Origin of the sequence: Georgenia thermotolerans (assembly GCF_009193185.1) — a bacterium.
GTDB lineage: Bacteria > Actinomycetota > Actinomycetes > Actinomycetales > Actinomycetaceae > Georgenia > Georgenia thermotolerans.
On record NZ_VUKF01000006.1, the window covers coordinates 1 to 56,784 of the forward strand.

Sequence of the window (56,784 nt, forward strand, 5' to 3'; positions counted from 1 at the left end):
GGCCGGCGCCAGGGCCGGTGGGCCGGCGCGGGCCCGCGGCGCGGGCGCGGCGGCGGGGGCCAGGGCGGCGAGCCGGCGATGGTGCCGCCGGCGGAGTTCACCTCCTACTACGGCCGGCCGGTGGTCAAGCCGTCGCCGTGGGAGGTCGACATCCCCGCCTACATGTTCGCCGGCGGGCTCGCCGCCGGCTCCTCGCTGCTCGCGGCCGGGGCCGACCTCACCGGGCGGCCCGCGCTGCGCCGGCCGGCCCGCCTCGGCGCCCTCGGCGCCCTCGGGTTCAGCTTCGCGGCCCTCGTCCACGACCTGGGCCGCCCGGCCCGGTTCCTCAACATGCTGCGCACGGCGAAGCTGACCTCGCCGATGTCGGTGGGCACGTGGATCCTCGTGGCCTACGGGCCCTTCGCCGGCGCGGCCGCCGCCGCCGAGGCAGCCGCGATGCTGCCGGACCGCTGGCGCGGGGGGCCGGTGCGGCTGCTCGAGGCGGTCGGACGTCCGGCGGGGCTGGTCGCGGCCGTGACGGCGCCGCCGGTGGCCGCGTACACGGCGGTGCTGCTGGCCGACACGGCCACGCCGTCGTGGCACGAGGCCTACCGGGAGCTGCCGTTCGTCTTCACCGCCTCGGCCGCCGCCGCGGCCGGCGGGCTCGGCATGGTCTCCGCGCCGGTCGGGCAGGCCGGGCCGGCCCGGCGGCTCGCGCTGGGCGGTGCGCTGGTCGAGCAGCTCGCCGAGGCCCAGATGGAGCGGTCCATGGGGATCACCGCCGAGCCGCTGCACCAGGGCAAGGCGGGCCGGCTCATGCGCGCGGCCCGGGTGCTCACCCTCGGCGGGGCGGCCGGGTCGCTGCTCGCCGGGCGCAGCCGGGTGGCCGCGGTGGCCTCCGGCGTCGCCCTGCTCGCCGGGTCGCTGTGCACCCGGCTGGGGGTGTTCGAGGCCGGCCAGGCCTCGGCCCGCGACCCCCGCTACACCGTCGTCCCGCAGCGCGAGCGGCTGGACCGCGGGGAGCCGGTGCGCGCCCAGCCCTGATGCCGGGCGCGCGGAAGGGCCCCGGCCGGCGGGTCACCGCCGTGCCGGGGCCCTGGGCGCGCGCCGGCCTGGTCAGCCGACCTTGATCATGTCGTTCGGGTTGAGGACGAACTTCTTGGCCACGCCGGAGTCGAAGTCCTTGTACCCCTGCGGGGCCTGGTCGATCGGGATCGCCGTGGCGTTGACGTTCTTCGCGATCTGCACCTTGTCGTGCAGGATCGCGTTCATCAGCTGCCGGTGGTAGCGCATGACGGGGCACTGGCCGGTGGTGAAGGAGTGCGACTTCGCCCAGCCGAGGCCGATGCGGATCGAGAGGGACCCGACCTTGGCGGCCTCGTCCTTGGCCCCCGGGTCGCCCGTGACGTACAGGCCCGGGATGCCCAGCTGCCCGCCCGCCTTGGTGACGTCCATGACGGTGTTGAGCACGGTCGCCGGCTTCTCCTCGCCGGATTCCTTGCCCTGGCCGTGCGCCTCGAAGCCGACGGCGTCGACGCCGCAGTCGACCTCGGGCACCCCGAGGATCTGCTCGATCTGGTCCTTCGGGTCGCCCTCGGAGACGTCGACCGTCTCGCAGCCGAAGCTGCGGGCCTGGGCGAGCCGCTCCTTGTTGAGGTCGCCGACGATGACCACCGAGGCGCCGAGCAGCTGCGCGGCGGTCGCGGCGGCGAGGCCCACCGGGCCGGCACCGGCGATGTAGACCGTCGACCCGGTGCGCACCCCGGCGGTGAACACGCCGTGGTACCCGGTGGGGAAGATGTCCGAGAGCATGGTCAGGTCCATGATCTTCTCCATGGCCTGGTCCTTGTCCGGGAACTTCAGCAGGTTCCAGTCGGCGTAGGGCACGAGCACGTACTGCGCCTGGCCGCCCACCCAGCCGCCCATGTCGACATAGCCGTACGCCGAACCCGGCCGGTCCGGGTTGACGTTGAGGCAGATGCCGGTCTTGCCCTCCTTGCAGTTCTGACACCGCCCGCAGGCGATGTTGAACGGGACCGAGCAGAGGTCGCCCTCCTTGATGAACTCCACGTCCGGGCCGGTCTCGACGACCTCGCCGGTGATCTCGTGGCCGAGCACGAGCCCCTCGGGGGCGGTGGTGCGCCCGCGGACCATGTGCTGGTCGGACCCACAGATGTTCGTGGCGACCACCTTGAGGATGGCGCCGTGGTTGACCTTGCGGCCGACATTCGCCGGGTTGACACCGGGCCCGTCCCTGAGCTCGAACGTCGGGTAGTCGATGTCGATGACCTCGACCTTGCCCGGACCTGCGTAGCTGACTGCCTTGTTGCCGCCCACAGCGGCCTCCTTCGCGTCGGACGTCGTTGTACGAACCATGGAGCCCGGCCGCGGCCTACTGCATCGTGGCCGGAATTCCACCCTGCCACGCCCCCCTGGAAGGCGGAAGGGGGAAGCATCGGACGGTTCTTCCCCGTTCGCGGGACGGCCCCGGGCGGCGCGTTAGCCTGCCCCTCGTGACCACCACCGACCCTGCCGAGGCGCCCGCCGTGCGGGTGCGCCTGGACCTGGCCTACGACGGCTCGGAGTTCGCCGGGTGGGCCGCCCAGCCCGGGCTGCGCACCGTGCAGGGGGTGCTCGAGGACGCGCTGACCACCGTGCTGCGCCTGCCCGCGCCGGCCCGCCTGACCGTGGCGGGCCGCACCGACGCCGGCGTGCACGCCCGCGGCCAGGTGGCCCACGTCGACGTCCCGGCCGCGGCCTGGGCGGCCGTGCCCGGGCGCAGCGACCGCGGCCCGGGAGAGGCGCTGGTGGCGCGCCTCGCCGGGGTGCTCGGCCGGGGCGGGTCCCCGCGCGGGGCGAGCGACGTCGTCGTGCGCCGCGCGGTCGAGGCACCGGTCGGGTTCGACGCCCGCTTCGCCGCGGTCTGGCGCCGCTACGCCTACCGCATCGCCGACGACGTCGCCCGCCGCGACCCGTTGCGCCGCCACGACGTGCTGTGGCACAACCGCCCGCTCGACGTCGCCGCGATGGACGCCGCGGCGCAGCAGCTGCTCGGGGAGCACGACTTCGCCGCCTACTGCAAGCCCCGCGAGGGGGCCACGACCATCCGCACCCTGCTCGACCTGCGCTGGCGGCGCCTGCCCGGCGGCGCCCCGGACGCCGGGCTGGTGGTCGCCGAGGTGCGGGCCGACGCGTTCTGCCATTCCATGGTCCGCGCCCTGGTGGGGGCCTCGCTGGCGGTGGGGGAGGGGCGCCGGCCGGTCGGCTGGCCCGCCCGGGTGCTCGCCGCGGGCGTGCGCGACGCGGCCGTGACGGTGGCCCCGGCCCACGGCCTGACCCTCGAGGAGGTCGCCTACCCGGCCGACCACGAGCTGGCCGCCCGGGCGCGGCAGGCGCGGGCGCGCCGGGTGCTGCCGGAGAACGGCGCGAGGCCCCGGGTGCTGCCCTGACAACGGCCCGAGACGCCGGCTGCTGCTGAGAGGACCCTGACCTCAGACGAGGATGCGCTGCTCGCCGGCGTAGACGTTGACGCTCTCGCCCCGGCTGAACCCGACCAGCGTGATGCCGCACTCCTCGGCGAGCTCGACGGCCAGCGCGGAGGGCGCGCTGACCGCGGCCAGCGCGGGCACGCCGGCCATGTGCGCCTTCTGCACCAGCTCGAAGGACGCCCGGCCGGAGACCTGCAGGACGGCCCGGCGCAGCGGCAACCGCCCCTCGCGCAGCGCCCACCCGACGGCCTTGTCGACGGCGTTGTGCCGGCCGACGTCCTCGCGCAGGCACTCCAGGCGGGCGGTCCCGTCGTCGTCGACGGCGAACAGGCCGGCCGCGTGCACCCCGCCGGTGGTGTCGAAGACCTGCTGGCCCCGGCGCAGCCGCTCGCCCAGGGCGAGGAGCTCGTCGAGCCGGATGCGCAGCCCGTCGCCTCCGACCGGGAACCGCGAGGCGCGGGTGACCGCCTCGATGGAGGCGGTGCCGCAGATGCCGCACGAGCTGGAGGTGTACACGTGCCGGGCCAGGTCGGGCGATGGCGGGGCCACCCCGGGGGCCAGCCGCACCTCGACGAGGTTGTAGCTGCGGCTGCCGTCGGGGTTCACCCCCGCCCCGTAGCCGATGGACGCGATGTGCCCGGCGTCCCACACCACGCCCTCGGAGACGAGGAACCCGGCGACGAGGTCGAAGTCGGCGCCCGGGGTGCGCATGGTGACGCTGTACGGGGCGCCGGCCACCCGGATCTCCAGCGGCTCCTCGCCGGCGAGGGTGTCGGCGCGGGCGCGGCGGGCGCCGTCGGCGCCCAGCCGCACCACCGGGCGTCGCTTCGTCGCTCGCACCGCCGCACCTCCCTCGTGGCGGGCAGTCTAGGCGCGCGGCCGGTGGTGCGGCGCCGCGGGGTCGCCGGTCAGGCCCGCTCCTCCTCGCCGGCGGTGACGTCGGCCTCGCCGGTGAAGTCCGCCTGGGCGGCGTCGAGGTCCGCGTCGTCGGGCTCGACGCTGCTGCCCTCGTCGACGGCGAGGTCGTCGCCGTCGGTGATGTGCATGGCGGCCTCCTCGGGCAGGAACCGCGCCGCGTCGACGCCGACGTCCTCGGCCATCACGTCCTGCTCCTCGCCCACCTGGTCGGTGGGGTCGTCGTCGTCGGGCTCGGCGACGAGGCGCCCGACGCCCGCGTCGGCGACGTTGTCGGGGGCCGGCTCGCCCATCGGCCCCGGCCCGGCGTGCGGGGAGGCCTCCGCGTCCGGTCCCTGCTGCTCCCACACCTCGGGCTCCTCGCGGGCGACGCGCTCGTCGATGGTGTCGCCCTCCTCCATCTCCGCCGGGGTGAGGTGCTCGCCCGCCAGCGGGTCCTCGTCCGGCGCGGTCAGCCCCTCGTCCAGGACGTCGTCGGTGGGGGTGTCGAGGAGCATGTCCTCCTCGCCGGGCTGCCACGACTCGTCGGCGAGGAACTGGTCGCCGCCGGGGGAGCCTTCGGTGCTGGGGATCTCGGTGTTGCCGTCGGTGCTCATGCTGCCAGCGTGCCACCGGCCCCGGGGGCTCGCACCGGGAGCCAGGGCACCCGCCGGGCGCCCGCCCCGGAGGGCACGGAGGACGCGCGCGGTGCCCGGCGGCTGCCCGAGCGGGGCACACCGGCGGCCCCGGCGGCGCCCTACCGGTCAGCGCCGCTCGTCGTAGACGGGCCCGTACTCGTCCTCGTGGTCCGTCAGGCCGCCGGCGGCGTCGTGCGGGAGGAGGTGCATGGCCGCCTCCTCGGCGCTGAGGTCCCCGCCCGCCGCGCCGACGTCCTCGGCGAGGACGTCCTGCCACTCGCCCACCTCGTCGGTGTCGTCGTCGTCATCGGGCAGGGCCACCAGCCGGCCCACCGGGCGGCGGCCGGCGTCGAGGACGGCGACGCCGAGGACGTCGGCGTCGAGGTCCGGCAGGCCGTCCTCGGCGTCCGAGGGCCAGGACTCGTCGTCGAGGAGCCGGCCGGGGTCGGGGAACACGAACGGTGTGCTCATGGCCCTAGCCTTCCACCGCCCGGCGGCCGTGATCTGGGTCTCAGGGCCCGGCCGGCCCTCGTAATTGCGTGGACCGGCCCGATCGCGGCGGGCGATGCTGGCGCCCGTGGCGCACCTCGACCTCGCCGGCATCGGCTACGACCTTCCCGACGGCCGCGGGCTGCTCGCCGACGTCTCGCTGCGGGTGGGCCCGGGCGAGCGGGTCGCGCTGGTCGGCCCCAACGGCGCAGGGAAGACGACGCTGGTGCGCATCGCCACCGGCGAGCTGGCACCGCACCGCGGCGCCGTCGGCCGCGGCGGGACCCTGGCCGTCATGGGGCAGCTGGTGGGGCGCGCCGCCGACGACCGCACGGTGCGCGACCTGCTCGTGGAGCACGCGCCGGACCGGCTGCGCGAGGTGGCCCGGCGCCTGGCCGGCGCCGAGCTCGACATGATGACCGACGACGACGAGCCCGCCCAGCTCGCCTACGCCCAGGCGCTCGCGGACTGGGCGGACGTGGGCGGGTACGCCGCCGAGGCCGAGTGGGACGAGATCACCCAGGAGGTGCTCGCCCAGCCGTTCGAGCGGGCGCAGTGGCGCGCGGTGACGTCGCTGTCCGGCGGGGAGGCCAAACGGCTCGTGCTCACCGCGCTGCTGCGCGGCCCCGCCGAGCTGCTCGTCCTCGACGAGCCGGACAACTCCCTCGACGTGCCGACCAAGCGCTGGCTCGAGGACCAGCTGCTCGCCACCGCCAAGGGCGTGCTGTTCGTCAGCCACGACCGCGAACTGCTCTCCCGCACCGCCACGCACGTCGCCGCGCTCGAGCCCGGCCCCGCCGGTGCCACGGCGTGGGTCCACGGCGGCTCCTTCGCCACCTTCCCCGCCGCCCGGGCCGAGCGGATGAGCCGGCTGGAGGAGCTGCGCCGGCGGTGGGACGAGGAGCACGCCAAGCTGCGCCAGCTCGTCGTGATGTACAAGCAGAAGGCCGCCTACAACGCCGACATGGCCTCCCGGCTCCAGGCCGCCCGCACCCGGCTGGCCCGGTTCGAGGAGGCCGGGCCGCCCGAGGCGGTGGCCGCCGAGCAGCAGGTGACCATGCGGCTGCGCGGCGGGCGCACGGGCCGGCGCGCCGTCGTCTGCGAGGCCCTGGCGCTGACCGGGCTCACCCGCCCGTTCGACCTGGAGGTCTGGTTCGGCGAGCGGGTCGCCGTCCTCGGCGCCAACGGCACCGGCAAGTCCCACCTGCTGCGCCTGCTCGCCGCCGGCGGCACCGACCCCGGCCCCGAGCACCTGCCCGCCGACGGCCAGCCGGTCGCGCCCGTCGCCCACGCCGGCGTCGCCCGCCTGGGCGCCAGGGTCCGGCCCGGCTGGTTCGCCCAGAGCCACCAGCGCCGCGACCTCACCGGCCGGACGCTGCTCGACGTGCTGCACCGCGGGGAGGGCGCCCGCGGCGGGATGGGCCGCGAGCACGCCGGCCGGGTGCTGGACCGCTACGACCTCGCCCACGCGGCGGAGCAGCGGGTCGAGACCCTCTCCGGCGGGCAGCAGGCCCGGTTCCAGATCCTGCTCCTCGAGCTCTCCGGCGCCACGCTGCTCCTGCTCGACGAGCCGACGGACAACCTCGACCTGCACTCCGCCGAGGCGCTCGAGGCCGGCCTGGCGGCGTACGAGGGCACCGTGCTCGCCGTCACCCACGACCGCTGGTTCACCCGCGGCTTCGACCGGTTCCTCCACGTCGGCGCGGACGGCTCGGTCGTGGAGACCCCGGAGCCGGTGTGGGAGGACGACGGCGTCCGCACCCGCTGAGCGACGGCGTCCGCACCCGCTGAGCGGCGGCGTCCGCACCCGCTGAGCGGCGGCGTCCGCACCCGCTGAGCGGCGGCGTCCGCACCCGCCGAGCGGCGGCGTCCGCACCCGCCGAGCGGGCGGGGTCCGCACCCGCCCGGCGGTGCGCCGCACGTGGCAGGTCTCACGCGGGAGTTCGGTCCGCAAAGTTTTGACCCCGCCGCTCGCCGCACAGTACCCTGGGACGTCGTTGTGCATCCCCATGCGCTCCCGGTGCTCCCACTCGCCGGCGCAGCGGCGCGGATGCGCGCAGCGAGCACCACATGACCATGGGTTCCAGCGCCGCCATAGCTGTACCCGACGACAAGAACGCTGAAGAAACGAAGGCTACGCCCGTGCGCACGTACACACCGAAGCCCGGCGACGTCACGAAGAACTGGTACGTCATCGACGCTACCGACGTCGTCCTCGGCCGACTGGCGACCCAGGTCGCCGCCCTGCTCCGTGGGAAGCACAAGCCGACCTTCGCCCCGCACGTGGACAACGGCGACTTCGTCATCGTGATCAACGCTGACAAGGTCGCCCTGACCGGTAACAAGCTCGAGAAGAAGCTTGCGTACCGCCACTCCGGCTACCCGGGCGGGCTGAAGGCCACCAACTACGCCGAGCTCCTGGAGAAGAAGCCGGAGCGCGCCGTCGAGAAGGCGGTGCGCGGCATGCTTCCGAAGAACTCCCTGGGCCGCGCCCAGCTGAGCAAGCTGAAGGTCTACGCCGGTGCGGAGCACCCGCACAGCGCGCAGAAGCCGCAGACCTTCGAGATCACCCAGGTCGCCCAGTAGCGCTCGCGCTGCGGCACCGCAGGAACAGGACTGAAGGAGAGCTGTGGCTGAGACCACTTCCGACATCGAGCTGGGCGACGAGAACGCCCCCAGCAGCTACACCACCGAGAGCGCCGCGCCCGCCGGCGGCCAGGGTCAGTCCCTGACCGCCCCCGGCCAGGCCCTCGGCCGCCGCAAGGAGGCCGTCGCCCGCGTGCGCCTCGTGCCCGGGACCGGGCAGTGGACGATCAACGGGCGCACGCTCGAGGACTACTTCCCGAACAAGCTGCACCAGCAGCTCGTGCGCTCGCCGTTCACGCTGCTCGACATCGACGGCCGCTTCGACGTCATCGCCCGCATCAGCGGCGGCGGCATCTCCGGCCAGGCCGGCGCGCTGCGCCTGGGCATCGCCCGTGCGCTCAACGAGATCGACCGTGAGTCGAACCGTCCCGCGCTGAAGAAGGCCGGGTTCCTCACCCGCGACGCCCGCGCGATCGAGCGCAAGAAGGCCGGTCTGAAGAAGGCCCGCAAGGCCCCGCAGTACTCCAAGCGCTGACCGGCGCTCCCACCGACGGCCCCGTCCCGCCCCGTGCGGACGGGGCCGTGGTGCGTCCGGACGCCCGTTGCCGCCGCGTGCGACGACGTCGCCGGCGGCGAACCCCCGACTCGCCGCAGTCTTGTGGCGCTGGAGGGGCAGGGGGAGCGAGTGCGAGGCCGTGGGGAGCGCGAGCGTGACGATGTTGCTGTCTGAGGCGCCGCCTCACCGCAACTTCGTCGCAGTCGCGCGCGCACCGGCCCGCGAGTGCGACGGCATTGCTGCTCGCGGACCAGGTGCGACACCGCCCGGACCCGGCCGTGGTGCGTCCGGATGCCCGTTCCGGACCAACGTGGTGCGCCGAAGGTGGCACCATGGACCCGGCTCGCGACCGGCAGGCCCGACCGCGAGCAGCCGCGACCGGCGCGCCTCCCGTGCCCGGGAGCAGCTCCGACCGGCGCCGCGCGCCCCGGGGCGCGACGCTCGCCGGCCCGGACCCGGCGCGACCCACCGGCCGCCCACCAGGCACACACCCGCAGCCCACGGCAGGCACCCGCAGCACAGGGCACACACCCGCAGCACAGGAGGACACATGGCACGGCTCTTCGGCACCGACGGCGTGCGAGGACTCGCCAACCGCGACGTCACCGCCGAGCTCGCCCTCGCCCTGGGGGCGTCGGCCGCTCGGGTGCTGACCGCCTCGGGCGACTTCGCCGACCGCCGGCCGCGGGCCGTGATCGGCCGGGACACCCGCATCTCCGGGGAGTTCCTCTCCTCCGCCGTCGCCGCCGGCCTGGCCAGCGCGGGCGTGGACGTCACCCAGCTCGGCGTGCTGCCCACCCCCGGGGTCGCGCACCTGACGGCGAGCACCGACGTCGACCTCGGCGTCGTCATCTCCGCCTCCCACAACCCCATGCCCGACAACGGCATCAAGTTCTTCGCCCGCGGCGGGTTCAAGCTCGACGACGCCATCGAGGACCAGATCGAGGCCGGCCTCGAGGCGGACTGGGAGCGCCCGGTGGGCGGGGAGGTGGGCCGGATCAGCGCCGACTCCGCGCTGGCCGACCGCAACTACATCGACCACCTCGTCGCGGCCGCGGGCACCGACCTGCAGGGCGTGCGCATCGCCGTCGACTGCGCCAACGGCGCCGCGAGCGACATCGCGCCGCTGGCCCTGCGCGAGGCCGGTGCCGACGTCGTCGTCATCAACGCCTCCCCCGACGGGCGCAACATCAACCGCGACTGCGGCTCCACCCACCCCGAGCAGCTCCAGGCGGTCACCGTGGCCTCCGGCGCCGCGTTCGGGGTGGCCTACGACGGCGACGCCGACCGGTGCCTGGCCGTGGACCACACCGGCGCCCTCGTCGACGGCGACCAGATCATGGGCCTGCTGGCCATGGCGATGAAGGCCGACGGCACGCTGGCCGGCGACACCCTCGTCGTGACGGTGATGAGCAACCTCGGGCTGCTGCTGGCCATGAAGGAGGCCGGCATCGCCACCGTGCAGACCGGCGTGGGGGACCGGTACGTGCTCGAGGCCATGCGCGCCGGCGGGTACACCCTGGGCGGGGAGCAGTCCGGCCACATCATCAACGCCGAGCACGCCACCACCGGCGACGGCGTCCTCACCTCCCTGCTCCTCGCCGCGCAGGTGGTGCGCACCGGGCGCACGCTCGCCGACCTCGCCGGCGTCGTCACCCGCCTGCCGCAGGTGCTCGTCAACGTCGCGGGGGTGGACAAGAACCGCGCGGCCAGCGACGAGGGCCTGGCGGACGCCGTCGCCGCCGTCGAGGCCGAGCTGGGGGAGACGGGCCGGGTGCTGCTGCGCCCCTCCGGCACCGAGCCGCTCGTGCGGGTCATGGTCGAGGCGGGCACCCAGGCCGAGGCCGACTCCGCCGCGCACCGGCTCGCCGGGGTGGTGCGCGACCGGCTGGGCCTGTGACCGCGGGCCGCTGACCGCGGGCCGCTGACCGCGGGCCGCTGACCCCGGGGCCGGACCAGGGGCATCTCGGGGGCGACCCCCATCCCGCCGCTCACGGCGGTGACGTACCGTTGGTGCCAGGCGCCACCGCGGCGCTGGCGCCGCCGGGCGTCGGACCCGAGGAGCCGACTTGCACGAGGCCATGACGGTGATCCAGGAGGCCGTCCTCGGACTGGCGGGGTCGCCGTGGATCCTCCTGGCCGTCGTGATCCTGGCCACCATCGACGGGTTCTTCCCGCCGGTGCCGAGCGAGTCGGTCATCATCGCCGTCGCGGTGCTCACCGTCGCCGGCGACGGGCCCAGCCTGTGGCTGCTCATCCTCGCCGGGGCCGTGGGGGCCTTCTGCGGCGACGTGATCGCCTACACGATCGGCACGAAGCTGCCCATCGAGAGATTCCGGCTGTTCTCCTCGCGGCGGGGCCAGGCGACGCTGCGGTGGGCCAAGCACGCCCTGGCCCGGCGCGGCACCGTGTTCATCCTCTCGGCCCGGTTCGTGCCCATCGGGCGCGTCGCGGTGAACATGACCGCCGGGGCGGTCGGGTACCCGCGGCGCCGGTTCGTCGTCATCGTCGCCATCGCCGCGGTGATGTGGGGCAGCTACTCCACGCTGCTGGGGATGAGCGCCGGGGTCTTCCTCCACGACCACCCGCTGGTCGGCGTCGCCGTCGGCGTGGTCGGCGGCGTGTTCGTCGGGCTCGGCGTGGACAAGCTGCTCGGGGTGGTCCAGCGGCGGTGGTTCCCCACGGTGCCCACCCCCGAGGAGATCCTCACGCAGGACCTGCCGGCCCCCGGCGAGGACGCACCCGCGGACGCGGCGCCGGCGGTCCCGGTGCCGACCGGGCCCCCGGCCGCGTCGGCGGACGACGGGGCGGCCCGCGGACGGGAGGCCCGCCCCGGTGAGGCCCGGCGCGCCGGTGACGCCCCGCGCCCGGGCGAGAGCCCGCGCCCCGGCGAGGAGGGCTGGGAGCTGCGCGGCGAGGGCCGCGCGGCGGCCGGCGCCTGAGGACCCGAGCCCGCGGGGCAGCGCCCGAAGCCTGCCGGAGGACGCCTACAGCTTGCGCAGCCGCATGCGGTGCATGCTGTGGTCGGCGGACTTCGTCAGCACCAGCGTGGCCCGGCCACGGGTCGGCAGGATGTTCTGCACGAGGTTCGGGGCGTTGATGGCGTCCCAGATGGACTCCGCCCGGGCCACCGCGGCCACGTCGTCGAGGTCGGCGTACTTGCGGAAGTAGGACTCCGGCTGCGCGAACGCCGTGCGCCGCAGCTTGAGGAACCGGTCGACGTACCACCGCTTGACGTCGGCGGTGCGGGCGTCGACGTAGATGGAGAAGTCGAAGAAGTCGCTCACCGCGAGGGAGGACGTGCCGTCCGCCCGGGCCCGCGCCGGCTGCAGGACGTTGAGGCCCTCGACGATGAGGACGTCGGGCCGGTGCACCACCTGGTGGTGGCCGGGGACGATGTCGTAGCGCACGTGGTCGTACAGCGGCGCCGCGACCTCGGCCGCGCCGCCCTTGACGGCGGCGACGAAGCGCAGCAGCGCCCGCCGGTCGTAGGACTCGGGGAAGCCCTTGCGCTCGAGCAGGCCGCGCCGTTCGAGCTCGGCGTTGGGGTAGAGGAACCCGTCGGTGGTGACCAGCTCGACGCGCGGGGTCTGCGGCCAGCGGCGCAGCAGCTCGCGCAGCAGCCGAGCGGTGGAGGACTTGCCCACGGCGACCGACCCGGCCACCCCGATGACGTAGGGCGTGCGGGTGGCCCGCTCGCCCAGGAACGTCGACGTCGCCTGGTGCAGGGCCCGGGTGGCGGCCGCGTACAGCTGGAGCAGGCCCGACAGCGGCCGGTAGACGACGTCGACCTCGGCCAGGTCCAGCGGGTCGCCCAGCCCGCGCAGGTTCACCACGTCGGCGTCGGTCAGCGGCAGCGGCGTGGTGGCGGCCAGCCGGCTCCAGGAGTCCCGGTCGAACTCGACGAACGGGGAGGTGGCGACGGCGCGGGATGGGGCGGGCACGGCCCTAAGTGTGGCGTACGTCCGCGCGTGCGGGCGACGACGGCCGTCCACCGGCCCGTCCGGAACCGTCCGCGGGCCGGGCGTGAGCCCGATCATGTTCCGGGCTGGCCTCGCGTGAGCCCGATCATGGCGGCACCCCGCCGCGCGCCGGTTATCCTGACGCGCATGTGTGGAATCGTCGGGTACGTGGGCTCCGCGGCCCCCAGCAACCGTCCGCTCGAGGTGACGATGGAGGGCCTGGCCCGCCTGGAGTACCGCGGCTACGACTCGGCGGGCGTCGCCGTCGTCACCCCCGACGGGCTCGCCAGCGCCAAGCGCGCCGGCAAGCTCGGCAACCTGCGCGAGACGCTCGAGGCCGAGCCGCTGCCCGCCGGCACCGTGGCCATCGGCCACACCCGCTGGGCCACCCACGGCGCGCCCACCGACCTCAACGCCCACCCGCACCTGAGCGAGGACGGCCGCCTCGCCGTCATCCACAACGGCATCATCGAGAACTTCCAGACCCTCAAGGTCGAGCTGCTCGACGCCGGGGTGAGCTTCCAGTCCGAGACCGACACCGAGGTCGTCGCGCACCTGCTCGCCCGGGCCTACGCCGAGAGCGAGGACCTGACCTCGGCGATGCTCGCCGTCACCCGTCGCCTCGAGGGCGCCTACACCCTGCTCGCCGTGCACGCCGCCGAGCCGGGCACCGTCGTCGGCGCCCGCCGCAACTCCCCCCTGGTCATCGGCCTGGGCGACGGCGAGAACTTCCTCGGCTCCGACGTCGCCGCCTTCATCTCCCACACCCGCGAGGCGCTGGAGATGGGCCAGGACCAGGTGGTCACCATCACCGCCGACGACGTGCGCGTGGTCGACGCCGACGGCAACCCCGCCGAGGGGCGCCGCTTCACCGTGGACTGGGACGCCAACGCCGCGGTCAAGGGCGGCTTCGGCACGTTCATGGAGAAGGAGATCCACGACCAGCCCAAGGCCGTGGCCGACACCCTCCTCGGGCGCACCGACGGGCAGGGCAACCTCGTCCTCGACGAGCTGCGCATCGACGAGGCCGTGCTGCGCAGCGTCGACAAGATCATCGTCGTCGCCTGCGGCACCGCCGCCTACGCCGGGCACGTGGCCAAGTACGCCGTCGAGCACTGGTGCCGCATCCCGGTCGAGGTCGAGCTGGCGCACGAGTTCCGCTACCGCGACCCGGTGGTGAGCGAGAAGACCCTCGTCGTGGCCATCTCCCAGTCCGGGGAGACCATGGACACGATCATGGCCGTGCGCCACGCCCGCGAGCAGGGCGCGAAGGTGCTGGCCGTGGTCAACACCCACGGCTCGACCATCCCGCGCGAGTCCGACGCGGTGCTCTACACCCACGCCGGCCCCGAGGTCGCCGTCGCCTCCACCAAGGCCTTCCTCGCCCAGATCACCGCCTGCTACCTGCTCGGGCTCTACCTGGCCCAGCTGCGCGGGAACAAGTTCCCCGACGAGGTGGCCGGCTACCTCGAGGAGCTCGGCAAGCTGCCCGAGAAGATCCAGCACGTGATCGACCACGCCGACGAGGTCCGCGCCGTCGCCGAGGCCATGAAGGACGCCTCCTCGGTGCTCTTCCTCGGCCGTCACGTGGGCTACCCCGTGGCCCTCGAGGGCGCCCTGAAGCTCAAGGAGCTCGCCTACATCCACGCCGAGGGCTTCGCCGCCGGCGAGCTCAAGCACGGCCCGATCGCGCTGATCGAGGAGGGCCAGCCGGTCTTCTTCATCGTCCCGACCCCGCGGCGCCCCGTGCTGCACAACAAGGTCGTCTCCAACATCCAGGAGGTGCGCGCCCGCGGCGCGCGCACCCTGGTCATCGCGGAGGAGGGCGACGAGGCGGTCAACGAGTTCGCCGACGTCATCTTCCGGGTCCCGCGCACCCCGACCCTGATGATGCCGCTGGTCACCGTCGTGCCGCTGCAGATCTTCGCCTGCGCGCTCGCGGGCGCCAAGGGCTACGACGTGGACCAGCCGCGCAACCTCGCCAAGTCCGTCACGGTCGAGTGAGCGCCGGCGGGGCCGGGCGGGGGCGGCGATGATCGTCGCGGTGGGCGTCGACGTGTGCGACGTGGCCCGGTTCGTCGCCGAGCTCGAGCGCGTCCCGCGGCTGCGCGAGCGGATCTTCACCCCCGAGGAGCGCGACCTGCCCGACGCCTCCCTGGCGGCCCGGTTCGCCGCCAAGGAGGCGATCGCCAAGGCGCTCGGCGCCCCGCCCGGGATGCGGTGGCACGACTGCACCGTCCACCGCATCTCCGGGTCGGCGCCGGTGGTGGAGATCCGCGGCACGGTGGCCGCCCGCGCGGCGGCCCTGGGCATCACCCGCTGGCACCTGTCGATCACCCACGACGGCGGCATCGCCTCGGCCATGGTGGTGGCCGAGGGACCGGACCGCCCCCGCGAATAACGCCCATCGGGCGGCCGGATCGGGCGCGGCGGGGCACCATGGGGCCATGATCCGCGCGCACACCGCCGCCGCCGTCCGCGACGCCGAGGCCCCCCTCCTGGCCGCCGGGGAGCCGCTCATGGACCGGGCCGCCTTCGCCCTGGCCACCCAGGTGGCCGCCGAGCTGCGCGGGCGGGGCCACCGCGTCAGCGGCTCGGTGGTGCTGCTCCTGGTCGGCGGGGGCAACAACGGCGGCGACGCCCTCTTCGCCGGCACCCACCTGGCCCGCCGCGGCTGCCAGGTGCACGCCGCGGTGCTCGGCGAGCGCCCGCACGCCGCGGGCCTGGCCGCCGCCCGCGCGGCGGGGGTGCGCGTCCACGACGTCCTCGCCGCCCCCGACGTGCCCGGCGCCGTCGTCGCCCTCGCCCGCGCCGCCGGGGTCTGGGTGGACGGGCTGACCGGGATCGGGGCGCGCGGGCCGCTGCGCGAGCCGCTGGACCGGGTGGTCGGCGCGCTCGCGGCCGAGAAGGCCGCCTCCCCGGACGAGCCGGTGGTGGTGGCCGTCGACGTGCCCAGCGGCATCGGCGTCGACGACGGCGCCGTCCCCGGCCCGGTGCTGCCCGCCGACGTCACGGTCACCATGGGCACCGCCAAGCCGGGCCTGCTGCTGCCCCCGGCCGACACGCTCGCCGGCCGGGTCGAGGTCGTCGACCTCGGGCTGGACGGCGCCCTGGCCGCCGCGGCGCCCGCCGTGTGCCGCCTCGCCGCGGCCGACGTCGCCGACCTGTGGCCCGTGCCGGGCCCGGCCGACCAGAAGTACACCCGTGGCGTCCTCGGCGTCGTCGCCGGCTCCCAGGCCTTCCCCGGCGCGGCGGTGCTCGCCGTCGCCGGGGCCGTGGGCGCCGGGCTCGGCATGGTCCGCTACCGCGGCCCCGAGGTGCCCACCGGGCTCGTGCACGCCCGTCACCCCGAGGTGGTCACCGCCCCCGGCCGGGTCCAGGCCTGGGTCATCGGCTCGGGCATCGACCCCGACGACGCCGCCCGCACCCAGGCCATGGAGGAGAGCCTGAGCGCCGCCCTGGCCGCCCGCCTGCCCGCGGTGCTCGACGCCGGCGGGCTCAGCCTCGTGCACGACGACGGCCACCTCGACCTGCCGGCCACCGTGGTGCTCACCCCGCACGCCGGCGAGCTGGCCACGCTGCTCACCGCCCGCGGGGAGGAGGTCGGCCGGGCCGAGGTCGAGGCGGCCCCCGCCCGGCACGCCCACCTCGCCGCGGAGATCACCGGCGCCACCGTGCTGCTCAAGGGGGCCACGACGGTCGTGGCCGCCCCGGACGGGCCGCTGTACGCCCAGGCGGACGCCACGCCGTGGCTGGCCACCGCCGGCGCCGGCGACGTGCTCGCCGGGGTGCTGGGCGCGCTGCTGGCCGGCTACGGCGACGCGATCGCCGCCGACCAGGAGGGCCGGCTGACCGCCCTGCCCGCCCGGCTGGCCGCCGCGGCTGCCCTCCTGCACGGCCGGGCGGCGCGCCGCGCCGCCGGCCAGGGCCCGGACGGGTCCGGGCCCGGCGCACCCATCACCGCTCAGGACGTCGCGGCGGCGCTGCCGGGCGCCGTCGGGGCGCTGCTGCGCTGAGCGGCCGGACCCAGGTGGGAGACTGAGAGGCGTGAGCCTGCCCGAGATCACCACGCGCCCCGCCGGGGTGCACGTCCACCCCGCGCGCGCCGTCGTCGACCTGGGCGCCATCACGGACAACGTCGGCGTGCTGCGCGCCGCCGCGCCCCGGGCCGAGGTGATGGCCGTGGTCAAGGCCGACGCCTACGGGCACGGCCTGCTGCCGGTGGCCCGCGCCGCGCTGGACGGCGGGGCGACCTGGCTCGGGGTCGCCCAGCTGGCCGAGGCCCTGGAGCTGCGCGCCGGGCTGGACGCCGGCGCCGGCGGCCCCGCCGCCGCGTCCGACGGGGCGGCCGCGCCCGCGCACCCGCCCATCCTCAGCTGGATCTTCGCCCCCGGCGCCCCGCTGGGCCGCGCCCTCGAGGCGGACATCGACCTCTCCGCCAGCGCGCCGTGGGCGGTCGCGGAGATCGCCGCCGCCGCCCGCGCCACCGGGCGCACCGCCCGCGTCCACCTCGAGGTGGACACCGGCATGGGGCGCGGCGGCGCGCGGCCGGAGGCCTTCAACGAACTGGTGGCCGCCGCGGCCGCCGCGCAGGCCGAGGGCACGGTGGACGTCGTGGGCGTGTGGTCCCACCTCGCCTGCGCCGACGAGCCGGAGAACCCCGCCACCGGGCGGCAGGTGGAGGTCTTCACCGCCGCGCTCGCCCAGGCCGAGCGGGGCGGGCTGCGCCCCCGCGTGCGGCACCTGGCCGCCTCCGCCGGCACCCTGTTCCACCCGGCCACCCACTTCGACCTGGTCCGCCCGGGCATCGCCGTGTACGGCCTGTCCCCGGCCCCGGCCGTCGCGTCCTCGGCGGCGCTGGGCCTGCGCCCGGCGATGACCCTCGAGGCCCGCCTCGTCGTCGTCAAGGCCGCCCCCGCCGGGACGCCGCTGTCCTACGGGCACACCGCCGTGACGACCACCGACACCCACCTGGGCGTGGTCCCGCTCGGCTACGGCGACGGCATCCCGCGCGCGGCCTCCGGGCTCGGCCCGGTCACGGTGGCCGGCCGGCGCTACCACGTCGCCGGGCGGGTGTGCATGGACCAGGTCATCCTCGACCTCGGCCCCGAGAGCACCGACGTGGCGGTGGGGGACACCGCCGTGCTCTTCGGCGACGGCCGGGACGGCACGCCGACGGCGGACGACTGGGCCGCCGTCGTCGGCACCATCAACTACGAGATCGTCACCCGGCTGGGCGCGCGCGTGCCCCGCGTGCACGTGCCGGCCGGGCGGGAGGACGCATGACCGACCTGACCCTCACCGTCGCCGACGCCGACGCCACCCGGGCGCTGGGCACCCGCCTGGCAGGGGTGCTGCGCGCGGGGGACCTCGTGCTGCTCAGCGGCCCGCTCGGGGCGGGCAAGACCACCCTGACCCAGGGCATCGGCACCGGGCTGGGCGTGCGCGGGCAGGTCGCCTCCCCGACGTTCATCATCGCCCGCGTCCACCCCTCCCTCGGCGGCGGGCCGGACCTCGTGCACGTCGACGCCTACCGCCTCGGCTCCCTGGAGGAGGTCGACGCCCTCGACCTGGACACCTCCCTGGAGGACTCGGTCACGGTGGTGGAGTGGGGCGAGGGCAAGGTCGAGGCCCTGGCCGAGGACCGGCTCGAGGTCGAGGTGCGCCGTCCGCGCGGCGGGGACCGGGCCGACGCCCCGGTCGCCGAGCTCGCCGAGCCCAGCCCGCGCGAGGTGCTCGTGCGCGGCGTGGGGCCGCGGTGGGCCGACGTCGACCTCCCCGGCGCCCTGGATCCGCGGTGAGGGCTGCCGCCTCCGCGTTCGTGGCGGCTCTGACCGTCCTGGCGGGGCTGGTCCTCGCGGCCCCGGCCCGGGCCACGCACGACGTCGACGCCACGACCGGTGCCCCCGCCGCCGGCCCCGGGGTCCCGGCCGAGGTGGCCGAGTGGTTCCGGGCGGAGGGACCCAACGCCGTCATCGCCGGCGCCGCCCAGCTGCCCGAGCTGACCCCGCAGCAGCGCGGGGAGGTGCGCGTCGGCCCCGTGCGCACCGTGATGACCTGGTCCGACGGGCTGCTGACCGGCGCCGACCTCACGCCGGCGGTCCAGCCCGCCAGCCCCGAGGAGTGGGTGGCGCCGCTGGAGCTGGGCGAGGCTGCCGTGGGCGTGCTCCTCGCCGGCCGCGAGGGCGCGGGCCGGCAGCTGCACGCCGAGGTCCGCGGCGACGCCGACCTGGGGGAGGCGGTTCGCGGCCTGGACCTGAGCACCCCGCTCGTGCACGACGAGCCGCTCGACGGGTGGTTCGCCGTCGCCGACGGCGAGGTGCGCCCCCTCGATGCCGCCGCCCGCGACGCGCTGGCCGGCGCCGCGCCGGTGGAGGTCTACCAGCCCCTGGTGCAGCAGCGCTACGACCGCTACCGCGCGGCGGCCAGCGCCGAGCCGGGCTCGGCGGCCGAGCAGGCGCGGGCGGGCGGCAGCGGCGCGGTGGTGTGGGTCGCGGGGATCGTCGTCGTCCTGCTCGTGTGGGCCGGGGTGATCGTGTGGCTGCGCCGCCCGGAGGAGGCCCCGCGCACCGTCCGGCCGCGCGAGCGGCACCCCCGGCGCGGGGTCCGGCGCTGAGCGGACCGGCGCCGGCGGGCGACCGCCCCGACAACCGTGCGCTCCCGTGCCGGCGGCCCGCCGCCCGGGCCCGCACTACCCTGGCCAGGTGCGGATCTTGTGCATCGATACCTCCAGCGGCAGCGCCGTGGCCCTCGTGGACGTCCCGGCCACCGGGCCGACCACCGTCCTGCGCGCGGCGCACAGCCCCGACCCCCGCCGCCACGCCGAGACCCTCGGCCCCCTCGTCCAGGACGTGATGACCGCCGGCCCGCATGCGGACGCGATCGCCGTCGGCACCGGCCCGGCCCCGTTCACCGGGCTGCGGGTGGGCCTGGTCACCGCCGCCGCGCTGGGCCGGGCCCGCCACGTCCCCGTCCACGGCGTGAGCTCCCTCGACGTCCTGGCCCGCCAGGCGCTCGACGCCCGCCCGGACGCCGAGGTGCTCGTGGCCACCGACGCCCGCCGCCGGGAGGTCTACTGGGCCCGCTACCGGGCGCTGGGCGCCGACGACGTCGAGCGGCTGGCCGGGCCGGAGGTGGCCCGGGCGGCCACCGCGGCCGAGGCGGCCGACGGCGCGCTCGTCGCCGGCGCGGGCGCCGCCCTGTACCCCGCCGACCTGCCCGCCACCGCCGGCCTGCCCGACGTGCTCGACCCCGCCGTCCTCGCGCGGCTGGTCCGCGCCCGCCTGGCCCGCGGCGAGCGCGGGGAGCAGGTCGAGCTCGGCACCGAGCCGCGCTACCTGCGCCGCCCCGACGTGCACGTGGCGGCGGCGCCCAAGCGCGCCACCGCATGAGCGCCCCGGCCCGGCTGCGCCCGCTCACGCCCGCCGACCTCGACCGGGTGCTCGCCCTCGAGCCCCAGCTCTTCGGCCGCGGCGCCTGGAGCCGGCAGGTCTACGCCGAGGAGCTGACCACCGCGGGCCGGACCTACCTCGCCGCGGTCGTCGACGAGGGCCCCGGCGAGCTGCTCGTGGGCTGGGCGGGCCTGGCCGCGGGGGAGGAGGCGCAGGTCATGACCATCGGCGTGGCCCCCGGCTACCGCCGCCGCGGCATCGCCACCCAGATGCTCGGCGCCCTCCTCGACGTCGCCCGCGACCAGGGCGCGCACAGCGTGCTGCTGGAGGTGCGCGCCTCCGACGACGGCGCCCAGGCGCTCTACGCCCGCGCCGGCTTCGTCCCCATCGGCCGCCGGCGCCACTACTACGTCGCCGAGGGGGAGGACGCCATCGTCATGCGCACCCAGCTGCGCCGGGGCCCCGGCCCGATCGGCAGCGAGCAGGTGGGCGCCCGATGACCCGCCAGGACGTGCTCGTCACCGCCGAGGAGCTGGCCTGCGAGCTCGCCGGGCCGCGCCCGCCCGTGCTGCTCGACGTGCGGTGGGCGCTGGGCGCCCCGCACGGCGGCGCCGCCTACCGCGCCGGCCACCTGCCCGGCGCGGTGTTCGTCGACCTGGAGACCGAGCTCGCCGCCCCGCCCACGCCCGCCGCCGGCCGTCACCCGCTGCCCGCACCGGCGGACCTCCAGGCCGCGGCCCGCCGCTGGGGCGTCCGCGACGGCGACCGGGTGGTCGCCTACGACGCCGTCGGCGGCACCTCCGCCGCCCGCGTCTGGTGGCTGCTCCGTTGGGCCGGCCTCGCCGACATCCGGCTCCTCGACGGCGGCCTGACCGCCTGGCGGGACGGCGGCCTGCCGCTGGAGACCGGGGAGGTCCGCCCGGCCGAGGGCGACGTCGTCCTGCCGCTGGTGGCCTCCGGCCGGCCGGGGATGCCCACCGTGGACGCCGACGGCGCCGCGGCCTGGCCGGCGGCCGGTGTGCTGCTCGACGCCCGCGCCGGGGAGCGGTTCCGCGGTGAGGTGGAGCCGGTGGACCCGCGCGCCGGCCACGTGCCCGGGGCCCGCAGCGCCCCGACCACCGACAACCTCACGCCCGCGGGGACCTTCCGGCCGGCGGCGGAGCTCGCCGCGCGCTTCGCGGCCCTGGGCGTCGACGGCGCCGCGCCGGTGGCGGTCTACTGCGGCTCGGGCGTCACCGCGGCCCACGAGGTGGCGGCCCTGGCCAGCCTCGGACTCCCGGCGGCGCTCTACCCCGGCTCCTGGTCGCAGTGGTCGGCCGACCCCGCCCGCCCGGCGGCCACGGGCGGCGAGTGACCGCCCGGGCGGGAGCCGGCTGAGCCGCCGCCACGTCCCGGCCGTGACGCCGCCACGTCCCGGCCGTGTCGCCGCCATGTCCCGGCCGTGTCGCCGCCATGTCCGCGGCCGTGACGGGGGAGGTCGGAGCCGTCCGGGCAGCGCGCACCCGGTCGGAATGAGGCCGGACCGAGGGGCGCGACACCCCCTCGAACGTCATCTCAGCGAACACATGGCTGAACAGCGAACGTGAACGGCGCACTGGCGCCGCACCCGCCCGCCGGCGGCTGCCGGAGTTACGGCCGCCGCACCACCGCGCGTCGGTGCGCACCGCGGTCAGGACCAACGGACGGGAGGCGCCGTCGGATCCCGACACCGGGTGTGATACGGCCCACGCGATGGCCGGTATGCGAACGAAATGCCGTAAAGGTGCCCGGGCGGTGGCGCGGCTGTGACCTAGAACTCGGTACCATCAGGACCATGGTCACGACCACTGCGCCGACGAGGCCGCGCCGCGCCCGCAACACCACCGTCGCCCTCAAGGCGTCGATGGCCGTCACCGGCGTCATCTTCGTCCTCTTCGTTCTCCTGCACATGTACGGCAACCTCAAGGCCTTCGCCGGCCAGGAGGCCTTCGACGGCTACGCGGCCAGCCTGCGCACGCTGCTGTACCCCTACCTGCCCCACGAGGGCTTCCTGTGGATCCAGCGCCTCGTCCTCGTCGTCGCGCTCGTCGTCCACTTCTACGCTGCGGTGACGCTGTGGGCGCGGGCACGGGCCGCGCGCGGCACGCGTTACATCATGCACAAGCGCCAGGTGCAGACCTACTCCTCGCGGACCATGCGCTGGGGCGGGATCATCATCCTGGCCTTCATCATCTTCCACCTGCTGCAGTTCACGACGCTGACCATCAACGTCGGCGGCACGTTCGACAGCCCGTACCAGCGCCTGGTGACCGCCTTCCAGCCCGAGCACTGGTACGTCTACCTCGCCTACCTCGTGGCCATCGTCCTGCTGACCATGCACGTGCGGCACGGCGTGTGGAGCGCCGCCCAGACGCTGGGCCAGAACAACCGCCGCCGCCAGCGCGGCCTCAACCTCGCCGCCTACGTGGTGGCCGGCCTGCTCCTGGTCGGGTTCATGGCGCCCCCGACGGCCATCCTGCTCGGCTTCGTGAAGTGAGGGACGAAATGACGCAAACGATCGAGACCCAGAGCGACCTCATCAACGGGCTGTACCGCGAGGGCGCGAACATCGCCGACACCAAGGCCCCCGACGTGCCGCTGCGCGACCGCTGGGAGGAACGCAAGTTCCGCGCCCGGCTGGTCAACCCGGCCAACCGCCGCAAGCTGCACATCATCATCGTCGGCACCGGCCTGGCGGGCGCCTCGGCCGCCGCCACGCTGGGCGAGGCCGGCTACAACGTGTCGGCCTTCTTCTACCAGGACTCCCCGCGCCGGGCGCACTCCATCGCCGCCCAGGGCGGCATCAACGCTGCGAAGAACTACAAGAACGACAACGACTCGGTCTTCCGGCTCTTCTACGACACGGTCAAGGGCGGGGACTACCGCTCGCGCGAGGACAACGTCTACCGGCTGGCCGAGGTCAGCGCGAACATCATCGACCAGGCCGTGGCCCAGGGCGTGCCGTTCGCCCGCGAGTACGGCGGCCTGCTCGACAACCGCTCCTTCGGCGGCGTGCAGGTCTCGCGCACCTTCTACGCCCGCGGCCAGACGGGCCAGCAGCTCCTCCTGGGCGCCTACCAGGCGCTCGAGCGCCAGGTCGCCGCGGGCACCGTGACCACGCACCGGCGCCACGAGATGCTCGAGCTCGTCGTCGTCGACGGGCGCGCCCGCGGCATCATCGCCCGCGACATGGTCACCGGCGCGATCGAGACCCACCTGGCCGACGTCGTCGTCCTCGCCACCGGCGGCTACGGCAACGTGTTCTACCTGTCGACCAACGCCATGGGCTCCAACGTCACCGCCACCTGGCGGGCCCACCGCAAGGGCGCCTTCTTCGGCAACCCCTGCTACACGCAGATCCACCCCACCTGCATCCCGGTCTCCGGCGACTACCAGTCCAAGCTCACCCTCATGAGCGAGTCGCTGCGCAACGACGGGCGCATCTGGGTGCCGAAGAAGAAGGGCGACGACCGCGACCCGCGGCAGATCCCCGAGGACGAGCGCGACTACTACCTCGAGCGCAAGTACCCCGCCTTCGGCAACCTCGTGCCCCGCGACATCGCCTCCCGTGCCGCCAAGCAGGTGTGCGACGAGGGCTACGGCGTGGGCCCGAAGGTCGACGGGGTCTCCCGCGGCGTCTACCTCGACTTCGCCGAGGCCATCCAGCGCATGGGCCGCGCGGCGGTCTCCGCCAAGTACGGCAACCTGTTCGACATGTACGAGCGCATCACCGGGGACAACCCCTACGAGGTGCCGATGCGCATCTACCCGGCCGTGCACTACACGATGGGCGGGCTGTGGGTCGACTACGACCTGCAGTCGTCCATCCCGGGCCTGTTCGTGGCCGGCGAGGCGAACTTCTCCGACCACGGCGCCAACCGCCTGGGCGCCTCGGCGCTCATGCAGGGCCTGTCCGACGGCTACTTCGTGCTACCCAACACCATCAACGACTACCTGGCGGACGGGCCCTTCGAGAAGGTGCCCGCCGACCACCCGGCGGTGGTCGAGGCGGTGACGTCGGTGCGCGAGCGCATCAAGTACTTCCTCACGAACAACGGCTCCCGCTCGGTGGACAGCTTCCACAAGGAGCTCGGCCACATCATGTGGGAGTACTGCGGCATGGAGCGCAGCGAGGAGGGCCTGAAGAAGGCCATCGAGCTCATCCGCGCGCTGCGCGAGGAGTTCTGGCGCGACGTGAAGGTGCTGGGCACCAACGAGGAGCTCAACCAGGCGCTCGAGCGCGCCGGCCGCGTGGCCGACTTTCTCGAGCTGGGCGAGCTCATGTGCATCGACGCCCTGCACCGGCGCGAGTCCTGCGGCGGGCACTTCCGGGCGGAGTCCCAGACGGAGGACGGCGAGGCCCTGCGCCACGACGACGAGTTCGCCTACGTCGCGGCGTGGGAGTGGGCGGGGGGCGACCAGGCGCCCGTCCTGCACAAGGAAACCTTGGTCTACGAGAACATCGAGATGAAGCAGCGGAGCTACAAGTGAAGATCACCATCAGGGTCATGCGCCAGGCCGGCCCGCACGCCGAGCCCCGCCTGATCGATTACGAGGTGCCGGGCGTCTCCGAGGAGATGTCCTTCCTCGAGATGCTCGACGTGCTCAACGAGAGGCTCACCGCGCGCGGCGAGGACCCGGTGGCCTTCGACTCCGACTGCCGCGAGGGCATCTGCGGCATGTGCGGCATCGTCATCAACGGCGTCGCGCACGGCCCGGAGCGCACCACCACCTGCCAGCTGCACATGCGGTCCTTCAAGGACGGCGACACCATCACCCTCGAGCCGTGGCGCTCCAGCGCGTTCCCGGTCATCAAGGACCTCGTGGTGGACCGCTCCTCGTTCGACCGGATCATCGACGCCGGCGGGTACATCTCGGTGAACACCGGCGCCGCGCCGGACGCCCACGCCGTGCCGGTGCCCAAGCCGGACGCCGACCGCGCCTTCGAGGCCGCGGCCTGCATCGGCTGCGGCGCGTGCGTGGCGGCCTGCCCGAACGCCTCGGCGATGCTGTTCACCGCCGCGAAGGTCACCCACCTCGGCCTGCTGCCCCAGGGCCAGCCCGAGCGGGACGCCCGCGTGGTGAACATGCTCGCCCAGCACGACGCCGAGGGCTTCGGCGGGTGCACCAACATCGGCGAGTGCGCCGCGGTGTGCCCCAAGGAGATCCCGCTGGACGTCATCTCCACGCTCAACGCCGACCTCGAGCGGGCGATGGTGCACGGCCGCTGAGCCGCCCCCTCCGGCGAGACGTCATCTAGGCGCCAAGACGTCATCTCGGTCGTGAGGCGTCATCTTGGTCGTGAGGCGTCATCTCGGTCGTGAGGTGTCATCTCGGTCGTGAGGCGTCATCTTCGTGCTGAGTCGATGGGCCCCGCTCCCGAACGGGAGCGGGGCCCATCGACTCGGCGCGGCCGCCGCCGTCGGCCCCGCGGTTCCGGACGACAAATGGCCGCGCGTACCCTGGTGCGGTGAGCGAACCCCTCATCCTCGGCATCGAGACCTCCTGTGACGAGACTGGCGCGGCGCTCGTGCGCGGCCGTGAGCTGCTCGCCGACGTCACCGCCTCCTCCATGGACGAACACGCCCGCTACGGCGGCATCGTCCCCGAGGTGGCGTCGCGCGCCCACCTCGAGGCCTTCGTGCCCACCATCGACGCCGCCCTCGCGGCGGCCGAGGTGGACCTCGCCGACGTCGACGCCATCGCCGTCACCGCCGGGCCGGGCCTGGTCGGGTCCCTGACCGTGGGGGTCTCCGGCGCCAAGGCGCTGGCCCTGGCCACCGGCAAGCCGCTGTACGGCGTCAACCACGTCATCGGGCACGCCGCCGTCGACGAGCTCGTCCACGGCGCCTTCCCCGACCGGTTCATCGCCCTGGTCGTCTCGGGCGGCCACACCTCCCTGCTGCTGGTGGACAACATCGCCACCGGCGTGACCGAGCTGGGCCAGACCCTCGACGACGCCGCGGGCGAGGCGTTCGACAAGGTCGGGCGCCTGCTGGGCCTGCCCTACCCCGGCGGCCCGCACGTGGACCGGCTCTCCCAGCAGGGCGACCCCACGGCCATCCGGTTCCCCCGGGGCCTGTCGACCGGCAAGGACAAGGTCCGCCACCCCTACGACTTCTCCTTCTCCGGCCTCAAGACGGCGGTGGCCCGCTACGTCGAGGCCTGCGAGGACCGCGGCGAGCCGGTCCCGGCGGCCGACGTCGCCGCCGGCTTCTCCGAGTCCGTCGCCGATGTCCTCACCGCCAAGGCCCTGGCCGCCTGCCAGTACCACGGCTGCGACACCCTCGTCGTCGGCGGCGGGTTCTCGGCCAACTCCCGGCTGCGGTCGCTGGCGGCGGAGCGGGCGGAGCAGCACGGCATCACGGTGCGCATCCCGCCCATCCGGTACTGCACCGACAACGGCGCGATGATCGCCGCGCTGGGCTCCGCCCTCGTGCGCGAGGGGGCGGCGCCGTCGTCCCTGGACCTGCCCACGGACTCGGGTATGCCGCTGGAGACCGTGCGCGTGTGAGCTGACGGCGTGTCGCCGGGCAGAGCTGTGTCGGGCAGCCCGGGCGGCAGGGTGCCGACCCGCGCCGCGTCCGGGCGGAGGATCAGGGCTGGTCCGGCCGCAGCGCCGGGACCACCCGCCAGCCGCGGGCGCCGACGACGAGCAGCACGGCGGCGAGGACCAGGCCGCCGGGGAAGCCCTGGCTGCTCACCGAGAACTGGGCGTCCGTCACGACGACCGTGAGCTCGAGCCAGAACAGCCGCGCCTCCACCCCGGCCGGCCCTGCGCCGTCGGCCACCTGGACCAGGGCGGCGGTGAACGTCGTGACCGCGAGCAGCCACACCACCAGCCAGCCGGCCGCCCAGGTGGCGCCGACCAGCCAGCGCGGGCGGTCGCGGGGGAGCAGGGCGAGGTACTCGCCGGCGAGCGTCCGGGGGTTGCCGAGCCCGTCGATCGCCTCGGCCATCGAGGTGGCGGCCGCGGCGGCGTCGAGCTCGCCGCGCAGCTGCGCCACGAGGGCCCGGCGCTGTTTGCCCGGATAGGTGTCCAGCCAGAGTTGGAGGCGCAGCAGGTAGGCCTCGCGGCGGATGCGGTCGCGCAGCGGGGGCCGCGGGACGGAGACGGCGACGGTGGACTGGGCGGTCATGACCGGTGCTCCTTGGGGTGCGGGGGAGGGGTGAGGGCGAGCGTGACGACGTGGGTGAGGGCCTGCCAGGCGCGGCGCTGGGTCAGAAGGTGCTGGAGCCCGGCCGGCGTGGGCCGGTAGTACTTGCGGGCCGGGCCGGCGGAGGACTGCACGAGGTAGGACTCCACGTCCCCGTCCCGCTCCAGCCGGGTCAGGACGGGGTAGACGGACCCGGCGGCGATGTCCTCGAGCCCCAGGTCCTGCAGGCGCGTGACGAGCTCGTAGCCGTAGGAGTCGCTCTCTCGGAGCAGCGCGAGCACGAGCATGGGCAGCACGCCCTTGAGTAGCTGGGGGTCGCGCGGCGGGGACGGTCGTGAACGGGGCACGCCCAGGACCATATTGCCGACTACTAGGTAATGACAAGTACCGGGCGATGATGAGGTGGAGGTTGTGCCGTCCGTCGCGGTCAGGACGGGGAAGCGCCAGCAGAGGCGGTGCCTCGTGGCGGCGCTGATGTCGCGTGTCGAAAATGACGCGTCGTGACGGAGTTGACGCCTCGTGACGCGGTTGACGCCTCGTGACCAACTTGACGTCTCGTGGCGGAGTTGACGTCTCGCCGCTGGCGGTCAGAGGGGGTGGCCGGCGCGCATCTCGGCGACCATCGACGCGACGACGCCGTCCAGGCCGCCGCGCTCGGCCACGCGCAGCTGGCGCTGGTAGGAGGCGCCGTCGTCGAGGATGCGCCGGACGTCGCCGAGCTCGGCGACGCATCCCAGCCGCTCGGCCACGGGAGCGAGCTCGTCGAGCATCCGCGTCACCGTGTCGGTGACCAGCTCCTCCTCGCCGGCGTCGTCGAGGATGAGGATCGCGTCCATGCCGTAGCGGGCCGAGCGCCACTTGTTCTCCGCGACGAACCACGGCGGGACGGTCGGCAGCGTCTCGCCGGCGTCGAGCCGCTCGGAGTAGTGCTCCACCAGGCAGTGGGTGAGCGCCGAGATGGCGAGGACCTCCTGGAGGTTCGTCGCGGCGTCGCACACGCGCACCTCGATCGTGCCCAGCGCCGGGGCGGGGCGGATGTCCCAGCGCAGCTCGCTGAAGGTGTCGATGACGCCGGTGCGGGTCATGTCCTCGACGTAGGCCTCGAGGTCGCCCCACCGGGTGAACTGGTACGGCACCCCGGCGGTGGGCAGCTGCTGGAACATCATCGCCCGGTTCGACGCGTACCCGGTGTCCTCCCCGCCCCAGAACGGGGAGGAGGCGGCGAGGGACTGCAGGTGCGCGAACCGGGTGAGCAGGGCGCCGATGATGGGCAGCACCTTCGCCCGGTCCTCGATGCCGACGTGCACGTGCACCCCGTACAGCAGCATCTGCCGGCCCCACCAGCGGGTGCGGTCGATGAGGGTGGCGTAGCGCTCCTTGTCCGTCACGCGCTGGTAGGCCGGGCTCGCGAAGGGGTGCGTCCCGGCGCTGGCCAGCTCGATGCGCAGCGCCTCGGTGACCGGCCGCAGGTCCTCGATGGCGCGGGCCAGGTCGGCGCCCGCGCCGCCGACGGTGCGGTTGACGCCGGAGACCACCTCCACGGTGTTGAGGAGCAGCTCGGGGTGGACGTGCGGGTGCGGGCGCCCGTCCGGGCCGGCGACGCCGTCCAGGACGGACGTCGCGGCCTGGCGCAGGTCGCCGGAGTCGGCGTCGACAAGCTGGAGCTCCCACTCGATGCCGACGGACGAGCGCGGGGAGGTGGCGAAGGACAGGCTCACGGGGTCAGTGTGCCGTCTGCCCGGGCCCCGGCGCCCGCCCGGCCCCGGCGCCGGCGACCCTCAGACCGGCTCGACCACGAGGACGCTGTGCCGGCCGGCGATACGGGTGAGCACGATGGTGGCGGGGCGACCGCCCTTGAGGGCGAGCTGGCGGCGCAGCTGCTCGGGCTCGACGGCGGTGCCCCGCTTCTTGATCGTCAGCGCCCCGACGTCGCGGGCGCGCAGGTAGGACCGCAGCGGCTTGAGCGCGAACGGGAAGTGGTCCAGGACCCGGTAGGCGGTCGCGAACGGGGATTCCACCAGGGAGTCGCCGGTGAGGTAGGCGATCCCCTCGCTGAGCAGCCCGGCGCCCAGCAGCTCGCCCACCCGGGCGACCAGGCCGGCGCGGATGACGGCGCCGTCGGGCTCGTAGAGGAACGCTCCGGGCGGGCGGACCTCGCCGGCCCGGGCGGGCGCGTCCGGCGCGCGCGCCCCCGCGTCGTCCCGCTCGGTCAGCACGTCGGCGCGCTCGCCGGCGAGGACGAGGGCGGAGCGGCCCGGGCCCTCGGGCGCCACGGCGCCGAACCACAGCCCGGCCTCGACGACGTCGCCGTCCACGCTGACCCAGCGGGCGTGCGCGTCGGCCGGGAGCGCGGCGTAGGGCACGCCGGGCGCGACCTTGACGCCCAGGGCGGGGACCCGCGCGCGCAGCGCGAGCACCGCGTCCAGGGGCGGGGCGTAGGCGGCCGGGTCGAACACCCGGCGGCCGCCGGCGCGCCGGGCGGGGTCGGCGAAGACGGCGTCGACGCCCTCGGCCGCCAGGTCGAGGGCCAGCGCGTCGCCGTGGCGCACCGCCGCGGTGGGGTAGGGGCGCAGGTTCGCCGCGGCGAGGGCCGCCGTCGTCGGGTCCGCCTCGACGGCGAGGACGGGCACCGCGAGCTCGGACAGCGCCAGCGCGTCGCCGCCGAGACCGCAGCCGAGGTCGGCCACCAGGTGACTGCCGGCCTCGGCGTAGCGGCGAGCGTGGTGGAGGGCGACGACGTGCCGGGTGGCCTGCTCCAGGCCGTCCGGGGTGAAGACCATGGTCTGCGCGCGGTCGCCGAACTTCGCCCGGGCGCGGGCCCGCAGCCGCGACTGGGTCAGCGCGGCGGCGACCAGGTCGGCGTCGACGCCGCTGGCGCGCAGCCGCTCCGAGACCTGCAGCACCTCGCGCTCGGAGTAGGGCGGGAGCTGGCCCAGCAGCTCCTGGCCCGCGGGGCTGAGCAGCTTGGTGAGGGAGGCGGGGTCCACCGCTCGATCCTGCCACCGGTGGCGCGGGGACCGGCGCGGGGACCGGCGCGGTGCCCGGGCGCGATGCCCCGGCGGGTGGCGCGCGGCGGCGGCGTGAGGACGACACGGCGCCGACGGCGGCGTCTCACGGGCCGGGATTTTCGGTCAGCCGCTGGCCGGTGCGCGTGGGGTGCGGGGTTAGGTTCGCTGCGCCGGCGCGGTAGACCCCCGCGCCCCTGCAGCACGAGGAGAACCCCATGAGAAGACGTCACGCCCTCGCGAGCATCGCCGTGGTGGCCTCGGCCGCCCTGCTCGCCGCCTGCGGCGGCGGGGGCGGGGCGCAGGAGGCGGCGCCGGACCCGGCGGGCGCCGTCGTCGAGATCGGCTCCCTCTACGAGCCGCAGAACCTCAGCAACGTCGACGGCGGCGGTCAGGGCGTCACCGAGGCCCTGACTGGAAACGTGTACGAGGGCCTGTTCCGGCTGACCGACGACGGTGAGGTGGAGAACCTCCTCGCCCGGGACTACACGGTCAGCGAGGACGGCCTCACCTACACCGTCACGCTGCGCGACGACGTGACCTTCCACTCCGGCAAGGCGCTCACCTCCGCCGACGTCAAGAGCAGCGTCGAGCGGGTCACCGCCGAGTCCTCCCAGTCCGCGCGCAAGTCCTCCTTCGACACCATCGCCGGCATCGAGACCCCGGACGAGCACACCGTCGTGTTCACCCTCGAGGCGCCGTCGATCTCCTTCCCGTACAACCTGTCCTACATCTGGGTGGTCAACGCCGACGCGAGCGACCTCAAGAACGCCGAGGACGGCACCGGGCCGTACACCCTCGACGACTGGAAGCGGGGCAGCACGCTGACGCTGACCCGCTGGGACGGGTACTGGGGCGAGCCCGCCGCCAACGCCAAGGTCGTCTTCCACTACTTCACCGACGCCAGCGCGCAGAGCAACGCCCTGCTCACCGGCGAGGTGGACCTGCTCACCTCCGTGCAGAGCCCGGACGCCCTGGCGCAGTTCGAGGACACCCCCGACTACACGATCGCCGAGGGCACCTCGACCACCAAGGAGCTGCTGGCCTTCAACGACCGCGTCGCCCCCTTCGACAGCGTCGAGGTGCGCAAGGCGGTGTACTCCGCGATCGACCGGGAGAAGCTGCTCAGCGCCATCTGGGGCGAGTACGGCACCCTCATCGGCTCCATGGTCCCGCCCACCGACCCGTGGTACGAGGACCTCACCGGCGAGAACCCCTACGACCCGGAGCTGTCCAAGCGCCTGCTCGCCGAGGCCGGTCACCCGGACGGGTTCACCTTCACCCTGGACGCCCCCACCTACGACCCGCACCCGGCCGTCGCCGAGTTCGTCGCCGGGGAGCTGGCGAAGGTCGGCATCACCGTGGAGATCAACCCCATCTCGGCGGACGAGTGGTACACGAAGGTCTTCCAGGAGCGGGACTTCGAGGCCACGCTCCAGGAGCACGTCAACGACCGCGACGTCGTCTGGTACGGCAACCCCGACTTCTACTGGGGCTACGACAACCCCGACGTCACCGCCTGGGTGAAGGAGGCCGAGCAGGCCCCCACCGTCGAGGAGCAGACCGCCAAGCTCAAGCTGGTCAACCAGCAGATCGCCAAGGACGCGGCCAGCGCCTGGCTGTACCTGTACCCGCAGATCGTCGTCGCCTCGAGCGAGGTCTCCGGGTACCCGGTGAACGGGCTGAACTCGCAGTTCTTCGCGTACGACATCACCAAGGGCTGACGACGGCGCCGGCCGTCCGCCGCTCTCGGAAGGGGGCCCATGGCGCGGTACCTCGCGCGCCGCGTGGCGTTCCTGTTGCTGTCCCTCGTCGTCGCGACGGTCGTCATCTTCGTGCTGCTGCGGCTGCTGCCGGGCGACCCGGCCAACGCGCTGCTCTCCGTCAACGCCACCGCCGAGCAGGTCGCGGCGGCCCGCGCCCAGGTCGGCGCCGACGAGCCGGTGCCCGCCCAGCTCGCCGGCTGGGTGGGCCAGGTCCTCGCCGGGGACCTGGGCACCTCCTTCGTCAGCGGCGCCCCCGTGCTGCCGGAGATCCTCGCCCGCCTCGCCGTCACCGTCCCGCTGACGCTGATCGCGTTCGTCCTCGCCGCGGTGCTCGCCTGCGTCGTCGGCTTCCTCGCCGCCCACGGCGCCGACCGCTGGTACGGCGTGGCGCTGTCCGGCTTCGCCCAGCTCGGCATCGCGGTCCCGGTGTTCTGGCTGGGCATGGTGCTGGTGTGGGTCTTCGCGCTGTCCCTCGGGCTGCTGCCCTCCGGCGGCTTCCCCCGCGACGACTGGGCCCGGCCGGGCGAGGCGCTGCGCGCCCTGACGCTGCCGGTGGCCACGATCGTCCTCGTCATGACCGCCTCGCTGGCCCGGTACGTGCGCTCGGCCGCCCTCGACGTGCTCGGCAGCGACTACCTGCGCACGGCACGCTCGCTCGGCAGCAGCCTGCCCGGCGCCTTCGTGCGCCACGGGCTGCGCAACGCCGCGGTGCCGGTGGTCTCCATCCTCGGGGTCGAGCTGGCCTCGACGCTCCTGGGCGCCGTCGTCGTCGAGAGCGTCTTCTCCCTGCCCGGCCTCGGCAGCATGCTCGTGCGAGCCATCGCCCAGCACGACTACCCCAGCATCCAGGGCGTCCTCCTGGTGACCACCCTGCTCGTGCTGGCCATCGGGTTCGTGGCCGACGTCGTCCAGCGCCTCCTCGACCCCCGCCTGCGGGCGCGGACCGCCGGGAGGGCCGCGTGAGCGCCGATCTCGAGCTGGCCCCCGCCCCGCCGCGGCGGGCGGCCCGCCGGCGGCCGGTGACGCTCGTCGTCGGCGCCGTGCTGCTGGCCACGGTCGCCGCGGTGGCCCTGCTCTCGCTGGTCTGGCTGCCCTACGACCTCGCCGACACCTCCGGCGGCCGGCTCGAGGCGCCCAGCGCGGCGCACTGGCTGGGCACCGACAAGCTCGGCCGGGACCTGCTCAGCCAGACGATCGTCGGCACCCGGATCGCGCTGGGCGTGGGCCTCGGCGCGACCGCCGTGGCGCTCGCCGTCGGGGTGACGGTGGGCGTGGCGGCCGCGTTCACCCCGGCGTGGCTCGACGACGTCGTCTCCTCCGCCCTCGACGTCCTCATCGCCTTCCCCACCCTGCTGCTGGCGATGCTCGTGGTCGCGGCGCAGGGCGCGAGCACCTGGAGCGTGGTCCTGGCCATCGGCCTGGGCGCGTCCGCGATCGCGGCGCGGTACGCGCGCATCCTCACCAGCCGGGTGCTGGCCCAGCAGTACGTCGTGGCCGCCCGCACCTCCGGCACGGGCACCGCGGGCATCGTCGTGCGCCACGTGCTGCCCAACATCTGGCCCAGCCTCGTGGTCAACGTCGCGGTGCTCTTCGGCGTCGCCGTGCTGGCGGAGGCCAGCCTGTCCTACCTCGGCCTCGGCGTGCCGCCGCCGAACGCCTCGCTCGGGCGCCTCCTCCAGGAGGCCCAGGGCACCGTGGCGACCGCCCCGTGGGGCGCCCTGGCGCCCGGCCTGGTCGTCATGGTCATCGTGCTCGGCGCGAACTTCCTGGCCGACGGGTTGCGCGAGCGGTTCGACCCCACCCGGAGGAGCAGATGAGCGACGTCCTGACGGTGCGCGGGCTGCGCGTGCTCGCCGGCGCCGACGAGCATCCCCGCCGGCTCGTCGACGACGTCTCGTTCACGGTCGCGCCGGGGGAGCGGTTGGGCCTGATCGGTGAGTCCGGGTCCGGCAAGACCCTCACCGCGCTCGCGGTCGCCGGGCTGCTCGCGCCCGGGCTGCGCGCGGAGGGCTCGGTGCTGCTGGGCGGCACGGAGGTGGTCGGGGCGCCCGAGGCCGCGCTCAACCGGCTGCGCGGCTCGGCGGTGGCCCTCGTCTTCCAGGAGCCGCTGAGCGCGCTGGACCCGCTCATGCGCGTCGGCCGGCAGATCGCCGAGCCGCTGCGGCGCCACGGGGGCCTGCGCGGGGCCGCGCTGCGCGCCGGGGTGCACGCGCTCATGCGCGAGGTGGCCCTGCCCGAGCCGGACCGGCTGGCCCGGTCCTTCCCCCACCAGCTCTCCGGCGGCCAGCGCCAGCGGGTGGCCCTGGCCATGGCGCTGGCGTGCGACCCGGCCCTGCTCGTCGCCGACGAGCCCACCACCGCCCTCGACGTCACCGTGCAGGCGGAGATCCTCCAGCTGCTGCGCCGGGTGGTGCAGGAGCGGGGGATGGCCCTGATCTTCGTCACCCACGACCTCGCCGTCGTCGCCGAGGTCGCCGAGCGGGTGGCGGTCATGCGCGCGGGCACGATCGTCGAGGAGGGCCCCCTCGCCGACGTCCTCGGCGCGCCGCGGCACCCGTACACCCGCACGCTGCTCGACGGCGCGCGCCGCCTCGACGCCGCGCTCGGCGCGGCGGGCGCGGGCACGCCGGCCCCGGCGCGGGCGGGCGGTGACCGATGAGCGCGCTGCTCGCCCTCGAGGCCGTGCGCTTCCGCTACCGCGGGGCCGCCACGGACGCCCTCGCCGACGTCTCCCTCGCCGTCCGGCGCCACCACAGCGTGGGCCTGGTGGGGGAGTCCGGGTCCGGCAAGACCACGGCGCTCTCGCTCCTGCTCGGCCTGGCGCGGCCCGCCGCCGGCCGGGTGAGCTTCGACGGCGTCCCCCTCGACCCCCGGGACCGCCGGCAGATGCGGGCCTTCCGCCGCCAGGTCCAGGTGGTCTTCCAGGACCCCTACTCCTCTCTCGACCCGCGCCAGCGGGTGGACCGCACCGTCGCCGAGCCGCTGGTCTCCCTGGGCCTGCGCCGGGGCGACCGCCGCGCCGCGGTGGCCGAGGCCCTCGCGGCGGTGGACCTGGACGCGGACGCCGCCCGCCGCTACCCGCACGAGTTCTCCGGCGGGCAGCGCCAGCGCATCGCCATCGCCCGCGCGCTCGTCACCGAGCCGGCGGTGCTGCTCGCCGACGAGCCCGTCAGCGCCCTGGACGTGGGCACCCGCCTGGGCATCATGGCCCTGTTCGACCGGCTCCAGCGCGAGCGCGGGCTCACCGTGGTGATGGTCTCGCACGACCTCAGCGCGGTCGCGGCCCTGTGCGAGCGCGTCGTCGTGCTCAAGGACGGGCGGGTGGTCGAGGAGGGTGCCACGCGCCGGGTGCTGGAGGAGCCGGCCGCGCCGTACACGCGGCGGCTGGTCGCGGCCGTCCCGCGACTTCCCCCGCAGCGGTGAGCAGGCGCGCCAGCAGGAGCGACACTCGTTGGCACTCGCCTTGACCGAGTGCTAATCCCGGCCCTAGATTGAATCCAGACGCGGCCTTCCGGGGCCGCGGCGGCGCACCGGATCCTCGACGCTCGACCCCCGCGACGGCGGGCGTGGAGAAGACGGGGCGCGAACCCTTGAACTGTCCCATCACTCATGCGAAGGGGAGGTCCGCCAGTGTCGGTCTCCATCAAGCCGCTCGAGGACCGTATCGTCGTGCAGACCCTCGAGGCCGAGCAGACCACGGCGTCCGGTCTGGTCATCCCGGACACCGCCAAGGAGAAGCCCCAGGAGGGCACCGTGATCGCGGTGGGCCCGGGTCGTGTCGACGACAACGGCAACCGCGTCCCGGTCGACGTCGCCGTGGGCGACGTCGTCATCTACAGCAAGTACGGCGGCACCGAGGTCAAGTACGCGGGCGAGGAGTACCTCATCCTCTCCGCGCGCGACATCCTCGCGGTCGTCGAGAAGTGACTCACTTCTAGCTGACGCGCGAAGCCCCGGACCTCTCGAGGTCCGGGGCTTCGTCGTTGGCGGGGAGGGCTCGGCCCGGCCGTGGGGGAGTCCGGCCTTCGTCTGGCCGGCTCCCGGGGGCGCCCGTCCGACTGCTGCGGGCGCGCTGCAGGCGGTCCCGCTGGCGTCCGCGGTCGGTCCGGCTGCCGCGAGGTGGCTCGGACGGTCCGGCCCGTGGGCGGCAATCCCTTGGCTGAAGACGTCGTCTGGCTATTCCGTACCACGTTTTCGGCCAGGGGTGGGAGATGATCGAGTGAGGTGCTCGGCCCGGCCCGTCCGGGTGATGGCACCGCGTGCACCCGCTCCGTCGCCGTGCGACGGGTGCCGTCGCCGGGTGCGCCGCGGCCGGACACACCGCGGCCCCGGACATCGGTCGTCCGGGGCCGCAGGAGATTGGCTGGCTCGCCAGGCTCAGGAGGCGCGGCGCGGCTTGCGCTCAGGAGGCGCGGGCGCAGCGCGCGCTCAGGAGGCGCGGCGCAGCGGGCGCGACAGGATGGCCTGCCGGTCGTCCTCGCTCAGCCCGCCCCACACGCCGTAGGGCTCGCGGACCTTCAGTGCGTGCTCGCGGCACTGCTGGATGACCGGGCAGGTGGCGCAGATGGCCTTGGCCGCCTCGTCACGACGGCGACGCGTGCCGCCACGCTCCCCCTCCGGGTGGAAGAAGAGGTTGGGGTCGGCCTCGCGGCACGCCCCCTGGTACTGCCATTCCCACAGATCCATCACCGGTCCGGGAAGCCTGGAGAGCTCTGCCATCTCTGTTCCTTCCATCCGTTCCGTGTCCCGAGCGGCGATGACCGCCGCTGCTGTGGAGCAACGTAGCAACCGATGCACAACTTGTTCAAGACCCTCGCGCAAGTTGGTCATTCGGGCAGTTCTCGTCCGCACCCGGCGTGGTGAACTGGCAACGATGGGTCAACCGCGCCAAGATCGATCCATGGCGACGAGGGGAGTGCGGTGACCGGCATGGCAGCCTCCGCGCGTGAGTCCGGTTCTGGCTCTCCCGGCCGGGACCCGGCCCCGCGGCGTGCGGCGGCCCGCCGGGAGACCGGCGCGCCGCTGACCGTGGCCGCCGTCGCCGCCCGGCTGGGCGTGGCGGCCTCGACCCTGCGCACCTGGGACCGGCGCTACGGCCTGGGCCCGTCCTCCCACGAGGCCGGCAGTCACCGGCGGTACACCCCGGCCGACGTCGCCCGGCTCGAGCGGATGCGCCACCTCACGCTCCAGGGCGTGGCACCCTCGGACGCCGCGCGCGCCGCGCTGAACGCCGACGAGGCGGGGCAGGCCGGCGGCCAGGGGTGGGCACCCTCGCTCGCGACGGCGGAGGCGGGCGAGCGCCTCCACCACGAACGCCTGCTCGTCGACCCCCTCTCCCTCGCCGCGGCGGCCATGGAGCCCGACGAGCCGCGCGTGCACCGCATGCTCGCTCAGGAGGTCCGCGACTCCGGCCTCGTCAAGGCCTGGACCGGCCTGGCCCGCCCGGCGCTGGGCATGCTCGCCCAGCGCGAGCGCACCGACCGGCCCGGCGTGGACCCCGAGGGGGTGATCTCCGCCGCCGTCCTCGCGCAGGTGCGCGAGGCCGCGGCGAGCGCGGAGCGGGCCCGGGAGGGGGCCGTGCGCGCGCTGCGCCCGGGCGGTCCCGCCGCCGGCGGCGCCGCGGTGCTGTTGTGCGCCGCCGGGGAGCTGCGGCTGCAGGCCCACGTCATCGGCGGCGGGCTCGCCGAGCGGGGGGTGCGGGCCCGGGTCATCCGCGCCGAGAACCTCGAGGACAGCGAGCAGGCGCTGCGCCTGCTCAAGGAGCGCGGGGCGCGGGTGCTGGCCATGGTGGGCAACCCCGCCGGCACCGAGTCGCTCGTGCGGGGCGCCTCCGACGACGGCGGCGTTGAGGTGTTCCTTCTCGGCGCCGACGCCCCGGACCTGTGGCTGCCGCGCGTGCGCCGGGTGCGCACCGCCCCCGCCGCCGTCGAGGAGATCGCCAACCTCGTCGAGGAGAACCGGTAGGCGGCGAGAACCGGTAGGCGGCCCGCCCCTGTAGGCAGCGCGAACCTGCAGGCATCGCGAAGCGGACAGCAGTGAGCGCCGGTGCGCGGCGCGAACCCGCAGGCCGCGGCGGGGGTGGCGGACGCCACTGACACCACCTCCGGGGGCGCACGTACTATCGGAAAATGACCGAGACGCCCCATGACCCGTTCGCCCTCGTCGGCCTCACCTACGACGACGTCCTGCTCCTGCCGGGCGCCACGGACGTGATCCCGTCCGAGGTGAGCACCACCTCACGGCTCACCCGCGGGATCAGCCTGCGGGTTCCGCTGATCTCGGCCGCGATGGACACCGTCACCGAGGCGCGCATGGCCATCGCCATGGCCCGCCAGGGCGGCATCGGCATCCTCCACCGCAACCTCTCCATCGCGGACCAGGCCCAGCAGGTCACCGTGGTCAAGCGGTCCGAGTCCGGCATGGTCACCGACCCGGTCACGGTCGGCCCGGACGCGACCCTCGCCGAGCTCGACGCGCTGTGCGCGCGCTACCGCGTCTCCGGCCTGCCGGTCGTGGACGACGAGGGCGTGCTCCTCGGCATCATCACCAACCGCGACCTGCGGTTCATCTCCCCGGCGGAGTTCGGCAGCCGCACGGTGCGCCAGTCCATGACGCCCATGCCGCTGGTGACCGGCCCGGTGGGCATCAGCTCCGCGGACGCCGCCGCGCTGCTCGCCAAGCACAAGGTCGAGAAGCTGCCGCTGGTCGACGAGGCCGGCAAGCTGCGCGGCCTCATCACCGTCAAGGACTTCGTCAAGTCCGAGCAGTACCCCGACGCCACCAAGGACGCCGAGGGCCGCCTCATGGTCGGCGCAGCCATCGGCTACTGGGGCGACGCCTGGGAGCGGGCGACGGCGCTCGCCGAGGCGGGCGCGGACGTCCTCGTCGCCGACACCGCCAACGGCGAGGCCCGGCTCCTGCTCGACATGATCGCCAAGATGAAGCGCGACCCGGCCTTCGCGCACGTGCAGATCATCGGCGGCAACGTCGCCACCCGCGAGGGCGCCCAGGCCCTCGTCGACGCCGGTGTCGACGCCGTCAAGGTCGGCGTCGGCCCGGGCTCGATCTGCACCACCCGCGTGGTCGCCGGCGTCGGCGTGCCCCAGGTCACCGCCGTCCACCTCGCCGCCCAGGCGTGCAAGCCCGCCGGCGTCCCGGTCATTGCCGACGGCGGCCTGCAGTACTCCGGCGACATCGCCAAGGCCCTGGTCGCCGGGGCGGACACCGTCATGCTCGGCTCCCTGCTGGCCGGCTGCGAGGAGTCCCCGGGCGAGCTGGTCTTCGTCAACGGCAAGCAGTTCAAGCACTACCGCGGCATGGGCTCGCTCGGCGCCATGGCCTCGCGCGGGCGCGTCTCCTACTCCAAGGACCGGTACTTCCAGGCCGACGTCGACACCGACGACAAGATCGTCCCCGAGGGCATCGAGGGCCAGGTGCCCTACCGCGGCCCGCTGTCCGCCGTCGCCTACCAGCTCGTCGGCGGGCTGCACCAGTCGATGTTCTACGTCGGCGCGCGCACCATCCCCGAGCTGCAGGAGCGCGGGCGGTTCGTGCGCATCACGCCGGCGGGCCTGAAGGAGTCCCACCCGCACGACATCATGATGACCGTCGAGGCGCCGAACTACGCCGGTCGCGGCTGAGCGGCTGAGCGGCTGAGCGGCTGAGCGGGCGGCGCGACGCGCCGCCCGCTCAGCCGCTCAGGCCGGCGCCTGCAGCGCGGCGAGGTCCTCGGCCAGCGGCATGGGCCAGCCCAGGCCCATCCCGGGCCCGGCGTGCCCCTGCTCGCGGCGCCAGGCGTTGAAGTCCTCCGCCCACCGGCGGTGCTGGGCCACCTGCCACGCGTGCACCTCGCTCAGCGGGGCGGCGGCGAGGTCGGGGTAGCGCACGGCCATCCGGGCCAGCAGGTCGAGGGTGGCGACGACGTCGACCTCGGCCGTGTGCAGGTGCCCCGGCTCGGCCACGCCGTAGACGGCGCACAGGTCCACCAGCCGGCGCGCGCCGGGCCGCTCCCGGTCCAGCGCCCGGTCGAGCACGAGGGGGTCGAGGACCGGCACGCACTCCCCGCCCAGCCGCTCCCCGAGCGTCGCCAGCCCGTGCCGGGCGAGCTCGTGGTCGAGCAGGGCCAGGTCGAACGCGGCGTTGAACGCCACCACCGGCACCCCCTCGAGCTGGGCCTCGACGACGAGCGCGGCGATCTCCTCCAGCGCCTGGGCCGGCGCCGCCCCGACCGCCCGGGCCCGCTCCGTGGTGATGCCGTGGATGGCGGTGGCCGGCCCGGGGATCTCCACGCCCGGGTCGATGATCCACGTCCGCACCGTCGTGGCGTACGCGTCGCGGTGCACCAGGGCGGCGGTGACGATCCGGTCCGTGGTGACGTCCACGCCGGTGGTCTCGGTGTCGAACCCGAGGAACGGTCCTGCCGACCAGCTGCTCATGGCGGCCTCCTTCTCTGCCCCGCACTGTGCCAGCCGCCACCCACATCGCCCGGGAGGCGCCCGGGCGCGCCCCGACGTGGCGCTGACCACCCGCCCGCCTACCCTGAGGGGCGTGAACGCCGTCGCCCCCGCCCCCGCCCCGGACGGCGCGCGCACCGCCCTCGCCGCGCTGGGGGCCCGCGCGGCCGCCGGGGCGTTCCGCCCGCTCGGCGGGCCCCACGCGTACGACCCGGCGGTCGCCGGGACCTTCCGCCCCGCCGCGGTGCTGCTCCTGCTCGCCCCGGCCGGCCGCCCCGGGCCGGTGGGCGCCGACGTCTTCCTCGTCCAGCGCTCGCCCCGGCTGCGCCACCACCCCGGGCAGATCGCCCTGCCCGGGGGGCGCGTCGAGGAGGCCGACGCCGACGTCGTCGCCGGCGCGCTGCGCGAGACGCACGAGGAGATCGGCCTGGCCCCCGAGCACGTCGAGGTCCTCGGCCAGCTGCCCCCGGTGCTGGTCCCGGTCAGCCGCTACGTCGTCACCCCGGTGCTCGGCTGGACCCCCCGGGCGCACCTGGCCACCAAGGTGGCCGCGGGGGAGGTGCTGCACACGATCCGCGCCTCCGTGGACGCCCTGCTCGACCCGGCCGCCCGGGCCGCGGTGACCGTGCCCGGACGGCCCTTCCGCAGCGCGGGCTTCCGCAGCCCGGCCGGCTGGATCTGGGGGTTCACCGGCAACCTCCTCGACCACGTCTTCACCGAGCTGGGCTGGACCCGGCCGTGGGACACGAGCCGGGAGGTGCAGGTGCGCTACGACGCCCGCGGCCTGGTGACGGCGCAGGACGACTGACCGGGCGGCCGCGGCCCGCGCCGGTCCCGCCTCGCAGGACCGCCTCCTGGGCCTCCCCGGCGGGGTTCCGGCCGAGGACGGTAGCCTCGAAGGGTGAGCAACGAGATCGAGATCGGCCGGGGAAAGCGCGCGCGCCGCGCCTACAGCTTCGACGACGTCGCCGTCGTCCCGTCGCGTCGCACCCGCGACCCCGAGGACGTCTCGGTGAGCTGGCAGATCGACGCCTTCCACGTCGACATGCCCGTCCTCGCCGCCCCGATGGACTCGGTGATGAGCCCGGCCACGGCCATCGAGCTCGGCCGCCTCGGCGGCATCGGCGTGCTCGACCTCGAGGGCCTGTGGACCCGCTACGACGACCCCGCGCCCCTGTACGACGAGATCGTCGAGCTGCCCGCCGAGCGGGCCACCGCCCGCATGCAGGAGATCTACTCCGAGCCGGTCAAGCCCGAGCTCGTGCGCGACCGCCTCGGCGAGATCCGCGCCGCCGGCGTGACGGTGGCCGGCAGCCTGTCCCCGCAGCGCACCCAGGAGCACTGGCGCACCGTGGTCGAGGCCGGCGTCGACCTGTTCGTCATCCGCGGCACCACCGTCTCCGCCGAGCACGTCTCCTCCCAGGCCGAGCCGCTGAACCTCAAGCGCTTCATCTACGAGCTCGACGTGCCCGTCATCGTCGGCGGGGCCGCCACCTACACCGCCGCGCTGCACCTGATGCGCACCGGCGCCGCCGGGGTGCTGGTCGGCTTCGGCGGCGGCGCCGCGCACACCACCCGCCGCTCGCTGGGCATCCACGCCCCGATGGCCTCCGCCGTCGCCGACGTCGCCGCCGCCCGCCGCGACTACATGGACGAGTCCGGCGGCCGCTACGTCCACGTCATCGCCGACGGCGGCGTCGGCCGCTCCGGCGACCTGGTCAAGGCGGTCGCGTGCGGCGCCGACGCCGTCATGCTCGGCGCGGCGCTGGCCCGCGCCAGCGAGGCGCCCGGCCGCGGCTGGCACTGGGGCTCCGAGGCGCACCACCCCGAGCTGCCGCGCGGCGAGCGCGTCCGGGTCGGCACGGTCGGCACGCTGGCGGAGATCCTCCACGGACCCTCCCGCACCGCCGACGGCACGCTCAACCTCATCGGCGCGCTGCGCCGCACCATGGCCACCACCGGCTACTCCGACGTCAAGGAGTTCCAGCGGGTCGAGGTCGTCGTCTCGCCCTACTCGCCGTACTGATGGGCGCCGGCCCGGCGCCGGCCGACGGCGCCGACGTCACCTCGGCGGCCGACGAGGAGCTCGGCGGCACGGCCGCGGGGCTGGGGGACGACGTCGAGATCGGCGAGGCGCACGAGCGACGAGGCCGGCGCGGTCGTCGGCCTGTGGCACGCCTGCGGGCTGACCCGCCCGTGGAACGACCCGCGCGCCGACCTGGACCAGGCCCGCGCGGGGGCGACGTCGACGGTCCTGGTCGCCCGGCGCGCCGGCGTCGTGGTCGGGACGGTCATGGCCGGCGTCGACGGGCACCGGGGGTGGGTGTACTACCTCGGCGTCCAGCCCGGCGAGCAGGGCCGCGGGCTCGGCTCGGCCTTGCTGCGCGCGGCGGAGGCATGGCTGGGCGCCCACGGCGCACGGAAGGTCCAGCTCATGGTCCGCACCGGCAACCCGGTGTCCGGGTTCTACGCCGGGCACGGCTACGCCGTGCAGGACTGCCTGGTGCTGGGCCGCTGGCTCGAGCCGGCGGCCGGCTGAGCGTGCCGGGGGCCGGGGGCCGAGGCCTCGGGCGCTACTTCCAGGTCCGGCCGACGTGGACGTCGCGGTGGTCGTTCTCGTGCCCCGGCTGGAAGGAGCACTCGGCGACCCGGCGCCCCCACTTGTCTCGGCGGTTGGCGGAGCACACGCGCCGCGGCTCGGGCGGGCGCGCGTGGATGAGGCTGCGCAGGATGTCCAGGGTGCGGTCGTCGTCTGACACGGGTCGGCTCCTTCACGGAGAGATACGCGAGCTGACCTGGGAGGGATGTCGGCGATGTGGGACCTGCCTGCCGGCAGGCGCCAGGGGGAAGCGCGAAGGCGCCGGAGAGACGCGGAAGTTGGTCCACGGTAGCGCGCCCCTCGCCTGTACGCCCCTCGAAAGAGGGGGAAGGCCTACCGGTCGGCCGGGTGGCCGGCGCCCCCGCGCCGATCGGTCCGGCCAACGGTGTTCACGCAGGTGCGAGGCGTATCCTCGCGTCAACGTCCGCAACTGAGGGAAGGACCGTCATGGCTCAGCGCAGCGCCGTCGTCGCCTCCAAGGTGGGGCTCCACGCCCGTCCCGCCGCCGTCTTCGTCAAGGCCGTCGCCGACTCCGGCGTGCCGGTGACCATCGCGAAGGGGGCGGGCGAGCCGGTCGACGCCACGAGCATCCTCGGCGTCATGACGCTGGGCGCCGACCACGGCGACGAGGTGACCCTCACCGCCGAGGGCGAGGGCGCCGAGGAGGTGCTCGACCGCCTCGTCGACCTGCTCACCACCGACCTGGACGCCTGACGCCGGGGCCGAGGGCGGGCGCCTGACGCCCGAGGGTCGCGTCCGCCCGGCGGGCCCGCGTGACGCCCCTCACCGCGGTGGTGCGAGGATGGGTGGGCACAGACAGCGGCGCCGCGGTGCGCCGTCGACCTCGAGACATGGAGCAGCAGTGACGCAGCAGCAGACGGGCGAAGTCGCGCAGGAGTACCGGATCGAGCACGACACCATGGGCGAGGTCCGGGTCCCCAAGGACGCCCTCTACTCGGCCCAGACCCAGCGGGCCGTCGAGAACTTCCCGATCTCCGGCCGTGGCCTGTCCTCGCACCACATCTCGGCCCTCGGCCAGGTCAAGCGTGCCGCCGCGCTGGCCAACGCCGAGCTCGGCGTCCTGCCCGAGGACGTGGCCCAGGCGATCGCCGCCGCGGCCGAGGAGGTCATCGCCGGCAGGCACGACGACCACTTCCCGATCGACGTCTTCCAGACCGGCTCGGGCACCTCGTCCAACATGAACACCAACGAGGTCGTGGCCAACCTGGCCAGCGCGCGGCTGGGCCGGCCCGTGCACCCCAACGACCACGTCAACGCCTCCCAGTCCTCCAACGACGTCTTCCCGTCCTCGATCCACATCGCCGCCATGCAGGCCGTGGAGGAGGAGCTGCTGCCGGGGCTGGAGGTGCTCGCCGCCTCGCTCGAGCGCAAGGCCGAGGAGTTCGCGGACGTCGTCAAGTCCGGCCGCACCCACCTCATGGACGCCACGCCCATCACCCTGGGCCAGGAGTTCTCCGGGTACGCCGCCCAGATCCGCTACGGCATCGACCGGGTCAACGCGACCCTGCCGCGCCTGGCCGAGCTGCCGCTGGGCGGCACCGCCGTCGGGACCGGCATCAACACCCCGCAGGGCTTCTCGCAGCGGGTCATCGAGCTGATCGCCGAGAACACCGGGCTGCCCCTGGTGGAGGCGAAGAACCACTTCGAGGCCCAGGCGGCGCAGGACTCCCTGGTGGAGACCTCCGGGGCGCTGCGCACCATCGCGGTGTCGCTGACGAAGATCGCCAACGACCTGCGGTGGATGGGCTCCGGCCCGCGCACCGGGCTCGGCGAGCTGGCGCTGCCGGACCTGCAGCCCGGGTCCTCGATCATGCCCGGGAAGGTCAACCCGGTGGTGCCCGAGGCGACCGTCATGGTCGCGGCCCAGGTGATCGGCAACGACGCGGCCATCGCGTTCGCCGGCGCCCAGGGCAACTTCGACCTGCTGGTGATGCTGCCGGTCATGGCCCGCAACCTGCTGGAGTCCATCACCCTCGTCGGCAACGTCTCCCGGGTGCTGGCCACCAAGACGGTGGACGGGCTCGTGGCGAACGTGGAGCGGTGCCTGGAGCTGGCCGAGTCCTCCCCGTCGATCGTCACCCCGCTGAACCGGATCATCGGTTACGAGGCGGCCGCCAAGATCGCCAAGCACTCGGTCAAGCAGGGCATCACCGTGCGCGCGGCGGTGGAGGACCTCGGCTACGTCGAGCGCGGGGAGATCACCCCCGAGCAGCTCGACGCCGCGCTCGACGTGCGGAGCATGACCGGCCAGCACTGACCCCGGCGCCCCCGCCCGCCCGCGAGACGTCAAGAACGGCGCGAGACGTCAAGAACGGCGCGAGTCGGCGGGGGAGCGGGGCTCGGTGAGTGAGACGCAGCGACGGCGCCCCCCGGGGAGGGGGCGCCGTCGTCCTGTCATCGCGAGGTCGTGCGCGCGTCGTGGCGTCCCGCGCGCCCAGACGACGTCTCGGTGCGAAGATGACATCTCACCGAGCGGGGGTCAGAGCAGCGACATCGCCTGGCGGGCGATCGCCAGCTCCTCGTTGGTGGGCACCACGAGCACGGTCACCCGCGAGCCGTCCGCGGAGATGACCCGCGGCTCCTTTGAGCGCTGGGCGTTCTTCTCCGGGTCGAGCTCGATGCCGAGGAAGCCGAGCCCGGCCACCGCCCCGGCGCGCACGACGTCGTCGTTCTCCCCGACCCCGGCGGTGAAGGCCAGCGCGTCCAGCCCGCCCATGACCGCGGCGTAGGCGCCGACGTACTTGCGCAGCCGGTGGGTGTAGACGTCCAGGCCGAGCTTGGCGGCGGCGTCGCCCTCCTCGATGAGGCGGTGGACCTGGCGCAGGTCGTTCTCCCCGGTCAGGCCCTTCAGGCCGGAGCGCTTGTTGAACAGGTCGTCGATCTCGTCGACGCTCATCCCCGCGTTGCGGGCCAGGTGGAACACCGTGGCCGGGTCGATGTCGCCGGTGCGGGTGCCCATGACCAGCCCCTCGAGCGGGGTCAGGCCCATGGAGGTGTCCACCGCCCGCCCGCCGACCACGGCGGAGGCGGAGGCGCCGTTGCCCAGGTGCAGGACGATCTGGCGCAGGTCGTCGCGGCCGAGCAGCTCGCTCACCTTCGCCGAGACGTACTGGTGGGAGGTGCCGTGGGCGCCGTAGCGGCGCACCGAGTACCTCTCGGCCACCTCGCGGTCCAGCGCGTAGGTGGCGGCGTCGTCGGGCAGGCCCTGGAAGAAGGCGGTGTCGAAGACGACGACGTGCGGCACGTCGGGCAGCAGCATCCGCCCCACCTGGATGCCGCGCAGGTTCGCCGGGTTGTGCAGCGGGGCCAGGGGCGAGAGCCGCTCGATGGTGGCGACGACGTCGTCGTCGACCAGCGCCGGCCCGGCGAACCGCCGCCCGCCCTGGACCACCCGGTGGCCGACGGCGACGATGCCCGCCTCGGCCAGATCCGGGCCGACCTCCTGGAACAGCTCGAGCACCTGACGCAGGCCGTCGCCGTGGTCGAGCACCCGGTCGTGCCGCTCGGTGACCTCGCCGTCGTTGCGGTGCTCGATGTGCCCCGCGCTCTCCCCGATGCGCTCGACGAGCCCCGAGGCCAGCGCGGTGCCCGCGTCGGGGTCGACCAGCTGGTACTTGATGGACGAGGACCCCGAGTTGATGACGAGGACGGTGCGGCTGGCGCTCATGCGTGGATCTCCTTGCTGGCGGGGACGGGCTCGGCCGCGGCCGCCTGGGCCTGGACCGCCGTGATGGCGACCGTGTTGACGATGTCCTGCACCAGCGCCCCACGCGAGAGGTCGTTGACGGGCTTGTTCAGGCCCTGGAGCACGGGCCCGATGGCCACGGCGCCGGCGGAGCGCTGGACCGCCTTGTAGGTGTTGTTGCCGGTGTTGAGGTCGGGGAAGACGAAGACCGTCGCGCGCCCGGCGACGTCGGAGTCGGGCAGCTTGGTCTTGGCCACCGAGGCGTCCACGGCGGCGTCGTACTGGATGGGGCCCTCGACGAAGAGGTCGGGGCGGCGCTCGCGGACGAGGCGGGTGGCGGTGCGGACCTTCTCGACGTCGGCCCCCGCGCCGGACTCGCCGGTGGAGTAGGACAGCATCGCCACCCGCGGCTCGACGTCGAACTGGGCGGCGGTGGCGGCCGACTCGATCGCGATGTCCGCCAGCTGCTCGGCGGTGGGGTCGGGGTTGACGGCGCAGTCGCCGTAGACGAGCACCCGGTCGGCCAGGCACATGAGGAACACCGAGGACACGATCGCCGTGCCCGGCTTGGTCCGGATGATCTCGAAGGACGGCTTGATGGTGTGCGCGGTGGTGTGCGCGGCGCCGGAGACCATCCCGTCGGCCTGGCCGGACTGGACCATGAGGGTGCCGAAGTAGGACACGTCGCGCACGATCTCGCGGGCCCGGTCGATGGTCATGCCCTTGTGGGCGCGCAGGTGGGCGTACGACTCGGCGAACGGCTCGAGCAGCTCGGAGGTGGCCGGGTCGACGAGCTGCGCCCCCTCGAGGTTGAGGCCGAGCCCGGCCGCGCGGGAGCGGATGCGCGCCGGGTCCCCGAGGATCGTCAGGTCCGCCACCTGGCGGGAGAGCAGCGTGGACGCGGCGCGCAGGATGCGGTCGTCCTCGCCCTCGGGCAGGACGATGCGCTTGCGGTCCGCCCGCGCCCGCTCGAGCAGGGCCGACTCGAACATCAGCGGGGTGATCACCTCGCTGCGCGGGACGTCGAGGGTGTGCAGGAGCGCCTCGGCGTCGACGTGCTGCTCGAAGTTGCCCAGCGCGAGGTCCCGCTTGCGCTGGGTGCCGCGCGAGACCACCCCGCGGGTGGAGGCCACGATGCGGGCCGACTCGTAGGTGTCGTGGTCGGTGGAGATGACCGGCAGGCGCTGGCCCAGGCCCTCGACCATCTTCGTCACCTGGGGCGAGGGCCGGTAGCCGCCGTTGAGCACGATCCCGGAGAGGGAGGGGAAGGTCCCCGACGCGTGCGCCATGACGAGGGTGATGAGCACCTCCGGACGGTCGCCGGCGGCGATGGCCAGCATGCCCTCCTTGAGCCGCTCGAGGATGTGCTCGGTGTTCATGCCCGAGACGAGCATGTGCTCGGCCTCGCGGTCGAGCAGCGCGTCGTCGCCGAGGATGAGCTCGCCGTCCAGGGCCCGCATGAGGTCGCGCACCACCGGCGCGGACAGCAGCGGCACCTCCGGCAGCGCCCACGCCGGCCGGCCGCGCTCGCCCAGCGCCTCGCGCACGGCCTGGAGCTGGTCGGGGGCGCACCGGTTGGCGAGCACGCCCACCGTGGTGGCGTGGTCGTGGGCGATCTCGTCGATGGCCAGGTCGGCGACGGCGGCGACCTCGGCGGGCGTGCGGTCCAGGGCGCTGACGACGAGGAGGACCGGGGCGCCGAGGTTCGCGGCCACCCGGGCGTTGAAGGCGAGCTCGGCCGGCCCGGCCACGTCGGTGTAGTCCGAGCCGACGACGATGACGACCTCGTTGTCCCGCTCGACGGTGCGGAAGCGCTCGATGATCCGGCTCAGGGCGGCGTCGGGGTCGGCGTGGACGTCCTCGTAGGTCACGCCCAGCGCGTCCTCGTAGCTGACGTTGAGGCCGCCGTGGCCGAGGAGCAGGTCGACGACGGTGTCCCGCTCGTCCTTCCGGGTCACCGGCCGGAACACGCCGACCTTCTCCACCCGGCGCACGAACAGGTCCACCAGGCCCAGCGCCACGGTGGACTTGCCGGTGTAGCCCTCCGGCGAGGCGATGTAGATGCTCCGCGCCACTGCGCTGGTCCCTCCCTGTCGATCGGAGGCCGCCCGGCCCGCGCGGGGGCGGACTCAGGCGGCCGTGTCGGATGCTCTCCGACGCCGGGCGGGGGCCGGTGGGACCGAAGGCCCACCCGCCCCCGCGCGGTGCCCGCGGTGGGCGTTACTCGTTGTCGCCGCCGGTGGCGAGGCTGGCGGCCGGGCCGCCCGTCTCGGTGGCGGTCTCGCCGACGTCGGGCCACACCCAGTCGGCGACGCGCGGGATGTCCTCGCCGTGCTCGCGGGTGTACATGCGGGCCTCGAGCCGGGCGTCGATCATCTTCTGGCGCAGCGGGCCGTACTTCTCGCCCAGGCCCGGCACCCGGTCGATGACGTCCATGACCAGGTGGTACCGGTCGAGGTCGTTGAGCATGACCATGTCGAACGGCGTGGTGGTGGTGCCCTCCTCCTTGTACCCGCGCACGTGGATGTTCGGGTGACCGTGGCGGCGGTAGGTGAGGCGGTGGATGAGCCACGGGTAGCCGTGGTAGGCGAACACGACCGGCTTGTCGGTGGTGAAGATCGTGTCGAACGCCCGGTCGCTCAGCCCGTGCGGGTGCTCCTTCTCGTCCTGCAGCCGCATGAGGTCGACGACGTTGACCACGCGGACCTTCAGCTCGGGGACGAACCGGCGCAGCAGGTCGGCCGCGGCGAGGGTCTCCAGCGTGGGCACGTCACCGGCGCAGCCGAGGACGACGTCGGGCGCCTCGCCCTCGACCTCGGTGCCGGCCCAGTCCCAGATGCCCAGGCCACGGGCGCAGTGCTTGATCGCCTCGTCCACGCTGAGGAAGCTCGGCGCGGGCTGCTTGCCGGCGACGACCACGTTGACGTACTGCTTCGAGCGCAGCACGTGGTCGTAGGTGGCGAGCAGGGTGTTGGTGTCCGGCGGCAGGTACACCCGGATGATGTCGGCCTTCTTGTTGACCACGTGGTCGATGAAGCCGGGGTCCTGGTGGGAGAAGCCGTTGTGGTCCTGGCGCCACACGTGCGAGGACAGCAGGTAGTTGAGGGACGCGATGGGCCGGCGCCAGGGGATGTGGTTGGTGACCTTCAGCCACTTGGCGTGCTGGTTGAACATCGAGTCGACGATGTGGATGAACGCCTCGTAGGAGTTCATCATCCCGTGCCGGCCCGTGAGGAGGTAGCCCTCCAGCCAGCCCTGGCACTGGTGCTCGGAGAGCACCTCCATGACACGGCCCGCCCGGGCGAGGTGGTCGTCGTCGTCGGTGGGCAGGTACTCGGCGTTCCACTGCTTGTTGGTGACCTCGTAGACGGCCTGCAGACGGTTCGAGGCGGTCTCGTCGGGGCCGAAGATCCGGAAGTTGTCCGGGTTGAGGCGGATGACCTCCGTGAGGTACTGGCCCAGGACGCGGGTGGCCTCGGCCATCGGGGCGCCCGGGGTCCGGACCTCGACGGCGAAGTCGCGCCAGTCGGGCATGCGGAGGTCCTTGAGCAGGAGGCCGCCGTTGGTCACCGGGTTGGCGCTCATGCGCAGGTAGCCGGTGGGCGCCAGCGCGGCGATCTCCGGGTTGAGCCTGCCCGAGGCGTCGAACAGCTCGTCGGCGCGGTAGCTCTTCAGCCAGGTCTCGAGGTCCTTGAGGTGCTCGGCGGTGTCGCGCGCGTTGGCCAGCGGCACCTGGTGCGAGCGCCAGGAGTTCTCGGTGCGCTTGCCGTCGATCTCCTTCGGGCCGGTCCACCCCTTGGGGGTCTTGAAGACGATCATCGGCCACTTCGGGCGCTCGAGCTGGTCCTCGGGGGTGGTCGCGGCCTTGGCCTTGATGTCGGCGATCTCGTCCAGGACGACGTCGAGCAGCTCGGCGAAGCGGCGGTGGAAGGCGGCCGGGGTGTCGCCCTCGAAGCCGCCCTCGAAGAAGTGGGGCTTGTGGCCGTACCCGCGCATGAGGTCGGCCAGCTCCTCCTCGGGGATGCGGGCCAGGACCGTGGGGTTGGCGATCTTGTACCCGTTGAGGTGCAGGATCGGCAGGACCACGCCGTCCTTCGCCGGGTCGACGAACTTGTTGGAGTGCCACGACGTCGCCAGCGGGCCGGTCTCGGCCTCGCCGTCGCCGACCACCGCGAAGACGAGCAGGTCGGGGTTGTCGAACGCGGCGCCGTAGGCGTGGGACAGGGCGTAGCCCAGCTCGCCGCCCTCGTGGATGGAGCCGGGGGTCTCCGGTGCCACGTGGGAGGGGATGCCGCCGGGGAAGGAGAACTGCTTGAACAGCCGGCGCATGCCCTCCTCGTCCTGCGTGATGTCGGGGTAGGTCTCGGTGTAGGTGCCCTCGAGGTAGGTGTTGGCCACGAGCCCGGGGCCGCCGTGGCCGGGCCCGGTGAGGTACATCGCGCTGAGCTCGCGCTCGGCGATGACGCGGTTCATGTGGGCGTAGAGGAAGTTCAGCCCCGGGGTGGTGCCCCAGTGGCCCAGCAGGCGCGGCTTGACGTCGTCGCGGCTCAGCGGGGTGCGCAGGAGCGGGTTGTTCAGCAGGTAGATCTGGCCGACCGAGAGGTAGTTGGCCGCTCGCCACCAGGCGTCGACGCGCTCCAGCGTCTCGTCGTCCAGCGGGGCCGTGGTGCTCTCCGCGCGATGGCGCCAGGCGCTGGTGGCGGCGCCGGCTGTGGTGGTCGTGCTCATGTCTCGGATCTCCTCGATAGGTCTCCCCTTGACACGACCCGGAGCCGTGCGTGACCGCGCCCGCGGGCCTGTCGAGGCCTCATTCCGACCTCGCCAGTGTCCACCATCTGCCCCGTTCCTGCGCCCTCGGGAGGGCGGATTTCCGCGGAAGCGCGGGCGTCTGTGGGAACACCCACAGACGCGAGGCACACGGGCGGACACGTAGTCTGGGCCCGTGGACCCACGCCCTGTCGCCGGCCGCCCCGGCCCCGCCGCGCCCGACGGCGCCGGGGCGGGTGAGGCGCCGGCGCGCGACGGCGACCGCGAGGCCCACGTGCCCGGCGTCGCCGCTCGCGCCCCGCGAGGGGGCCGCGGCGCACGCATGACGGGGCAGCGGTCGGACTACCTGCGGGCGGCCCTGACCCCGCGCCTGATCGGCATCTTCGTCCTCCTGCTCGCCGCCGCGGTGGTGTGCGTGCGTCTGGGCGCCTGGCAGCTCGACCGCGCGGCGATCCGCGGTGCGGCCAAGGCCGAGGCCGCCCACGCCGCAACCCTTGCCGCCGACCCGGTGCCGCTGGCCGACGTGCTGCAGCCGCAGACGACCTTCACCGCCAAGGAACTCGCCCGCACGGTCGAGGTGACCGGCACCTACCGGGCCGATCAGCAGGTCCTCGTCCCGGGCCGCGAGGTGGACGGGCACCCCGCCACCCTCGTCGTCACCGCCCTGTGGGTGTCCGAGGGGCCGGACGCCGGCGCCATGCTGCCGGTGGTGCGCGGCTGGGTCCCGGCGGAGGCCATCCGCACCGACGGGCGGGCGGAGCCCGCCGACGCCGCGACCGCCGCCCTGCTGCGCGTGCCCGACGGCGTGCAGCGGGTCACCGGTCACCTGGGCGCCTCCGAGGTCGCCGAGTCCGGTGCGTACCCCGAGGGGATGGTCGGCGCCATCAGCTCGGCTCAGCTCGCGAACCTCTGGGGTGGGCCTACCTTCAGCGGCTACCTCGTGGAGTTCACCGAGAACCCCGACGGCACCCGCTCCGCCGTGGCGCCGACCGGGCTGTCGCACGCCCCACCGCCGGCCATGGCGCAGGAGACCGGGCTGAACATCCAGAACCTCGCCTACGCCGTCGAGTGGGTGATCTTCGGCGGCTTCGCCCTGGTCCTGTGGTGGCGGATGGTGCGCGACGAGGTCATCTACCGCCGCGAGGAGGCGGCCCTGGCCTGAGCGGGCCCCCGCCTGCCGGAGCCGCCCGGCGGCCCGTTCTCGGACCGGCCGCGGGCGGTGAGAGACTGAGGACAGACGCCGACCGAGAGGACCAGACGTGACGAGCCCGGACGTGCCCCAGACCACCCAGCAGAGCCCCGCCGACGCCGCGGCCGCCGAGATCGAGCGCAAGAGCCGCAGCGCCTTCAAGGTCTACCGGGTGATGGCGTTCGTCACCGGCGCGATGCTCCTCGTGCTGTGCCTGGAGATGGTCCTCAAGTACGGCTTCAACGACGGGCAGCCGGTGCTGGGCAGCTGGGTGGCGATCGTGCACGGGTGGATCTACGTCATCTACATCGTCACGGTCTTCAACCTCTGGTCGACCATGCGCTGGGGCTTCGGCCGCATCATCGCGCTGGTCGCCGGCGGGGTGGTGCCCCTGCTGTCGTTCATCATGGAGACCCGCGCCCAGCGGTGGTTCGCGGCGGACCTGCCCGCCCTGCGCGACCGCGCGGCGGCCCGCGCCCGCTGAGCCGCGGCCGTCACCGGCCGGGCCAGGAGCCCACGCGGACCCGCGCGCCCTCGCGCACGCCCCACCGGGCGAAGGCCCCCACCGGCGCCTCCAGCACCGCGCGGGCGCCGGGAGCAGGCCCGAGGACGCGCCACGGCCGCAGCACCCCGGTGCGCAGGACCGTCCCGTCCGCGCCCAGCAGTGCGACGTCGAGCGGCACGCGCATCCCGGCCCCGTGCACCGAGCGCTCCGGCGTCAGCAGCAGCCCCTCGGGCAGCCGACGGCGCAGCATCAGCCCGCGCAGGCGGCTGGCGAACGTGGCCGCGACCTCGATCCGGGCCACCGGCTGCCCGTCGACGACCAGGTCTTCCAGCTGCGGCACGGCGCTTCCTCTCCCTGTGGACGGTCCGGGCGGGCGGTCCGGAGATGGCATCTCGCGAACACCATGACGCCTCGCGACCGAGATGACGTCTCGCGACCGAGATGACGTCTCGCGACCGAGATGACGTCTCGCGACCGAGATGACGCCTCGCGACCCAGATGACGTCTCGCGAGCTGGGGCCACGGGGCGGTGACCGGACGCCGCCACGGTAGCGGACAACTACCGCCCTGATTAGTTGAAAAGTGACGCAGATTTGCAGAAAGCGCGTCAATTAGGACATGGTTCGTCCGGCGCCACGGGGGCAGTGGGGCTGCGGGCCTCGCGCGCCGCTGCACAGGGGGGAGGGATCGGATGGGGCGACTGGTTCTGGGGGTGCTCTGTGCCGACGCTCCCCAGCAGGACCTGACCCGCGCCGACGTCGCGGTCGTGCGCCTCGATCCCGACGATGCCACCCCCTGGGCGAACCTCGCCACCGGAGCGACCCACGCCGTCGTGCTGGGCGAACGCCGGCACGAGCTCGCCGTGCGCCACCACGCGGCCCTCGCCGCGGACCTGGGCCTGGCCGTCGCCTGGCGGGCCGAGATGCTCGGCCCGCTCGCCCTGGTCGCCGCCGCGCGCTACACCGCCCAGAACGCCCCGAGCGTCGGCCTCGCCCCGGCCGTGCTGGACGCCGCCGTGGCCGCCCTGTGGAACGGCGCCTGGGTCCCGAAGGTCGCCCGGCTCGACCACCCCGCCCCGAGCCTCGCCCAGCACCTGCGCTCCTGGCTGCCCGTGCCCGGCGGCTACCTCGTCACCCTCACCGGCGAGCCCCGGGTGGAGCGGGTGACGTCGGCGCGTGCCGCGGCGGCCGGCCGGCGCGGGCACCTGCTCCGCTCCGAGGGCGCCCTGCCGGCCGCGGCGCGCGACCTCGCCCAGGACCGCTCCGGCGCGGCGGACGTCACCGCCGTGGCCGGGTTCGACCGGCCGGCCGCGGGGCGGTTCGGCCCCGGCGCCGTCGAGCTGGTCGCCCTTCCCGAGAACGTCGGCCCGCCGGCGCCCGGCCCGCACGTCGCGTGCCCGGCGTGCGGCGTGCAGGTCCCCGCGGGGTTCTGCCCCTACTGCCGGGTCCGCCGGGCCGAGACCGCACACGCAGGAGCTGAGGCATGAACCCCCGTCAGCGCCGCGGCGTCCTCTTCATGCTCCTGGCGGTGCTGGTGGCCGGCGGGGTCTTCCTCGTCGTCCTCCAGTACCTCTCGAGCGTGGCGAGCGCCGTCGGCCCCACCACCACCGTCTACCGCGCGTCCGGGCCGCTGCCGGCCTACGCCACCCTCACCCCGGACGCCCTCGTCGAGGACGAGGTGCCCACCCGGTGGCTCTCCGACTCGGCCCAGGTGCCCCTCGAGGACCTGCTCGAGCGCCGGGTCGGCGTCGCCCTCGCCGAGGGCACCATGGTCACCGCGGACATGCTCGTCCCGCCGTCCGACCTCAGCCCCACCGAGCGCGAGATCGCCATCGAGGTCGACGCCGTCACCGGCATCGCCGGGCGGGTGGAGCCGGGCGACTTCGTCGACATCTACGCCGTCTTCGCCGACGTGCCCGGCCTGCCCCAGCAGGTGCGGGTCCTCGTGCGCAGCGTGCGGGTGGTCACCGTCGCCGGCGAGCGGACCGTCGTCCAGGAGGACGGCGCCGGGCTGGGGGAGGAGCAGGTCATCCCCGTCACGCTCGCGCTGGAGCCCAACGACGCCCTCGCCGTCACCTACGCCGACGCCTTCGCCGCCGAGGTCCGCCTCGTGGGCCTGCCCGCCGGCACCGCCGAGGACCGCACCGGCGAGCAGGACCGCTACGACGCCGGCCAGCTCGGCGGCCAGCCGATCCCGGAAGGGGTGAACTGACATGGCCACCCAGGTGGTGATCGGCTGCGCCGACCAGACCATGGCCGCCGCGATCCGCGCCCAGCTCGGCGAGGCGGCCGACGTCGAGCTGCTCGCCGTCGCCGAGAGCACCAGCGAGCTCGTGCGCACGGTGGTCGAGCGCGACCCCCAGCTCGTCGTCGTCCACGACGCCCTCGGCCCCGAGCCCGTCCACCAGGCGGTGCGCGACCTGTCCCTGCGCCGGCCCGCCTCGGTCGTCCTCATGGTGGTCGACGGCAGCGCCGAGTCCATCTCCGACGCCATGAACGCCGGCGCCCGCGGCGTGCTCACCCACCCGTTCTCCTTCACCGAGGTCCAGCAGCGGGTCATGGGGGCCATCGAGTGGTCCCGCCACCTGCGGCGGATGCTGACCACCGCGGGGGAGGACGCGACGACGGACGGCTCGCGCGGCCGCGTGGTCGCCGTCACCGGCACCAAGGGCGGGGTCGGGACGACGACGATCGCCACCCACCTGGCCTGGGACGTCCGCCGGCAGACCCCGGGCCTCAAGGTCCTGCTCGTCGACCTCGACCTGGAGAAGGGCGACGTCACCAGCCTCATCGAGGCGAAGTACCGCACCTCGGTCGCCGACCTGGCCAAGGTCGCCGACGACCTGTCCGCGCACACGGTCATGGACGCCGTCTTCGAGCACGAGTCCGGGCTGTCGCTGCTGCTGCCGCCGGAGGACATCCGCGACGTCGAGTGGGTCACCCCCGCCGCGGTGCGGCTGATCATGGCCCTGCTGCGCCAGCAGTTCGACCTCGTCGTCGTCGATGCCGGCGCCCACGTCACCCCGGTCCAGGCCGCGGTGGTGGAGCTGGCCGACGAGGTGGTCGCCGTCGTCACCCCGGACCTCATCAGCGTGCGGGCGCTGCGCCGCAACGTCGCCTTCTGGGAGTCCCTGGCCGCCCGGAAGCCGGCGGAGGTGCGGGTCCTGGTCAACAAGCACAGCCGCGCGCAGGAGGTGCAGCCGGAGACGCTGCGCCAGCTCTCGCCCGCGCCCATGCTGCCCGCGGTCCTGCCGGAGATCACCCGGAGCCTGGAGAAGGCGGTGAACTCCCGCGCGCCCGAGCTCGTCGACGACAAGAAGTGGTGGGAGCGGCTGCGCGAGGTCGGCTCCGCCCTCGGCGTGCTCGCCGCGCTCGAGCGGCGCCGCGAGGAGCCGCCGCCTCCGGAGGCCGACGGCGGGGCGCCGTCGACCCGGCGCGGCCGCCGCCGGCAGGGGGCCGGGCTGCGGCGCCGGCGCGACGAGGGCTCGGCGAGCGTCGAGCTGCTCGGGGTGCTGCCCGTCGCGCTGCTCGTCCTCGCCCTGCTCTGGCAGCTCGGCATGGCGGGCCTGACCTACGTGTGGACCGGGCACGCCGCCGCGGCGGCCGCGCGCACCGTGGCCCTGGGCGAGCGCGACGG

Annotated in this window: 55 protein-coding genes (1 of these 55 only partly in view); 38 read left to right on the forward strand and 17 right to left on the reverse strand. The window is 74.7% G+C overall.

What is annotated here, in order from left to right:
* The coding region (gene nrfD / locus GD970_RS03995) for an NrfD/PsrC family molybdoenzyme membrane anchor subunit (RefSeq protein WP_319593448.1) at window positions 1–1,023 on the forward strand (1,023 nt) is incomplete at its 5' end.
* 72 nt (window positions 1,024–1,095) lie between these two features.
* On the opposite strand, the gene fdhA is transcribed toward nrfD, so the two are convergent.
* On the reverse strand, window positions 1,096–2,316 hold the full coding sequence (gene fdhA / locus GD970_RS04000; protein ID WP_152201084.1) for a formaldehyde dehydrogenase, glutathione-independent: 1,221 nt from the start codon (window positions 2,314–2,316) through the stop codon (window positions 1,096–1,098).
* 176 nt (window positions 2,317–2,492) lie between these two features.
* On the opposite strand from fdhA, the gene truA reads away from it, so the two are divergent.
* Window positions 2,493–3,428, forward strand: a complete 936-nt coding sequence (gene truA, locus GD970_RS04005) for a tRNA pseudouridine(38-40) synthase TruA (RefSeq protein ID WP_211489906.1) — start codon at window positions 2,493–2,495, stop codon at window positions 3,426–3,428.
* A 42-nt stretch (window positions 3,429–3,470) separates the two neighbouring features.
* Here the strand turns inward: truA and fdhD are convergent, their stop codons facing one another.
* The 3 genes from fdhD to GD970_RS04020 form a co-directional block, all read right to left on the reverse strand.
* Complete coding sequence (fdhD, locus tag GD970_RS04010) at window positions 3,471–4,307, reverse strand: formate dehydrogenase accessory sulfurtransferase FdhD (protein ID WP_152201087.1); 837 nt, start codon at window positions 4,305–4,307, stop codon at window positions 3,471–3,473.
* Window positions 4,308–4,375: 68 nt separating this feature from the next.
* Window positions 4,376–4,978 carry a DUF5709 domain-containing protein gene (locus GD970_RS04015; RefSeq protein ID WP_152201089.1) on the reverse strand — a complete coding sequence of 201 codons (603 nt, stop codon included), beginning with the start codon at window positions 4,976–4,978 and terminating at the stop codon, window positions 4,376–4,378.
* 147 nt (window positions 4,979–5,125) lie between these two features.
* Window positions 5,126–5,470, reverse strand: a complete 345-nt coding sequence (locus GD970_RS04020; protein WP_152201091.1) for a DUF5709 domain-containing protein — start codon at window positions 5,468–5,470, stop codon at window positions 5,126–5,128.
* A 106-nt stretch (window positions 5,471–5,576) separates the two neighbouring features.
* On the opposite strand from GD970_RS04020, the gene GD970_RS04025 reads away from it, so the two are divergent.
* The 5 genes from GD970_RS04025 to GD970_RS04045 all read left to right on the forward strand — a co-directional run bounded on the left by GD970_RS04025 (window position 5,577) and on the right by GD970_RS04045 (window position 11,572).
* Entirely contained in the window at window positions 5,577–7,256 is a 1,680-nt protein-coding gene (locus tag GD970_RS04025; RefSeq protein WP_152201093.1) for an ATP-binding cassette domain-containing protein, read from the forward strand.
* A gap of 374 nt (window positions 7,257–7,630) precedes the next feature.
* Complete coding sequence (gene rplM, locus GD970_RS04030) at window positions 7,631–8,074, forward strand: 50S ribosomal protein L13 (protein WP_152201096.1); 444 nt, start codon at window positions 7,631–7,633, stop codon at window positions 8,072–8,074.
* Between the two features lie 43 nt (window positions 8,075–8,117).
* Entirely contained in the window at window positions 8,118–8,609 is a 492-nt protein-coding gene (gene rpsI / locus GD970_RS04035) for a 30S ribosomal protein S9 (protein WP_152201098.1), read from the forward strand.
* A gap of 571 nt (window positions 8,610–9,180) precedes the next feature.
* Window positions 9,181–10,530 (forward strand): phosphoglucosamine mutase, encoded by a 1,350-nt coding sequence (gene glmM, locus GD970_RS04040; protein ID WP_152201101.1) that lies wholly within the window; start codon window positions 9,181–9,183, stop codon window positions 10,528–10,530.
* 169 nt (window positions 10,531–10,699) lie between these two features.
* The gene (locus tag GD970_RS04045; protein ID WP_152201103.1) at window positions 10,700–11,572 is read left to right on the forward strand and encodes a DedA family protein; all 873 of its coding nucleotides are present in this window, start codon (window positions 10,700–10,702) and stop codon (window positions 11,570–11,572) included.
* Window positions 11,573–11,617: 45 nt separating this feature from the next.
* Here the strand turns inward: GD970_RS04045 and coaA are convergent, their stop codons facing one another.
* Window positions 11,618–12,574 carry a type I pantothenate kinase gene (gene coaA / locus GD970_RS04050; RefSeq protein ID WP_226925148.1) on the reverse strand — a complete coding sequence of 319 codons (957 nt, stop codon included), beginning with the start codon at window positions 12,572–12,574 and terminating at the stop codon, window positions 11,618–11,620.
* A 165-nt stretch (window positions 12,575–12,739) separates the two neighbouring features.
* Between coaA and glmS the strand changes: the two genes are divergently transcribed.
* The 13 genes from glmS (at window position 12,740) to tsaD (ending at window position 26,515) form a co-directional block, all read left to right on the forward strand.
* Window positions 12,740–14,596, forward strand: coding sequence for a glutamine--fructose-6-phosphate transaminase (isomerizing) (gene glmS / locus GD970_RS04055; protein WP_152201107.1), 1,857 nt, complete (start codon window positions 12,740–12,742; stop codon window positions 14,594–14,596).
* A gap of 28 nt (window positions 14,597–14,624) precedes the next feature.
* Window positions 14,625–14,993, forward strand: coding sequence for a holo-ACP synthase (locus GD970_RS04060; protein ID WP_152201109.1), 369 nt, complete (start codon window positions 14,625–14,627; stop codon window positions 14,991–14,993).
* A gap of 46 nt (window positions 14,994–15,039) precedes the next feature.
* Complete coding sequence (locus GD970_RS04065) at window positions 15,040–16,608, forward strand: NAD(P)H-hydrate epimerase (RefSeq protein ID WP_152201111.1); 1,569 nt, start codon at window positions 15,040–15,042, stop codon at window positions 16,606–16,608.
* Window positions 16,609–16,639: 31 nt separating this feature from the next.
* Window positions 16,640–17,878 (forward strand): alanine racemase, encoded by a 1,239-nt coding sequence (alr, locus tag GD970_RS04070; protein WP_405002560.1) that lies wholly within the window; start codon window positions 16,640–16,642, stop codon window positions 17,876–17,878.
* On the forward strand, window positions 17,875–18,393 hold the full coding sequence (gene tsaE, locus GD970_RS04075) for a tRNA (adenosine(37)-N6)-threonylcarbamoyltransferase complex ATPase subunit type 1 TsaE (RefSeq protein WP_152201113.1): 519 nt from the start codon (window positions 17,875–17,877) through the stop codon (window positions 18,391–18,393). The genes alr and tsaE overlap by 4 nt, the downstream gene beginning before the upstream one ends.
* Window positions 18,390–19,208: a hypothetical protein gene (locus GD970_RS04080; RefSeq protein WP_152201115.1), complete on the forward strand. Its 819-nt coding sequence runs from the start codon at window positions 18,390–18,392 to the stop codon at window positions 19,206–19,208. Before tsaE ends, GD970_RS04080 begins: the two co-directional genes overlap by 4 nt.
* A gap of 88 nt (window positions 19,209–19,296) precedes the next feature.
* A complete protein-coding gene (tsaB, locus tag GD970_RS04085) occupies window positions 19,297–19,983 on the forward strand; it encodes a tRNA (adenosine(37)-N6)-threonylcarbamoyltransferase complex dimerization subunit type 1 TsaB (RefSeq protein WP_152201118.1) in 687 nt (228 codons plus the stop codon).
* On the forward strand, window positions 19,980–20,483 hold the full coding sequence (gene rimI, locus GD970_RS04090) for a ribosomal protein S18-alanine N-acetyltransferase (RefSeq protein ID WP_152201120.1): 504 nt from the start codon (window positions 19,980–19,982) through the stop codon (window positions 20,481–20,483). Before tsaB ends, rimI begins: the two co-directional genes overlap by 4 nt.
* A complete protein-coding gene (locus GD970_RS04095) occupies window positions 20,480–21,337 on the forward strand; it encodes a sulfurtransferase (protein WP_152201122.1) in 858 nt (285 codons plus the stop codon). The genes rimI and GD970_RS04095 overlap by 4 nt, the downstream gene beginning before the upstream one ends.
* A 459-nt stretch (window positions 21,338–21,796) precedes the next feature.
* Window positions 21,797–22,498 carry a succinate dehydrogenase cytochrome b subunit gene (locus tag GD970_RS04100; RefSeq protein WP_152201124.1) on the forward strand — a complete coding sequence of 234 codons (702 nt, stop codon included), beginning with the start codon at window positions 21,797–21,799 and terminating at the stop codon, window positions 22,496–22,498.
* Between the two features lie 8 nt (window positions 22,499–22,506).
* On the forward strand, window positions 22,507–24,492 hold the full coding sequence (locus GD970_RS04105) for a fumarate reductase/succinate dehydrogenase flavoprotein subunit (protein ID WP_152201127.1): 1,986 nt from the start codon (window positions 22,507–22,509) through the stop codon (window positions 24,490–24,492).
* Complete coding sequence (locus tag GD970_RS04110) at window positions 24,489–25,232, forward strand: succinate dehydrogenase/fumarate reductase iron-sulfur subunit (RefSeq protein ID WP_152201129.1); 744 nt, start codon at window positions 24,489–24,491, stop codon at window positions 25,230–25,232. The genes GD970_RS04105 and GD970_RS04110 overlap by 4 nt, the downstream gene beginning before the upstream one ends.
* 239 nt (window positions 25,233–25,471) lie before the next feature.
* On the forward strand, window positions 25,472–26,515 hold the full coding sequence (tsaD, locus tag GD970_RS04115; protein ID WP_152201132.1) for a tRNA (adenosine(37)-N6)-threonylcarbamoyltransferase complex transferase subunit TsaD: 1,044 nt from the start codon (window positions 25,472–25,474) through the stop codon (window positions 26,513–26,515).
* 82 nt (window positions 26,516–26,597) lie between these two features.
* Here the strand turns inward: tsaD and GD970_RS04120 are convergent, their stop codons facing one another.
* The 4 genes from GD970_RS04120 to GD970_RS04135 form a co-directional block, all read right to left on the reverse strand.
* The gene (locus GD970_RS04120) at window positions 26,598–27,140 is read right to left on the reverse strand and encodes an HAAS signaling domain-containing protein (RefSeq protein ID WP_152201135.1); all 543 of its coding nucleotides are present in this window, start codon (window positions 27,138–27,140) and stop codon (window positions 26,598–26,600) included.
* Window positions 27,137–27,505 (reverse strand): PadR family transcriptional regulator, encoded by a 369-nt coding sequence (locus tag GD970_RS04125; RefSeq protein ID WP_226925149.1) that lies wholly within the window; start codon window positions 27,503–27,505, stop codon window positions 27,137–27,139. The genes GD970_RS04120 and GD970_RS04125 overlap by 4 nt, the downstream gene beginning before the upstream one ends.
* A 240-nt stretch (window positions 27,506–27,745) precedes the next feature.
* Window positions 27,746–28,876: a glutamate--cysteine ligase gene (locus tag GD970_RS04130; protein WP_152201140.1), complete on the reverse strand. Its 1,131-nt coding sequence runs from the start codon at window positions 28,874–28,876 to the stop codon at window positions 27,746–27,748.
* A gap of 60 nt (window positions 28,877–28,936) precedes the next feature.
* Window positions 28,937–30,145, reverse strand: a complete 1,209-nt coding sequence (locus GD970_RS04135) for a class I SAM-dependent methyltransferase (RefSeq protein ID WP_152201142.1) — start codon at window positions 30,143–30,145, stop codon at window positions 28,937–28,939.
* 236 nt (window positions 30,146–30,381) lie between these two features.
* Between GD970_RS04135 and GD970_RS04140 the strand changes: the two genes are divergently transcribed.
* The 6 genes from GD970_RS04140 (at window position 30,382) to groES (ending at window position 35,856) form a co-directional block, all read left to right on the forward strand.
* Window positions 30,382–31,887: an ABC transporter substrate-binding protein gene (locus GD970_RS04140; protein WP_152201145.1), complete on the forward strand. Its 1,506-nt coding sequence runs from the start codon at window positions 30,382–30,384 to the stop codon at window positions 31,885–31,887.
* Between the two features lie 39 nt (window positions 31,888–31,926).
* Entirely contained in the window at window positions 31,927–32,892 is a 966-nt protein-coding gene (locus GD970_RS04145) for an ABC transporter permease (RefSeq protein ID WP_152201147.1), read from the forward strand.
* A complete protein-coding gene (locus tag GD970_RS04150) occupies window positions 32,889–33,746 on the forward strand; it encodes an ABC transporter permease (RefSeq protein WP_152201149.1) in 858 nt (285 codons plus the stop codon). The genes GD970_RS04145 and GD970_RS04150 overlap by 4 nt, the downstream gene beginning before the upstream one ends.
* Window positions 33,743–34,588, forward strand: coding sequence for an ABC transporter ATP-binding protein (locus tag GD970_RS04155; protein WP_152201152.1), 846 nt, complete (start codon window positions 33,743–33,745; stop codon window positions 34,586–34,588). Before GD970_RS04150 ends, GD970_RS04155 begins: the two co-directional genes overlap by 4 nt.
* Window positions 34,585–35,352 carry an ABC transporter ATP-binding protein gene (locus GD970_RS04160; RefSeq protein ID WP_152201154.1) on the forward strand — a complete coding sequence of 256 codons (768 nt, stop codon included), beginning with the start codon at window positions 34,585–34,587 and terminating at the stop codon, window positions 35,350–35,352. The genes GD970_RS04155 and GD970_RS04160 overlap by 4 nt, the downstream gene beginning before the upstream one ends.
* Window positions 35,353–35,538: 186 nt before the next feature.
* Entirely contained in the window at window positions 35,539–35,856 is a 318-nt protein-coding gene (gene groES, locus GD970_RS04165; RefSeq protein WP_152201156.1) for a co-chaperone GroES, read from the forward strand.
* 501 nt (window positions 35,857–36,357) lie between these two features.
* Here the strand turns inward: groES and GD970_RS04170 are convergent.
* The gene (locus tag GD970_RS04170) at window positions 36,358–36,648 is read right to left on the reverse strand and encodes a WhiB family transcriptional regulator (RefSeq protein WP_152201158.1); all 291 of its coding nucleotides are present in this window, start codon (window positions 36,646–36,648) and stop codon (window positions 36,358–36,360) included.
* A 210-nt stretch (window positions 36,649–36,858) separates the two neighbouring features.
* Between GD970_RS04170 and GD970_RS21485 the strand changes: the two genes are divergently transcribed.
* Both GD970_RS21485 and guaB read left to right on the forward strand, forming a co-directional pair.
* A complete protein-coding gene (locus tag GD970_RS21485) occupies window positions 36,859–37,893 on the forward strand; it encodes a MerR family transcriptional regulator (protein WP_193314879.1) in 1,035 nt (344 codons plus the stop codon).
* Window positions 37,894–38,057: 164 nt separating this feature from the next.
* Window positions 38,058–39,569 carry an IMP dehydrogenase gene (gene guaB, locus GD970_RS04180; RefSeq protein ID WP_152201161.1) on the forward strand — a complete coding sequence of 504 codons (1,512 nt, stop codon included), beginning with the start codon at window positions 38,058–38,060 and terminating at the stop codon, window positions 39,567–39,569.
* A 57-nt stretch (window positions 39,570–39,626) separates the two neighbouring features.
* Here guaB and GD970_RS04185 read toward each other — a convergent pair whose 3' ends face one another.
* Window positions 39,627–40,364: an exonuclease domain-containing protein gene (locus GD970_RS04185; RefSeq protein WP_152201164.1), complete on the reverse strand. Its 738-nt coding sequence runs from the start codon at window positions 40,362–40,364 to the stop codon at window positions 39,627–39,629.
* A 112-nt stretch (window positions 40,365–40,476) separates the two neighbouring features.
* Between GD970_RS04185 and GD970_RS04190 the strand changes: the two genes are divergently transcribed.
* Together GD970_RS04190 and GD970_RS04195 are read left to right on the forward strand one after the other, a co-directional pair.
* Window positions 40,477–41,190 (forward strand): NUDIX hydrolase, encoded by a 714-nt coding sequence (locus GD970_RS04190; RefSeq protein ID WP_193314880.1) that lies wholly within the window; start codon window positions 40,477–40,479, stop codon window positions 41,188–41,190.
* A gap of 93 nt (window positions 41,191–41,283) precedes the next feature.
* On the forward strand, window positions 41,284–42,408 hold the full coding sequence (locus GD970_RS04195; protein ID WP_152201168.1) for a GuaB3 family IMP dehydrogenase-related protein: 1,125 nt from the start codon (window positions 41,284–41,286) through the stop codon (window positions 42,406–42,408).
* On the opposite strand, the gene GD970_RS22035 is transcribed toward GD970_RS04195, so the two are convergent.
* Window positions 42,393–42,677, reverse strand: coding sequence for a hypothetical protein (locus tag GD970_RS22035; protein ID WP_226925150.1), 285 nt, complete (start codon window positions 42,675–42,677; stop codon window positions 42,393–42,395). The two genes, GD970_RS04195 and GD970_RS22035, sit on opposite strands and share 16 nt — an antisense overlap.
* Between GD970_RS22035 and GD970_RS04200 the strand changes: the two genes are divergently transcribed.
* Complete coding sequence (locus GD970_RS04200) at window positions 42,568–42,921, forward strand: GNAT family acetyltransferase (RefSeq protein ID WP_226925161.1); 354 nt, start codon at window positions 42,568–42,570, stop codon at window positions 42,919–42,921. The two genes, GD970_RS22035 and GD970_RS04200, sit on opposite strands and share 110 nt — an antisense overlap.
* Window positions 42,922–42,955: 34 nt before the next feature.
* Here GD970_RS04200 and GD970_RS04205 read toward each other — a convergent pair whose 3' ends face one another.
* The gene (locus GD970_RS04205) at window positions 42,956–43,141 is read right to left on the reverse strand and encodes a hypothetical protein (RefSeq protein WP_152201172.1); all 186 of its coding nucleotides are present in this window, start codon (window positions 43,139–43,141) and stop codon (window positions 42,956–42,958) included.
* A gap of 287 nt (window positions 43,142–43,428) precedes the next feature.
* On the opposite strand from GD970_RS04205, the gene GD970_RS04210 reads away from it, so the two are divergent.
* Entirely contained in the window at window positions 43,429–43,695 is a 267-nt protein-coding gene (locus tag GD970_RS04210; protein ID WP_152201174.1) for an HPr family phosphocarrier protein, read from the forward strand.
* A 148-nt stretch (window positions 43,696–43,843) separates the two neighbouring features.
* Window positions 43,844–45,259 (forward strand): class II fumarate hydratase, encoded by a 1,416-nt coding sequence (locus GD970_RS04215; protein WP_226925151.1) that lies wholly within the window; start codon window positions 43,844–43,846, stop codon window positions 45,257–45,259.
* A gap of 222 nt (window positions 45,260–45,481) precedes the next feature.
* On the opposite strand, the gene GD970_RS04220 is transcribed toward GD970_RS04215, so the two are convergent.
* From GD970_RS04220 to GD970_RS04230, 3 genes are all read right to left on the reverse strand, one after another.
* A complete protein-coding gene (locus GD970_RS04220) occupies window positions 45,482–46,669 on the reverse strand; it encodes an acetate/propionate family kinase (protein WP_152201178.1) in 1,188 nt (395 codons plus the stop codon).
* Entirely contained in the window at window positions 46,666–48,762 is a 2,097-nt protein-coding gene (gene pta / locus GD970_RS04225; protein WP_152201181.1) for a phosphate acetyltransferase, read from the reverse strand. The genes GD970_RS04220 and pta overlap by 4 nt, the downstream gene beginning before the upstream one ends.
* 145 nt (window positions 48,763–48,907) lie before the next feature.
* Entirely contained in the window at window positions 48,908–51,415 is a 2,508-nt protein-coding gene (locus GD970_RS04230) for a phosphoketolase family protein (RefSeq protein WP_152201183.1), read from the reverse strand.
* 214 nt (window positions 51,416–51,629) lie between these two features.
* Here GD970_RS04230 and GD970_RS04235 point away from each other — a divergent pair, with 214 nt between their 5' ends.
* Both GD970_RS04235 and GD970_RS04240 read left to right on the forward strand, forming a co-directional pair.
* A complete protein-coding gene (locus GD970_RS04235; RefSeq protein ID WP_152201185.1) occupies window positions 51,630–52,616 on the forward strand; it encodes an SURF1 family protein in 987 nt (328 codons plus the stop codon).
* Window positions 52,617–52,713: 97 nt separating this feature from the next.
* Entirely contained in the window at window positions 52,714–53,127 is a 414-nt protein-coding gene (locus GD970_RS04240) for a DUF3817 domain-containing protein (protein ID WP_226925152.1), read from the forward strand.
* Window positions 53,128–53,137: 10 nt separating this feature from the next.
* On the opposite strand, the gene GD970_RS04245 is transcribed toward GD970_RS04240, so the two are convergent.
* The gene (locus GD970_RS04245; protein WP_211489886.1) at window positions 53,138–53,488 is read right to left on the reverse strand and encodes a DUF192 domain-containing protein; all 351 of its coding nucleotides are present in this window, start codon (window positions 53,486–53,488) and stop codon (window positions 53,138–53,140) included.
* A gap of 351 nt (window positions 53,489–53,839) precedes the next feature.
* On the opposite strand from GD970_RS04245, the gene GD970_RS04250 reads away from it, so the two are divergent.
* The 3 genes in view from GD970_RS04250 to GD970_RS04260 are tightly spaced (at most 1 nt apart) and all read left to right on the forward strand, a layout consistent with a single transcriptional unit that may run on beyond the window.
* Entirely contained in the window at window positions 53,840–54,634 is a 795-nt protein-coding gene (locus GD970_RS04250) for a zinc ribbon domain-containing protein (RefSeq protein WP_152201190.1), read from the forward strand.
* Window positions 54,631–55,359, forward strand: coding sequence for a Flp pilus assembly protein CpaB (cpaB, locus tag GD970_RS04255; protein WP_152201193.1), 729 nt, complete (start codon window positions 54,631–54,633; stop codon window positions 55,357–55,359). Before GD970_RS04250 ends, cpaB begins: the two co-directional genes overlap by 4 nt.
* Before the next feature lies 1 nt (window position 55,360).
* Window positions 55,361–56,784, forward strand: the 5' portion of a protein-coding gene (locus tag GD970_RS04260) for an AAA family ATPase (RefSeq protein ID WP_152201196.1). Its footprint extends 190 nt past the window's final position; 1,424 of the gene's 1,614 nt are visible here — the first part of the coding sequence; it begins with the start codon at window positions 55,361–55,363; its stop codon lies off the right edge, out of view.

Coding starts and splice junctions, on each gene's coding strand:
- GD970_RS04015 (WP_152201089.1), bottom strand. CDS start 4,978: ATGAGCACCGACGGCAACACCGAGATCCCCAGCACCGAAGGCTCCCCC.
- GD970_RS04020 (WP_152201091.1), bottom strand. CDS start 5,470: ATGAGCACACCGTTCGTGTTCCCCGACCCCGGCCGGCTCCTCGACGAC.
- glmM (WP_152201101.1), top strand. CDS start 9,181: ATGGCACGGCTCTTCGGCACCGACGGCGTGCGAGGACTCGCCAACCGC.
- glmS (WP_152201107.1), top strand. CDS start 12,740: ATGTGTGGAATCGTCGGGTACGTGGGCTCCGCGGCCCCCAGCAACCGT.
- GD970_RS04060 (WP_152201109.1), top strand. CDS start 14,625: ATGATCGTCGCGGTGGGCGTCGACGTGTGCGACGTGGCCCGGTTCGTC.
- GD970_RS04065 (WP_152201111.1), top strand. CDS start 15,040: ATGATCCGCGCGCACACCGCCGCCGCCGTCCGCGACGCCGAGGCCCCC.
- tsaE (WP_152201113.1), top strand. CDS start 17,875: ATGACCGACCTGACCCTCACCGTCGCCGACGCCGACGCCACCCGGGCG.
- rimI (WP_152201120.1), top strand. CDS start 19,980: ATGAGCGCCCCGGCCCGGCTGCGCCCGCTCACGCCCGCCGACCTCGAC.
- GD970_RS04095 (WP_152201122.1), top strand. CDS start 20,480: ATGACCCGCCAGGACGTGCTCGTCACCGCCGAGGAGCTGGCCTGCGAG.
- GD970_RS04100 (WP_152201124.1), top strand. CDS start 21,797: ATGGTCACGACCACTGCGCCGACGAGGCCGCGCCGCGCCCGCAACACC.
- GD970_RS04105 (WP_152201127.1), top strand. CDS start 22,507: ATGACGCAAACGATCGAGACCCAGAGCGACCTCATCAACGGGCTGTAC.
- GD970_RS04120 (WP_152201135.1), bottom strand. CDS start 27,140: ATGACCGCCCAGTCCACCGTCGCCGTCTCCGTCCCGCGGCCCCCGCTG.
- GD970_RS04140 (WP_152201145.1), top strand. CDS start 30,382: ATGAGAAGACGTCACGCCCTCGCGAGCATCGCCGTGGTGGCCTCGGCC.
- GD970_RS04145 (WP_152201147.1), top strand. CDS start 31,927: ATGGCGCGGTACCTCGCGCGCCGCGTGGCGTTCCTGTTGCTGTCCCTC.
- GD970_RS04155 (WP_152201152.1), top strand. CDS start 33,743: ATGAGCGACGTCCTGACGGTGCGCGGGCTGCGCGTGCTCGCCGGCGCC.
- GD970_RS04160 (WP_152201154.1), top strand. CDS start 34,585: ATGAGCGCGCTGCTCGCCCTCGAGGCCGTGCGCTTCCGCTACCGCGGG.
- groES (WP_152201156.1), top strand. CDS start 35,539: ATGCGAAGGGGAGGTCCGCCAGTGTCGGTCTCCATCAAGCCGCTCGAG.
- GD970_RS04170 (WP_152201158.1), bottom strand. CDS start 36,648: ATGGCAGAGCTCTCCAGGCTTCCCGGACCGGTGATGGATCTGTGGGAA.
- GD970_RS21485 (WP_193314879.1), top strand. CDS start 36,859: ATGGCAGCCTCCGCGCGTGAGTCCGGTTCTGGCTCTCCCGGCCGGGAC.
- guaB (WP_152201161.1), top strand. CDS start 38,058: ATGACCGAGACGCCCCATGACCCGTTCGCCCTCGTCGGCCTCACCTAC.
- GD970_RS04185 (WP_152201164.1), bottom strand. CDS start 40,364: ATGAGCAGCTGGTCGGCAGGACCGTTCCTCGGGTTCGACACCGAGACC.
- GD970_RS22035 (WP_226925150.1), bottom strand. CDS start 42,677: ATGACCGTCCCGACCACGACGCCGGCGCGCCGGGCGACCAGGACCGTC.
- GD970_RS04210 (WP_152201174.1), top strand. CDS start 43,429: ATGGCTCAGCGCAGCGCCGTCGTCGCCTCCAAGGTGGGGCTCCACGCC.
- GD970_RS04220 (WP_152201178.1), bottom strand. CDS start 46,669: ATGAGCGCCAGCCGCACCGTCCTCGTCATCAACTCGGGGTCCTCGTCC.
- GD970_RS04230 (WP_152201183.1), bottom strand. CDS start 51,415: ATGAGCACGACCACCACAGCCGGCGCCGCCACCAGCGCCTGGCGCCAT.
- GD970_RS04250 (WP_152201190.1), top strand. CDS start 53,840: ATGGGGCGACTGGTTCTGGGGGTGCTCTGTGCCGACGCTCCCCAGCAG.
- cpaB (WP_152201193.1), top strand. CDS start 54,631: ATGAACCCCCGTCAGCGCCGCGGCGTCCTCTTCATGCTCCTGGCGGTG.